This window comes from Chryseobacterium endophyticum, assembly GCF_056333165.1.
On record NZ_JBWGXE010000003.1, the window covers coordinates 141,306 to 198,976 of the forward strand.

Genomic DNA, 57,671 nt, shown 5'->3' on the forward strand with positions numbered 1-57,671 from the left:
ATTATATCCTAATGTGTAAGACGGTTTTACAGTCAGTTTTTCTTTAATTTCGTACGTTAAATTGATCCCGGGATTGATGTTGTATGACTGGCTTATAAATTCCTGGCCGTTTATGAAACCTTTGCTGTATGCATAATTGGTATTGAATCTCGGGTTGATCGTCAGCTTATTTTCTTTCCATTTAAAAGTCTTGCTGAAACTTCCGCCCAGGTTGAAGTTTTTGTTTCCGCTGATATTGGCGTAAGTGATGAGCTGTCTTCCGCTCTCATCGAAAGAGGCATAGTTTACAATGTCATTATTTCTGTATGTAAACCCGATATTCAGGTAGTAGTTGATGTTCTTTACCATATTGAAATTGTTGAAATAAAGATAGGTGGAGTTGCTCCAGGTATTTTTCAGATCCGGATTTCCCTGAAAAGCAACCAGGGGATTCGACAGATCGCGGTAAGGGGTAAGCTGCTCTGCCGTCGGGATGGTAAAGTCTGAAAAATGATAAAGGTTTAATCTTTTATTCTGCGAAAATTCATAATTCAATCCTACGTTGTAGCCGGGAAGGATAAAGTTTTTCTGTAAATCATAATTTTGTCCGGTATAGCTTGAATTGACATTCATGTTTGAAATATCTGCATTGAAGGAACCCCATGCGCTGATTTTCTTTTTGTTGAGTTCAAATGACAATTCCGGGGTAAACTGATCGATCTTCTGGCTCATCCGGTTCGATAAAACATCGTTGTAGCTGGTGTAATTCTGTGTAGCCGCATTGAAATCATTCACATCACGCAGGTTTCTCATGTCGGAAGAATTATAGCTGATGCCCAGGCCGATATTCAGGGAATCCGACAGTGGCTCCGAATATCCCATGCTCATGCGGTAATTGCTGTTGAGGTTTTTCTTTACCGAATACTGGTTCCTGTTGTCGGAAGAAACGGGTGTATAGAAAATATTTTCAGAACGGTTCAGCATGTTTTCCTTGTTTTCACTGATGTTGCTGTTCAGATTGGCGTGCATCTCTCTTCCTTTTTTCCGGAATTTCTTTGAGAAATAAAGGTTGGGGTTAAAGGAATTGTTCTCAGAATCGGTTTTGGTGAAATTATCACTGGTATTCAGGAGTTCACTGTCCCTGAACGTTCTTGAATTTGAGGCGTTGAAATTATGGGTTTCATTTCTTGCGAATGAAGGAGAAAAGTAAATGCTCGTCAGAGAATCGAGGCGTATTCTGGCCGAAAGATCAAAATTGTACTGTTTCGATTCGTTTTCACCGTTATTTTCAGAATTGGTTTTTAAAGTGTAATCGGGGAGAAGGGTGGTTCTCGATACTTTGGATCTTGTTTCAAGATTGTTGTCGATATGGATCAGGCTCAGGTTATCCAGGTCGGTATCTTTCCCGAATTTATCGCTGTAATTGAACCCGATGGTGGTCGATTTCTGAATGCCTTTTGTGTTGCCTCCGCCCGGAGTATAATAGGTGACCCCTCCGGAAGTCATCACCGAGCCGCCCTGCATCAGCCATGAATTTCTTCCGCGGCCCATGCTGTCAAACACCTCATCGCTGGAAAACCCCTGGGAATTGATGTTATTGGAAGCCGCAAGAAGGCTGATTTTTGTATCATTTTTAAAATAACTCAACAGCCCGCTGCCTTCATACCGCTTGTCGGAACCGTAGCCCAGGGTAAGTCGTGAAATGAGTCCTTTGTTTTTCTTTTCATCAATATTGAAATTGATGGTGGCGTTATTTGATTTCGAAGCTTTTCCGCTCAGTTCCTCTTCTTTGGTCTTGGTGGTGGTAAACTGGATGTTTTTGATGATATCTGCGGGAAGGTTCTGCAGCGCTATCCTTCCGTTTTTATCAAAGAAAGGCTTTCCGTTGATGGTGATCTGGTCGACCTCTTTCCCGTTGATGGTAATTTTTCCGTCGTTGTCGATCTGAACACCGGGAATCTGCTTGAGAAGCTCCTCGATTTTACTGTCAGGACGAACCTTTATAGAAGAAGCGTTGAATTCGATCGTATCCTTTTTTATTTTCACGGGTGAAGCCGTAAGCTTTACTTCCTCGATATTGGTTACCGAATTTTTCTCCAGCTCGATGTCTCCTAACGAAAAAGATTTGTCGATCGTTTCAAAACGTTTAGAGAAAGAAAGCATCTTATCGGCGTCTATCTTCAGAATGCTTGGCTCGTTCAGTGCGTCGGCTTTCAGGGAAAACTTACCTTCGCGGTTGGTTGCGGTATAATTGATGATGGAAGAATCTTTTTCTTTAAGAAGATAAACGGTGGCGTTTTCAATGGCTTTTTTTTCGAAGTTGAGGATCTTTCCGTCGATATTTAATTTCTGTGCATTAAGAATCAAAAAATTAAAGGTCAGGATAAGCAGGATTGCTAATTTCTTCATATATATAAGGGTTATCAGAGCTGCAAAAGTATTAAAATTATTATATTAATTCACACGAAATAGAGTTAAATACCGTTAATCTTTGCCCTGTTTTACTCAGGAACTGTTAATTTCCTTTTCAGAAATAAAAAAAACATCCCTGTAGAAAGGATGTTTATTAATGGGTGTGATGAAGATTTAAGCCCTCAGATATCTTGAATAGGCATAACCTTCCTGTCCGTCGGAAGTTTTTACTTTCCACCAGTCATCAGAAGTCTGTTCTACCAGAGTGATGGAAGATCCTTTGCTGGCTTTCCCGATAACGGCAGCATCTGTAGAAGGTTCCTGTCTGATGTTCAGATTAGAATCGTCTGTAGCTACGGTAAGTGAAGTACCCGCCAAAAGACCCGAAACCTGTACATCGATATTGATATCAGATGCGGAATAGGTAGAATCAATAGCTCCCAAAGCATTCCAGACGGCGTCTTTGGCTGCAGTATTGGTCGCACTTCCGGAAACATAAAGAATTCCATCCTGCTCCTGAACCTGAAGATCTGAGATCCCCGCAGACTGAGCTGCAGAAACCACGCTCGAATATTTGTCCTGTAATGTACTCATGACTGATTATTTTACGGTATAGTTATAATTTACTTTTCCCACTTTCAAAGCATCTACGGATTCTTTGACTTTTCTTGCATCGGAAGAAGAAATATTTCCGGTAAGCGTCAGTTCTCCATTGATGACCTCAACTTTTACCCCCGGAATATCTTTTACGGCATCCTTTACCTTTTGCTGTACGGCAGGATCGACGGCAGACTCTATGGCAACAGGGGCCGGAGCAGCGGTGGCTGGGGCTACCGTAGCCATATCATGAACATCTTTAATCCCGTTGATGGCTTTAAGCTGTTTGATCATGGCATCTTTCTCTTCCTGGGTTTCAAAGGTCCCGCTCAGATGGGCAACGCCATCTTTTATCTCCACAGAAGCTCCCGGATTAGACGTTACAACGGTGGTAGCTTGTGTCTGAAGATCTGCATCGGAAACCTTCTTTTTGCAGGAAACAGCTCCGAATGAAATGGCTACGGCTAAAGCAGCCATTGCGATAGTTTTTTTCATAGTCGTATATTTTGATTTGTTATTATGCTTAAATGTAACAATAAAATGTATACCAAAACATAAACACAGGGGTTATTTTTTGGCAAAATGTCCATCAGATTTTTTTAAATTACTTCAATTGTAAAAATATTATATTTGCGAAACTTGAATTATTGATATGAAAGGACAAAATAAACTGTTTATCGCCATTGTAGCCGCTTTGATTCTAGGCGTTATGATAGGCGGATTGGTACACGTGCAGTATCCCGAAAGTGCGGAGCCATTTTCTAAAAATATAAAACTTTTGGGAACAGTCTTCATCCGTCTCGTACAGATGATTATTGCTCCGTTGGTATTTACAACCTTAGTGGTGGGAATTGCCAAAATGAGTGACATCAAAATGATCGGAAGGGTAGGAACCAAAGCCATGATGTGGTTTATTTCCGCATCTTTGGTATCTCTTTTTATTGGGTTGATGCTCGTCAACTGGCTGGAACCGGGACATGTTACCAAGCTTCCCATCCAGGATGCTGCTTCCGCCGAAGAACTGCTGAAAACCAGTAAAGGTTTTTCCATGGAAGATTTCGTAAAGCATATTATTCCTAAAAGCCTTTTTGAAGCATTTGCCACCAATGAAGTATTGCAGATCGTGGTGTTTTCCATTATGTTCGGGATTGCCCTCGCCAATATGGGGGAGGAATATGCACAGCCGGTGATCAAATTATTCGATATCATCGCCCATGGAATCCTGAAAATGGTAGGCTACATCATGTGGTTTGCGCCGCTGGGCGTTTTGGGAGCGATTGCCGCAGTCGTGGCCACCAATGGTTTTGAAATATTTAAAGTATATGCGATCTATCTAAGGGACTTTTTCTTTGCACTGGGCATTCTTTGGCTCGTACTCCTGTTGGTAGGCTACATGATTTTAGGAAACCGTCTTTTTGAATTACTGAGAAGGATCAAAGAGCCTTTATTAATTGCCTTTTCTACGACAAGCTCCGAAGCGGTTTTCCCGAAGCTGGTGGAAGAGCTCGAAAGGTTCGGTTGCAACAACCGGGTCGTATCCTTTATTTTACCGCTGGGGTATTCTTTTAATCTGGACGGAAGTATGATGTATATGACCTTTGCCTCCATTTTTATCGCCCAGATCTACGGAATTGAAATGACCATCGGGCAGCAGATCACCATGCTTTTGGTATTGATGCTGACTTCCAAAGGGATCGCCGGTGTACCGAGAGCTTCCCTGGTAATCATTGTGGCAACTTGCTCCATGTTCGGAATTCCGCCGGAAGGGATTGCTTTGATCTTACCGATCGACCATTTCTGTGATATGGGAAGAAGCATGACGAATGTTCTTGGAAATGCCTTAGCAACCTCAGCCGTTTCCAAATGGGAAGGGCAGCTGGATAATCACGGTGGGGACTTATAAAATGTGAATTACAGCCCTGCTGGTGAATGGTCAATAGTGAAGTGTTATATTTCATTGTTGACCATTTATTTTGTGAAATATAAACGAAATTATCTTTTAGAATTTATTGACGATGAACCTTCAAAACCATCAAAATATAATCCTGGAAAACGGATCTACGGTTATCAACAATATCTTTTCTGATGAAGAAATTCAGCAGATCGGTGAAGTGATCCAACATATTGATACCTCAAAAGAGACTTTCAGGAAATCGGAAGACCTATTTGCGATCCGGCAGTTCTTAAAAGAAGTTCCCGAATTGCAGCACCTGATTTTTAATGAAAATTTAAAAACCATAATCAGCGAACTTTTCGGAGAGAAATATTTTGTGGTGAAAAGCATTTATTTCGATAAGCCTGAAACCTCAAACTGGTACGTCGCCTATCATCAGGATCTTACCATTTCAGTAGATCAAAAACTGGAGCTGGAAAATTTCGGACCGTGGACGACCAAACAAAACCAGTTTGCTGTTCAGCCGCCGTTGGATATTCTTGAAAATATATACACGATCAGAATTCATCTCGATGATACCGATGAAAAAAACGGTGCTTTGAAAGTCGTTCCCGGATCTCATGCTAAAGGCGTTTACAGACCCGAAACTATCGACTGGACTGTGGAAACGGAAGAAATTTGCAAAGTAGAGAAAGGGGGAATCATGATTATGAAACCCTTGATTATCCATGGCTCAAACCGTACGACAAACGGAAAGAAAAGAAGGGTGATTCATATAGAATTTTCCGAACGGGAATTACCGGAAGGATTAAACTGGTCGGAAAAAATGGTGTTTTAAATTAATACAAGGCTAAATAAAGCCATGAAATGGCCTAATCAATAGCATCTGGTGAAACCCGATGTATAATTCAAAACAAATGTAAAGAGCCCTGAAAGGGTGAAATCACCAAACCATATAAAGCAAAACCAAACCTCCGGCATTTTCGGAGGGTTTTGCTTTATCAGAGGTTTTTAAGTATCTCACGATTTAGGAAGCATAATGCTCTTTGCTGAGTGAAATCGAAGATTCGACGAAGTCAAACGCCCTAGCGAACTTAAAAACAGTTAGTAGTAAAAAAATCTTTGCGGACTTTGCGTTAAGATCAATATCAACACTTATTTCACAGAAATCTCATCAATAAAAATATAAGCATCGCCGCCTGCTCCCTGGTGCCACTCCGGTAGCTTGCCGAAATGATAGGCTTTTACTTTTACGTATCGGGCCTGCGTTGGTAACACATCGGTGGAGAAATCTTTTACCTGAGGGGTTTCATCTTTCGGATCCAGCGTGTTGTCTACGGTTTTCAGCAGAATGAAATCCTTTCCGTTGTTGGAAACATAGTATTCCACTTTTTTCGGCATTAAAATCCATGCTCTGCTGTCCTGAAGATAAGTGGAGGAGAGGTGAGTAATCTGCTGAGGTGATTTCATATCGATCACCGCTTCAAAAGTCTGGCCCTGGTAGCCCAGCCATTCGCCTTTTCTCCAGTTGGCATCCCCGTTGATTCCGTCGATCAAAGACAGTTTTCCGCTCGCCGTATACTGCGGCGTAGGAGTTGAATTCACGGTGATGTCCCAATTGTTAGGTCTTCTGTTAAAAGCAGCGGTGACAACCGAACTTTTCTCACCGTTTCTTTCCGCATAAGCCGAAACCTGGGTGGTTTTCATGATCGTGAACGGACCTTTATAAGCGGTGAATGTTTTTCTTACATTGGCATCGCCTTCATCCAAAGTCATGTAGTAGATCTTATCATCGGGATTCAGTGCAGTGATCTCCACTTTGGTATTCAGGTCGAAAATTCTTGCCGCAGCAATCACCGGCGAAGCAGTCAGTTCATCATATTTAAAATCCTTGAAAGATTTTACATTTTCAAAACCTAATTTTTTCAGTTCTTCTCTTCCGGTATTCTTAGTGATGGTTCTGGTCGTTCCGTCTTCCAGGTGAATTTTAATTTCATCAAAATAAGGCTTGGTCGTCTGCCATTCGGGAAGTCCCGGTGTCACGGCATAAATTCCCATCGCGCTTAAAATATACCAGGCGCTCATCTGGCCGCAGTCTTCATTTCCGATCAGCCCGTCGGGTGCATTTTTATAATAATTGTCGAGGATGAATTTTATTTTGGCATCCGTTTTTTCCGGTTTTCCTACGTAGTTATAAAGATACGCAATGTGGTGGCTAGGTTCGTTTCCTTGAGCATATTGGCCGATCAGTCCGGTAATGTCCACTTGTTCGCGGCCGGTAGTTTTGTCCGGAGCGGCGAAAATAGCATCGATGAACTGTTCGAATTTTTCCTTCCCGCCATGAGCGGCGATAAGTCCCGGAATGTCCTGCTGAACGGAATAGGAATAATGCCAGGAATTCCCTTCCGTATAATTGTTGTTCACTTCTCTCGGCTCAAACGGTTCGTACCAGTTTCCGTTCTTTCTCGGTTGCATAAATCCGTTTTTCGGATTGTACAGGTTTTTCCAGTTCTGGGAACGTTTCATGAAATACTGGTAATCTTCTTTCTTGCCTAAAATTTTAGCCATCTGTGCAATGCACCAGTCGTCATAAGCATATTCCACGGTTTTGGAAACGCTTTCATGCTCATCATCGATGCTGATAAAATTTTTCTGTTTGTAAGCATTCAGCCCGAAAATATCCAGCATCGCCGAATGTTTGGAGGCTTCAAATGCTTTTTCATAATCAAATCCGGTGATTCCTTTGGTCATGGCATCGGCGATCACGGAAACGGCATGGTACCCGATCATGCATTCCGTTTCATTGGAAGCGAGTTCCCAGACCGGAAGCTTTCCGCCCTGTTCGTACTGTTTGATAAATGTATTGATGAAATCTGCCGTTCTTTTGCGGTCGATTAACGTCATTAACGGATGTGCCCCTCTGAAAGTGTCCCAAAGCGAGAATACCGAATAATAATCGAATCCTTTAGCCATATAAAACTTGTTGTCGCGGCCTCTGTATTTGCCGTCTACATCCATATTGATGTTGGGCTGCGTGAAAACGTGATACATAGCAGTATAAAAAACGGTCAGTTTATCTATATCAGAAGATTTTACTTCGATTTTAGAAAGTTCTTTGTCCCAGTCGGCAACCGCTTGCTTTCTTACAGCTTCAAAATCATTGGATGTCCCCTCTGCCAGCATATTTTTCCCGGCGCCTTCATAGCCTGTCGGGGAAAGGGAAACTTTTACAGCGATCTTTTCTCCTTTTTTAACCTTGGAAGAAAATGCAAGTGCCAGTTGTGTTCCGGTAAAAAGATTGTTTTCATCCTTTCCATTCACTGTTTTTTTTGAAATTTTCATTGGCTTGGAAAACTCAATTCTGGCATAAATATACTGATTGGTCGCCCAGGCTTCACTTCTGCGGAAAACTTCAATGGTTTTACTGTCAATGATCTTTACTTCGCCTTCCAGCAATTTATCTCTATGGTTTAAATCTAAGATGATATTCGCATCTCCGGCATTGTTGAAGGTATACTCATGATAACCGACCCGTTTGGTTGTGGTTAAACGGACATCGATATTATGCTTGTCCAGTTTTACGGAATAAAATCCTGCCGTAGCTTTTTCATTTTTATGCGAAAATGAGGATGAATATTCTTTCGGCCTAAGACCCGGTTTCCCCATTGTCGGCATCAGCATAATGTCCCCGTAATCCGAAACCCCCGTTCCGTTGAGGTGGGTGTGCGAAAATCCGTAGATCACGGAATCGGAATAATGGTAACCGCTGCAGCCGTCCCAGCTCCCGTCGATTCTCGTATCGGGCGAAAGCTGCACCATCCCGAAAGGCACGATGGCTCCCGGAAAGGTATGCCCGTGGCCGCCTGTCCCGATAAACGGATTGACATATTGCGAATAATGCTGCGAAAACAGATTATGGGCAATGATCCCTAAAAGGACGATGAATAATCTTTTCATATATAAAAATTAAAATTCCCCTAAAGTACTATAAAATTTGTTTGCACAAAAGAAAATATCTATCAGTCCTTTTACTTATTCTAAATAGTTAAAAATTACGTAAATTTGTAAACAATTTATTTAGTTTATGTTGACGAAAGAAAAGGTTCAGGATTTCCTCAAGGAAATAGAAGTTGATGATTTGGTGAATAACCTGCAGATCATGGGCGCTGATGTATATATAGACATGACGGCACATTCTCCGGCCATGCACGAAAAGAAAAAACTCGAGGCTGCCATGAAACAGGCGTTTGCCAGCGAATTTGGGGAAGAGGTGAATCTTAAATTAAAGATCGTTTCTCCGGAACCGAGCGAAATTCAGCAAAGTCAGATCAAAGGGAAGCAGATTCCCGGGATTCAGAATATCATTGCCATCGCTTCCGGAAAAGGAGGGGTTGGAAAGTCTACGGTTTCTGCCAATATGGCGGTAACTTTAGCAAAAATGGGCTTTAAAGTAGGATTATTGGATGCCGATATTTACGGGCCATCTGTACCTACGATGTTCGATACGGAAGGGGAGAAGCCGATCTCCGTAGAAGTAAACGGAAAAAGCCTGATGAAGCCGATCGAAAATTATGGCGTGAAAATGCTTTCGATAGGCTATTTCTCAGGAGCCAACCAGGCGGTGGTGTGGAGAGGCCCGATGGCTTCCAAAGCGCTGAACCAGATGATCCGTGACGCAGCTTGGGGAGAACTGGATTTCCTATTGATCGATCTTCCTCCGGGAACGGGAGATATTCATTTATCCATCATCCAGGAAGTTCCTGTAACAGGAGCGGTGATCGTAAGTACGCCTCAGCATGTGGCGCTGGCCGATGTAAGAAAAGGGATTGCCATGTTCCAGATGGAAAGCATCAATATTCCGGTACTGGGATTAATCGAAAATATGGCGTATTTTACCCCGGAAGAATTACCGGACAATAAATATTATATCTTCGGTAAACAGGGAGCGCAGTATATGGCTGAAGATCTTGGAATTCCTGTATTGGGAGAGATTCCGTTGATCCAGAGCATTCGTGAAGCAGGCGATGTCGGAAGACCGGCAGCACTACAGGAAAATTCAAAAATTGCGGAGATCTATACGGAGACCGCCAGAAATATGGTGGAAAGCCTTGTGGAAAGAAATAAAAACCTTCCTCCCACGGAAGCGGTGAAAATTACCACCATGGCAGGATGCTCGCCAAAGGCAAAGTAATTTCAGAATTGAAAACCAACTGACAGAAAATATGGAAACAAATATAACACACGAAGATACCGTAACAAGGGTACTGGAAGCTCTGGAAAGCATTCGTCCGTTTCTCAATAAAGATGGCGGCGATATTGAGCTGATTGATGTGAAGGATAACCTGGTTTATGTAAAGCTTTTAGGAAACTGTTCCGGATGTTCATTAAATTTTTCAACCTTGAAACTAGGCGTTGAAAATACGATTAAACAGCATGCCCCGGAAATTGAAAAAGTAATAAGCGTAGAGTAAAGTATTAAAAAATATATTTTTAAACAGACCTTAGCACTTTAAGGTCTGTTTTTTTATGGGATTACTGGTCCAAGGATGGGATTTGGACGGATATTTGCGTAGGTAAATATAATGATGTGATACAGAATCTTAAGTTTCCCTGTTTCAATTGTTTTTAAGAAAATATTAGAGATTTTGTGAGAAATTTATAGTAATATTTCTACACGCTTGTGAATATTATATGTATTATTTTTGTAGAAAATATTTACACTGCTGATATGGGGATGATGCTTTGTAATATACTTTTTTATTCATATAATTTAAATGTTTAATAATTTTTAGAGATTTTATAAAAATTATTCCATTACAGATTCCAGATGTCCGGGAATCAGAAAAAACTGGTGTTCGTAATTTTGAAAGAACTTCCTGGCAGAAGGGCTAAGAATATGATTCTAAGTGGTATTTGGTCTGTAACTTGTATTGAAAAAATGTAAAATAAAGAGAAGACGTTTCCCATTCAAAGGGGAATTTATTTAAAAAACTAACTCTATGAAAAATATACTCATTGCTGACGGTCACTATGTAGTAAGGACAGGTACAGCTCTGGTGCTAAAATCGAAACTTCAGTATAATTGTGATATAGATTTTGCAGAAACCTATTCTGAAACAAAAGATATGATTTCTGAAAAAATATATGACCTGTTGATCATTGATATCGATATACCGGGGAGTATTTTTAAGGCAATGGTAAAAGATCTTAAAAAAAAACAAAAACACCTTAAAATTCTATTTTTTTCCACCTATGATGATAACGTAGGGATTCAATACGTAGAGGAAGGAGCCGCAGGATATCTGAGCAAAGGAGCGTCTGAAGCCGAAATTATCGCTGCAGTTACCGCGATGTTTGAAGAAGGATATTATTACACCATCAATATGATGAAAAAACTGGTCACCCATTCTACCGACAGCCATTCCGTGGAGCGGCTATCAAAAAGAGAGTTCCAGATTTTCAAGCTGCTGGCCCAGGGAAACGGGAATATAGAAATTTCAAATATTCTTAATCTGAAAATGTCTACCATAAGCACGTACAAAAAGAAGATATTCGAAAAGCTTCAGGTAAAAAATGTCGTGGATCTCGTAAGGATTTATGACGATATGCACTGAAATATAAATCCGGTGAAGTCCAAAAAGTCCGCCGGATTATTGTTAAAAAACTTTACCAAATGCAGTTATTAACTGAAAAAAGCCCCGGAAATACCGGAGCTCTTTTCAATCAACTCATATTATATTCTATTTTACAATAACTCTTTTCAAATGTCCTTCCGAAGTTTTTACAAGATAAACTCCTGTTGAAAGTTTCGAGGTGTCAATCGTCAGGGCATTTTTCTCTTTACCGATAAGCTTTCCTGAAAGGTCATACAGTTCATAATCCTGTACTCTGTTAAAATACAGGGTACTTCCTTTTGCAACCGGATTCGGGAATACGTTGAAGGTTGCTTTTTCAGCTTTTACCTCTCCGGTTCCCAGGGTAGTTGTTCCGGCAATTTCGTACATAGATAATGTTCCGCTGATCTCGTTGGCAATGATCACATATCCTTTCCCGGTGGTTGTGTTTTCAGGAGCGATATAGATAATTCCTTCCGGACCATTGTCGCCACCGTACGCAGATGTCATCCGTGAATGCTTATAGTCGGTAAACGTAGGACTGTTCGGATCTGTAATATTGTATACCATGACACCTCCGGTTCTTTCCAAAGTGATGAAGGCATACGTCTGTCCGTTGATATTTCCCAGGGCCACACCTTCCGGCTCAGGACCTTTCGCGCGACTTCTGCTCTTTACCGTATTGGATTCGTTGTCAGCATTGAAGATCAATGGATGATTGGCCGCGATATATCTCTCAAACTGGTCGCCGCTATCGTAAACAATCTGTCTGGTATCCGCATTAAAGATCGAGAAAGAACGGGCACCCAGTGCAGCAATTTCTTCAAAATCCGAATCTCCGTCAGTATTTCCTGTGGCATTGGAAATCCTGAATCTTCCGAGGTTGTAGGATGCCTTTAGAACAGATGCCTGAGGAAACAGTGAAGCATCCAGTGTGTAATTATTTGCTCCTACGGTCGTCCTTTCGCTAAATCCTGAAAGATCTTTTTCGTCCCCTTCATTGGCTGTTACGATATAGTGGGTATTTCCGACTTTGTAATTCTGAACGGCATCCGGAGTATAATATGTTTTCACCGGCCAGTTGGCAATTAGAATTTCGTTGTTATTATCGGAAGCATCAAAACCGTTTCCTGGAAGGCTCATGTCTTTTTTGCCTAATCCCCAGATTCCTGTAATGGTTTTTGTTTCTAAGTTTACTTCTGCTACTGCATTGTTTTCCTGAAGGGTTACCCAGGCTTTCTGGCTGTCGGAACTGATGGTAATGTATTCAGGTTCCAGATCCTGTGAAAGGGTATTGTTGGTTCTTACCTTTCTTAATCCTGTAGCCGTTAAAGCTGCAACCTGCGAATCAAACGCATTAAAATTAAGGGTTGTCACGTTACTTTGTGTAAGATTGGCGATGCCTCCGGAAATATCAATGATGCTGATGGTTCCTTCCGGATCAACAGTATATGCATCATTAGGTTCTCCTTCATTGGCGGTCATTACTTTGCTACCGTCAGGAGAAAAAGTGATCATATCAGGTAATGCACCTACGCTTACCTGTTTGAGGAAATTTCCGTTGATGTCAAAGAAAACGACAGAGCCGTTCTGCTGTGGGTTGATGTTGGGTGATGCTGCAGCAATGATTCCATTCTTCACGGCTATGCTGGTAATGCCGCCGTAAGGAGCCATATTGATCGTATTTACAACCGTCGGCTGGTTCGGGTTGCTGAAATTAATGATATCAAAAACATCCGTAATGGAGCTGATGGTAAATAATCTCTGGGTTGCGGGATCGTGAACTACAATTTCCGTAGAGCTGCTGTTGTTTCCGGAAGGATCGAAGCTGCCGATATAGTTTAACGAAATTTGATTCGACGGCACAGGAGCCTGCTTATCATTATCAATAATATACACCGTTGCCGTATTGTCACCGGAAATCGTCGCTCCCACAGGACTTTCAAGGCTTACAACGAAATATTCTGCCTGCTGCTCCTCCAGCGTGTCATCAATGATCGGAATATTCACCGTAAAGTCTGTCATGGAAGGAGTCAGCGTAATGGTCTGATTGGTTAAAGTAAAATCATTACTGTCGGCTGTGCTGAAAGGTGCGGGCTTTACCACAAGGTTTACAGAGGCATTCGAAGGATTGGCAATATTTAATTTAAATGCCAATGACCCTGCATTTTCGTTGACCTTAATAAAGTTTTTATCTAAAGAAACCGAGGTTCCTGCTGTTGTAAATAGTGTAGACGTAACAGCGGTAACTGCATTGTCGTTCGTATCCTCAACCACATTCGGCTTTAAAGCCAGATAATACGTCTGATTGGGAACTAAACCGGAAACCGGAATAATCGTAATCTTATTGTTAATAAAAGTAGTGGTGAAAGGGACTGTCGTTCCGGAAGCACTTCCCAGACGGAAATCCACAAGATCATGTGCATTGGAGTCATTGATGGAAGAATTGTCGATCAGCCTTACATTTTCATTGAATGAAATACTTGGGTTTAAAACCGTTGAAGCATTCGTTGTGTTATTGGAAGGAAGATAAGTAACCGTTGGTGGGGTCGTATCGGCTCCGCTGAATGCTGTGGCATCTACGGTAAAATTATCGAAACGGTTATTTCCCGCGGTTCCCCCGCCTGTCGCAGAAAACTCCACCTTAAGCTTGAAGTTAGGATTATTGGAAACGCCCGCCACTGAAGAAAAATCAAAGGTAATCAGTTGTGGGTTTGCATCCTGCGGAGAAACAGTCTGGTACACCTGGAAATTGGTGCCGTCCGTAGAATAAGACCACGTCTGGGTACCTGCCCCTGAGCCGGATCTTCTTGTCGTAAATTTTACCACAACATTCTGATAGCCCGTAGTAGGAAGATTAAACTGTAGATTCCCATTGATCGGAAGATTGTACCGTAAATGCGTTCCCGAAGCATCTCCGTTTCTCGCATTAAGGTTTTCAACATTAAAATTCTGTCCGGTACCGCCGGCAAAATCGATTTCCGTTGTTCCGCTGGTAAAAGCGCTCATCGATCCTCCGGTTAAGGTTACAGTTGGAGTGGTAATCGCTGCCGCCGAAGTATTGTTGTTGAAATTCCAGTAGTGGATGAGTGAGGTTTGCCCGAAAACCGCTCCCTGAAGAAAAAATGCGGCTACGACAGAACCTTTTAAAAAGTAATGATGAATCATTTTTGCTGATATTATTAGATGTATGCAAAAATGACATTTCTCCGCTTTAAATATTTTAAGGGAATTTTAAAAAATGATTAATAAATACGTATTATTTGATGGGAAATGTGAAGAAAATATGAAACCGTGAGCCATGCATCGTTGCCGGAATTTATCCGAAAACGATCTTAAGCTTCATTGAATATTAGTTTCTTTATTTAGAGATCTGTCCTGAAAAATTCAGGTTTTTTCCTGTGGTCTTACGCCCTTCAAGAGGATGTTTCTGCATGTAAAAAAAGCCTGAAATAGCGGTCAGAACCAATAAAATAAAAGCAACCAGAAAAATTCTCTTTAACATTTCTTTCATAGTGCCAGATTTTTAATGTCCTTGATTTCTAATGTGGAGGTAGGGTATCCTTTCTGTACTGCGTTGATCATTGCTCTGCCCACCTCGTGTAAAGTTAATGATTTTGATGGGAATACCATAGGAAAAAACCAAATAAAAGGCTTAAAAAACCATTTTACATTTTTCTGACCTTCAACGGGTTTCATAAATCCCGGGCGAAAATTATACACCCCTCTGAACCCAAGTTTTCTTAAATCGTTTTCCGTTTTCCCTTTTACCCGGGCCCACATTATTTTTCCGCTCTCGGTTTTATCGGTATACAGCCCCGAAACATAGTTGAAAACCATATTGGGGTTATGTTTTAATACTGCTTTGGCAAAATGAATAGTCGTGTCATGCGTTATTTTGGTATATTCTTCTTCGCTCATGCCTACACTGCTGATGCCTGCGCAGAAGAAAACCGCGTCATACCCTTTGAAATTTTCATCATGAGGATCAATGGCCAGGAAATCCGGAACAATATATTCTTTCAGTTTCGCATGCTTCTTTCCACAAGGTTTACGGCTGACGCTCAGGACTTCGAAAATCTCCGGATTATCAAGGCATTCCATCAGAACACCTTCGCCTACCATTCCTGTTGCACCGGTCAGTATAATTTTAATTGAGTTCATTTTCGAATATTATTTAATGATAATGACGTTTCCGATTAAACTTTTACTTTATAATAAGGTTTAAAAAGTATAATTTTTTTATCTGAATAAAAACGTAAGCATCTTTTACCAAAAACGTCGGTACCTTTTGAGTAAAACGTCGAAAGGTTTTCCCTAAAACGTCGAAGGGTTTTTCTTAAAACGTCGGGACGTTTTTTAGCAAAGGAAGTAATGGTTGAAAATCAATAGGTTGCACGGTTAATTTAGTAGTTGTGTCTCCTTTGTTTTTTCCTGGGCAGATTTTTCGGATTCAATCAAAATAAAACCGGCCCATAAAAATCAGCCGGTTGAGAATTTATGTCGTAAAAAATTACTTTTTGTCCTTCAGATTGCTGTAGATATTATGGATCAAACCGTCTGCAACAGATATTTTAGGGACGAAAATCCTGTTGATCTCCGACCACGACATCACATTGTTGAAGATTTTCAGGGCGTGAACGAGTACATCTGCCCGGTCTTCGCGCAAATTGTATCTGGTCATCCTTTCATCCACCGTAAGATCATCGAATTCTTTATACACCTTTTTGAGATGCGAAAGCGACATAGGCATTCCGTCCTTTGTTTTGCTCATGGAGAATACTTTATTGATATTTCCGCCGGAGCCGATCGCAACGATCGGTTTTTTGCTGTTGATGTTTTTCCTGATCTCTTCTTTCATATCTTTCCAGTTGTCAGGCGTTACCAGATCGTTCAGCAGGCGGATTGTTCCGATATTGAACGATTTCTCATAAAGCATTTTGCCGTTTTCATAAAAAGTAAGCTCGGTAGAACCGCCGCCCACATCGATATAGAGATAGGCAAATTCTTTATCAAGGCCTTCTGCAATATGGTTTTCAAAAACAAGGGAAGCTTCCTCGTCCCCGGAAATGATCTCAATATTGATTCCGGATGTATTCTTCACTTCATCGATGATCTCCATTCCGTTTGCAGCATCACGCATCGCACTTGTGGCACAGGCTCTGTAATGTTCGACATTATAGATCTTCATCAGATCGCTGAAAATCTTCATGGAATCGATCACCATCTTTTCACGCTCTTCCCCGATTTTACCCATCGTAAAAACGTCCATCCCCAACCTCAGGGGAATTCTCAAAAGATTAAGTTTGATAAATTCCGGCTGCTTATTGCTTATTTTGACTTCATTGATGAGAAGCCGGGCTGCGTTACTTCCTATATCTATGGCTGCGATCTTCATTTTTTGTTCGTTTTGGCATGTAAATACCGGTAGGTTTCTACCTGGGAGCGGCATTCCTCTTTATGGTTCTGGATATACTCGTTGCTCAATTTTTTGTCTAAAATACGAGCTTTTACATTATCTTTCAACTGTATATCAAGAATATCTTTCAATTCCTTCTTAAGGTTCTTATCGGTGATCCTTGCAGCGGCTTCAATCCGGTAATCCAGGTTTCTCGTCATCCAGTCGGCGGAGGAAATATACATGTCTTCGGCGCCTTTGTTATAGAAATACATCACCCTGGCATGTTCCAGGTATTCATCGACAATGCTGATGGCCTTTATTTTTTCTTTAAATTCCTTCTGGTTTACAGCACAATAAATGCCTCTTACGATCATTTTGACGTGAACGCCGGCGCTTGCCGCTTCGTAGAGCTTTTCGATCAGGGCTCGGTCGCTTACCGAGTTGGCTTTGATGATCATTTCTGCACGCCTTCCGGCCTTGGCTTCTTCAATCTCCTTATCAATATGGTGAACGATCTTTTCACGCATAAACTGCGGGCATACCAGAAGGTTTTTACAGGTTTTCAGGACCGGTAAATAATCATCCTTCGGCTTTTTAAGAACATTGAACACCTTATTGATGTCTGCCATGATTCCCCGGTCTGCTGTCATCAGTAAATGATCTCCGTAAATTCTGGCTGTTTTTTCATTAAAGTTTCCGGTGCTTACAAATCCGTACTGAATGGTTTTATTATGGGATCTTTTTTTGATCACACAAAGCTTGGCGTGCACCTTCTTATTGGGAAGGCCTATCAAAACCGTGATTCCTTCGGGTTCCAGCATTTCTTTCCACTCGAGGTTAGACTCTTCATCGAATCTCGCCTGAAGCTCAAGCATCACGGTAACATCCTTGCCGTTCCTTGCCGCATAAATCAGGGCATTGATAATCTTCGAACTGCTGGCAAGGCGATAGGCTGTAATCTGTATAGACTTTACATCTGGGTCCATCGCCGCTTCACGCAGAAGATCGATGACAGGATTATATTTATGATAAGGGAAGGTGAGGAGCACATCATGTTTCAGGATGACATCCGTTACTCTTTCTCCGTGCTCAAAATCAGGATGGGTAAAGGAAGTCCTTTCTACAGGCCTTTCATACTTTTCAAAAACATCAGGGAAATCCATAAAATGTTTGAAATTATGAATCTTACCACCGGGGATGATGCTGTCTTTTTTCGTTAAATTTAATTTTCGGATAAGCATTTCCAGTAAAGCCTTATCCATGTCTTTATCAAAAACAAATCGCGTAGGCTTTCCTTTTCTGCGGTTCTTCAGTCCTTTTTCTATTTTTTCGGCAAAGTTGGTTCTGATATCGTTATCGAGCTCCAGCTCGGCATCTTTTGTTACTTTAAAAGCATTCGCCGAAAATTCATCATATCCGAAATAGGAAAAAATGTGTGGCAGGTTGAAGGTGATCACATCTTCCAGAAGCATTACATCCTTTTCCTGGGGATCTTCAGTCGGAAGCAATAAAAACCTTCCTACAAAGCGTGACGGGATTTCTATGATCGCGTAGTTGCTGGAATACTGCCAGTCTCTCTTTCTCATGGCAACGCCCAGATAGAGACTTTTGTCCCTCATATAAGGCATGGGCGTATTCTCATGAAGAAGGATCGGGATCACGTTGGATTCCACCACTTCATCAAAATATTTTCTGACGAATTCTTTCTGGGCGGACGTTAAGTTTTTCGGTGTTTTAATAAAGACGTGATGATCGGCCATTTCACCCTGGATCTTTCTCCAGGTCTTATCAAAATTCTGCTGATGGCGAATAACGATATCATTGATTTTCTGAAGGATCTTAGAAGGCGGCTGATAGAAAGATTCGGCAATGACCTTTTCCTTAAAATCCATGGCACGCTTTAATCCGGCAACGCGTACCCTGAAAAATTCATCCAGATTATTTGAGAAAATCCCCAAAAACCGGATTCTTAAATGTAAAGGGACTTTCTCGTCCATGGCTTCCTGAAGCACCCTCTCGTTGAAAGCAAGCCAGGTAATATCTCTCGGATTAAAATGTAATGACATTCGCTAGTTTATAATTTATCAAAAATAATAATTCACCCTTTCTTGCACAGATTTTCAACGTTAAGCTTTAATTAAATTTATATGAAAAACTTTTGTCAAATTGATTTTGCAAGTGATTAAAGTTATTAAAAAATACAGTTGAACGGAAGCGGGTCAATGAAATTCACAAAAAAGTGACAGTATGGTCAGATTTAAGAAGAATGAAAATCTGTATAGAAACACTGTATGATGATGTATGGGTACATCCTGAAGCTCTTTATTGATGGTTGTTTAAATAAGATGTGTCAATTTGTCACAAAAATTTGAATGGTATAAATATTGAGAAATACAGAATGTAAATTAAAAAATTTAAAATAGAAAAAATAAAATATTATGAGTAAAATAATCGGAATCGACCTAGGTACAACCAACTCTTGTGTTGCCGTAATGGAGGGAAAAGACCCTGTTGTAATTCCTAACGCAGAAGGTAAAAGAACAACGCCGTCCATCGTGGCATTCACAGAAGACGGTGAAAGAAAAGTAGGGGATCCTGCCAAAAGACAGGCGGTAACCAACCCTACAAAGACTGTTTATTCTATCAAAAGATTTATCGGAACGCACTTTAAAGATGATGCTTCCGAAATCTCCAGAGTACCTTATAAAGTGGTATCAGGACCAAACGATACGGTAAAAGTAAAGATCGACGACAGAGAATATACGCCACAGGAAATTTCCGCCATGACGCTTCAGAAAATGAAGAAAACGGCTGAAGATTATCTTGGTCAGGAAGTAACAAGAGCGGTAATCACGGTTCCGGCTTACTTCAACGATGCGCAGAGACAGGCTACCAAAGAAGCCGGTGAAATCGCAGGTCTTAAAGTAGAAAGAATCATCAACGAGCCTACAGCAGCCGCTTTGGCTTATGGTCTTGATAAAAACCATAAAGACCAGAAAATTGCAGTATACGACTTAGGTGGTGGTACTTTTGATATTTCGATCCTTGATTTGGGAGATGGTGTATTCGAAGTATTGTCTACAAACGGTGATACGCACTTAGGAGGGGATGACTTCGATGATGTGATCATCAACTGGATGGCTGATGAGTTCAAATCTGAAGAAGGTGTTGATCTGAAATCTGACGCGATCGCATTACAGAGATTGAAAGAAGCAGCTGAAAAAGCAAAAATCGAGCTTTCTTCTTCTCCACAAACGGAAATCAACCTTCCATATATCACCGCTACGGCTACAGGTCCTAAGCACTTGGTGAAAACCCTTACTAAAGCTAAATTCGAGCAATTGTCTGCTGACCTGGTAAGAAGATCAATGGAGCCGGTTGCCAAAGCATTGAAAGATGCAGGTTTATCCACTTCGGATATCGACGAAGTAATCCTGGTAGGTGGTTCTACAAGAATTCCGATCATCCAGGAAGAAGTTGAGAAATTCTTCGGTAAAAAACCGTCTAAAGGGGTTAACCCGGATGAGGTTGTAGCCATCGGTGCAGCTATTCAGGGAGGTGTATTGACGGGTGATGTGAAAGACGTTCTTTTATTAGATGTTACACCACTTTCTTTAGGTATCGAAACAATGGGTTCTGTTTTCACGAAATTAATTGAAGCGAACACCACGATCCCGACTAAAAAATCTGAAGTATTCTCTACTGCGTCTGACAACCAGCCGGCAGTAAGCATCAGAGTAGGACAGGGGGAAAGACCGATGTTCAACGATAACAAGGAAATCGGGAGATTCGACCTTACCGATATTCCACCGGCACCAAGAGGTGTTCCTCAGATCGAAGTAACTTTCGACATCGATGCCAACGGTATCCTGAGCGTATCTGCTAAAGATAAAGGAACCGGTAAAGAACAGTCAATCAAAATCCAGGCTTCTTCAGGTCTTTCCGACGAAGAAATCGAAAGAATGAAGAAAGAAGCTCAGGAAAATTCTGCAGCGGATGCGAAAAGAAAAGAAGAAGTTGAAATCTTCAACAAAGCAGACGGATTGATCTTCCAGACGGAAAAGCAATTGAAAGAGTTCGGTGATAAATTATCTGCGGATAAAAAAGCAGCTATCGAAACCGCTCACGGCGAATTGAAAACCGCTTTTGAAGCTAAAAATGCAGATGACGTAAAAGCTAAAACCGAAGCTTTGGATGCCGCATGGATGGCCGCTTCAGAAGAACTGTACGCAGCAGGACAACAGCCGGGTGCCGATGCAGGTGCTCAGAATGCAGGAAATGCAGGTGGTGCAGAAGATGTACAGGATGCAGATTTTGAAGAAGTGAAGTAATTATTGCTTTAAATAATAAATAATTAAAACCGCTTTAAACGAAAGTTTAAAGCGGTTTTTTTATGGTATAAAACGAATCAAATGATAACATTATCTCTTGTTTTTCAAAACCTAAACTTTCTTTAATTACAGATTATTTTTTTTAAATATTCAGCCATAAAATAAAGCTGCCAAGTTTTATAGTAATAATCCACGGCCAAATTTCAAGCAGATTCAGTATAAATACTTAGTTCCGGTAAAGTTGTAATACTTAATTTTATCAAAAAATAAATACCTAATCATAATTGCTTTAACTGTGAAGAAAAGTTATCGATATTGAATTATTTTATAATTTTTTACAATAAATAGTGATTATGTCAATAATAAAATTAAATTTGTAATAAGAACTGGTTGCTGTAATAACAGTTTTACCGCTCACAAAAACTAAAAACTAAATAAAATAATCATGAAAATCCTTGTAAGCAATTCTTTTGCAAAATTAAGATCACATTTTCGCGACTGATATAAAGGTAAGATACAGGTCCTCAAGCTGAAGTTTTGTATTTCCCTGTATTCGTGCTTTTTCACTCCGAAATGTTTTTAGCAGCCTATCAATTTATTCAGAATAGAATTGTGTTATCATTTCCTGAATAAATACACTTTAATAAAATTTTCATCTTAAAAACAATAATTATGGACGGAACAATTGGAGAAATCCGACTTTTTGCCGCAAACTTTGCTCCCAAATCATGGCAGTATTGTAATGGCGCTTTATTGGCCATCAGGTCAAATACGGCTTTATTCTCGATTTTAGGGACTACCTATGGTGGGGATGGCCAGACTACCTTCGGGCTGCCGAATCTTGCAGGCAGGTCGGTTGTTGGAGTAGGGCAAGGTCCCGGCTTATCGGCTAATTATAAATTGGGAAGTACGGCAGGAACAAATTCTGTACAGCTGACTACGGCCAATTTACCTGCTCACATCCACGCTGTTGCAGGAAGTGTTCAAATTCCGGCGTATTCGGATGAGGGCGACTCCGGCACACCGGCGAATAACATCCTCGCATCAAAGGGTGCTATGTACAATCAAAGTCCGAATTCTACGACAAGACCCCTTCCTTTAACCTTGCAGATTGGTGATTCAGGAGGAAATAACGCGCTTACTTTCGTTCAGCCTTCGCTTGGAATGAATTATATCATTTGCCTTTACGGAGTGTTCCCTTCAAGAGGATAATCATTGAAATTTAAAAAAATTAATAACACTTAAAAATATCATTATGGAAGGTTATATAGGAGAAATCCGGATGTTTGGCGGAAATTTCGCTCCTCGCGGGTGGGCTTTCTGCGACGGAACACTTTATAGCATAGCAGAATATACCACAGTATTTTCAATATTGGGCAACAATTTTGGCGGAGACGGCCAGACTACATTCGGGGTGCCGGATCTGCGGGGAAGAATTGCTGTAGGGACCGGTACGGGGAATGGTCTTACCGAAATAGAGTTAGGAGAGGTTGGCGGATCCGAGACGGTTACGATGACCACGGCACAAATGCCTGCGCACAACCACACCGCAACAGGAACCATCTCATTTCCATGTTTTTCAGATGAAGGTAATACAGGTTCTCCGGCAGGTAATATACTGGCAGGTTCAGAAGCTGCTTACTCTACTCTGGATCCGGATACTTTCATTGCACCTGCAACCACGTCGGGTTATACATCAGCTACAGGAAGCAATATTCCGTTTAGTATCATACAACCTGTGCTGGCAACCAACTACATTATCTGTCTTGAAGGCTATTGGCCGCCACGACAGGATTAATTCATTAAAATTATTAATAGAAAAAACAATTACTATGGAAGGAACCATGTCAGAAATAAGAATGTTTGCCGGAAATTTTGCTCCCCAATATTGGGCATTATGTCAGGGGCAGGCAATGGCAGTCAATACCAATCAGGCACTTTTTGCACTTTTGGGGACTACGTACGGAGGTGATGGGATCACCAACTTCATGCTGCCTAATTTGGCAGGAAGGACCGCGATGGGGACCGGAATAGGGGTAGGAACCAAAGTATTCCAATTAGGAATGATGGTAGGTACTGAAACCGTAACCTGCGACATACAGCATATGCCGACGCACACACACAGTGCAGGATCAGAAGCCGCTTCAATAAAAACATTTTCGAGTCCCGGAAGTACCGGTTCTCCGGCAGGGAGTGCACTTGCGTCACTCGATGGCTTATATTCTACTGATCAGCCGGACAGCAGTATGAAACCGTTGCCCAATAATACATTAACGTTAAGCGTTGCAGGGGCGGGGCAGCCGATTAATATTCGTCAGCCTTATCTCGGAATCAATTACATCATCTGTACTTACGGAATTTTTCCCTCAAGGTCTTAATCAGCATTTATTTACTCAGCCTGTGGCAAACAATTTTGCTGCAGAATGATCTTAACAATACCATGAAAATAGCTCTACTTTTACCCAGGTCTGTCATTTATCCCTCCATTTCGTTCGATATTATGGATGGTTTCAAACAATCCCTCAAGAATATGGGATTGGAAGGATACCATGAAATTATTTCAGCAGGAATCGGGGTTGCTGCAAAAAACGAAGAAATTTATGATCAGTGCGAGCAGTTTTTGCTGACCGGAACAGAGATCATCATCGGATATATGAATCCTTTTTCAGCAGAATTCGTGCATCCTCTTTTTGAGGCTTCCGGAAAAACACTGATTGTCCTGGACAGCGGTTATCATTTTCCCAGATTCAGCGAAAAACTTTCAAATGCATGGTTTCTCTCTCTTCAGGGCGGTCTTTGTACACGGGTGGTCACACACAAAGCCATAGAAGACGGATTCAGGAATTTTGCATTCAGCTGTTCTTTTTATGATGCGGGGTACCGTCCTTCGTATGTATATGCCGCTGCTGCTGAAGAAAAAGGAGGATCGGTAGTATTTAATCATATTACTTCTCTGAAACGTTCTGATTTTACCTTAAAACCACTTACGGAGTTTCTTGAAAACGAACAGGACACTGCGGTGCTGGCAACTTTTTGTGGTGATATGGCCGAGGATTTTTTTGCCGAAAGCAGCGAAAATTCCGGGTATTATAAAGTCTATGGAACTGGCTTTACTTCCGATGAAACCTGGCTGGGAAAGATACCGTATCCTGGTTACGACTGGAGTGCAGCCGCCGCCTGGTCCAGAAATTTGAAGATTCCTGAAAATGAAACTTTTGTAAGTGTAATGGACGGAATTAAATATGGAAAGGCCAATCTGTTTTCCTTGTTGGGATGGGAAGCAGCACAGTTTGTAGGGCTTGAAAATACAGTGTTTGATGGAATGACCATTCATTCACCGCGCGGAAAAGTTTATATGAATCCTGAAAACGGATTTTCAGAGGCTGAAGTTTATTATGCTACCGTTTCAAAAGATGAAGAAACGGGAAATTGTATTTTAAAAGATATTCATGCAGCTTCCGTCACGGAAACGGAACGTGAAGCACTGGAACGGAATATTGAATACATCAGAACGGTAGAAGCCAATACGTGGCTTAATGCTTATGCCTGTTTAGAATCATGATAAACGCATTTAAAATAGCAGTTCTATGTAACAACCGGATGGCATTTCCGGCTTTGCAGGCTTTACAGGCTGCAGGCCGGCTTTGTGCATTAGGAGTTCCTGATAATAATCCGGAAGTCATTGATTTTTGCACCATGCTTTCAAAACAGTCCGGGATACCTTTGTTTTTATTGACTAAGGAAAGCTGCAGCGATCGGATAAAAGAAATAATGAATACCGCGGCCCATGCTATTTTTACCATGACTTTTCCATGGAAAATTTCTTCTGAAATTCTTACGCTGTATCCTGGTACATTTTACAACTTTCATTACGGGCTTTTACCTGAAATGCGTGGGGCTGATCCGGTTTTTGAAACGATCAGGAGCCGTTCAGGACAATCGGGGATTACCGTTCATGTCATTGATCAGTTTATTGATAAAGGATCAGTTATTCTTAAGAAAATTATTCCTGTCACTCAGGAGATGACCCATGGTGCACTATGCACTCATTTGTCGTGGTTAGGTGCTAATCTTTTAAATGAACTTTTAGACCTTTTGCAAAGTAATTTCCAGGGAACGGCACAGAGTGAAGAAAAAGCCCGGTACTATCCTAAGCCCGGCGTTTCTGATGTCTGCATTTCCTGGGAAAAAAATGATGCCGAATCCATTGAAGCCTTGGCAAGAGCATGTAATCCATGGAATAAAGGTGCTTATACCCAATGGAACGGATGGAATATCAGAATATTGGAAGCTACCCCTGTTCATCATATAAATCATAGCACAGGACTTCCAGGGACCATTCTGTTTTTGGATAAGGAAAATGGATTAATTGTTCAATGTAATCATAATTCACATCTGAGACTAGATATCGTTTACACCGAAGAGGGCTTCATGAGCGGGTATAAATTATCCGCTTTCGGGCTCAGGGAGGGTGAGAAATTCCTCAATTTATAACTTAAATATAATTTAAAATGAAAAACTTTTATTCTACACTCAAAACGTTGGCGAAAACAGTCGTCATAACGGGAGCGTCGTTGTTGGGGTATGCCCAGGCACAGACAACGCTCTCTCCCGGAGGGATCGCGTTTACCTCTTATGATTCTACTTCTACCTCGGTGGATGTATTCTCATTTGTGCTGCTTCAGCCTATTTCAAGCGGAACACAAATAAGTTTTACCGACAGGGGGTACCAGGGAGGTACTGCATGGCAGGCAGCCGGATCCACAGAGTCTGCTGTTACATGGACGACCGCCACGGCTCTACCGGCTGGTACCGAAGTATACATTTCGGCGTTATCGGCCTCAATTTATAATCCTTCAACAGGCACATCCACTCCTCACGGTACCGTGACACTTACTGACGGTACCTCTTCTAACGGTCTTGTGCTATCATCTGTAGGCGATCAGGTCATTGCCTTCCAGGGAGGAAACGGTAGTGTTTCAGGTGCTAACGTAACCTGCATTGCCGGAATCAATTACTTCTATACAGCAGGTTCTACAACCGCTGCGTGGAATAGCGATGCGGTCGGAAGTCCAAATGCTTCGTTAATGCCCCCTGGTCTTACAGGCGGAACTAATGCATTTTACACGGGATCAGTATCTGGTGTCACAGTGGCCAGATCTGGAAAGTTTAATTGTACGGGAGTACCAACATCGACAGTTGCCAATATAAGAACAGCTGTTATGAATAACGCCAACTGGACACTTAGTACGGCTGCAGGATCGCAGTATTCAGGATGTACATTCCTGGCCAGTAATCCTGTCATCACAGCAAATCCGGCAAACAGAACGATCTGTTCGGGAGGAACGACTACCTTTACGATTGCTGCTTCAGGGGCTAGCTCTTACCAATGGTATCAGAATTCAGGCTCAGGGTTTATTGCTTTAACCAATACGGCTCCTTATTCAGGTGTTACCACCAACACTTTAACGATCACAGGGGCTACTTCAGCAATGAACGGTTACCAGTATCGTGCTGTGGCAACCGGTGCAGGATCTGCTACCTCTACTGCGGCTTCATTAACAGTTGTTAGCATCAGTACAACCGGCAGCAAAACGGATATATCCTGTAATGGTGGTTCCAATGGTATCGCTACGGTTGTACCTTCAGGTGGCGTAGCGCCTTATACGTATTCATGGGCTCCTTTCGGCGGTACGGCTGCAACGGCGACAGGTCTTTCTGCCGGAACTTATACGGTAACGGTAACTGATAATTCAGGATGTCAAACCACACGGACATTTACAATTAATCAGCCTGCCAGCGCAGTAAGCGGCACAACGGTAGTAACGAATGTAGCTTGTAACGGTGCTTCTAACGGAGCAATCAATCTGACACCAGCGGGCGGAACGGCTCCTTATACCTTCAACTGGGGTGGTGGAGTTACCACGGAAGACAGAACAGGGTTAGCAGCCGGAACGTATACGGTAATCATTACCGATGCCAACGGATGTACAGCGACTGTAAACGCCACCGTAACGCAGCCTGCCAGCGCAGTAAGCGGCACAACGGTAGTAACAAACGTAGCTTGTAATGGTGCTTCTAACGGAGCAATCAATTTGACACCAGCGGGCGGAACAGCTCCTTACACTTTCAACTGGGGTGGTGGAGTTACCACAGAAGACAGAACAGGGTTAGCAGCCGGAACGTACACGGTAATCATTACCGATGCCAACGGATGTACAGCGACTGTAAACGCCACCGTAACGCAGCCTGCCAGCGCAGTAAGCGGCACAACGGTAGTAACGAATGTAGCTTGTAACGGTGCTTCTAACGGAGCAATCAATTTGACACCAGCGGGCGGAACAGCTCCTTACACTTTCAACTGGGGTGGTGGAGTTACCACAGAAGACAGAACAGGGTTAGCAGCCGGAACGTACACGGTAATCATTACCGATGCCAACGGATGTACAGCGACTGTAAGCAGAACGGTAACGCAGCCTACAGCTCTTAGTGCAACTACTTCCCAGACGAATATCGCATGTAATGGCGGATCTACGGGGATAGCAACGATCAATGTTTCAGGTGGAACAGCTCCTTATACCTATTCATGGTCTCCGTCAGGCGGTACAGCTGCTACAGCTACAGGTCTTGCAGCGGGAACTTATACGGTAACCGTTACGGATGCTAATGCCTGTACACTAACCAGAACATTCACGATTACCCAGCCTACAGCTATCTCAACTACAGGTTCACAAATCAATGTGGCTTGTAACGGTGCCTCCAATGGTTCTGCTACAGTAACAGCCTCGGGCGGTGCAGGTTCTTATACTTACAGCTGGGCACCAAGCGGCGGAACGGCAGCAACGGCTACAGGGTTAGCAGCAGGAACTTACACGGTAACGGTAACGGACGCTAACAACTGTATCGCGACCAGAACATTCACGATTACCCAGCCTACAGCTATCTCAACTACAGGTTCACAAATCAATGTGGCTTGTAACGGTGCCTCCAATGGTTCTGCTACAGTAACAGCCTCGGGCGGTGCAGGTTCTTATACTTACAGCTGGGCACCAAGCGGCGGAACAGCAGCAACGGCTACAGGGTTAGCAGCAGGAACTTACACGGTAACGGTAACGGACGCTAACAACTGTATCGCGACCAGAACATTCACGATTACCCAGCCTACGGCCATCTCGACTACAGGTTCACAAATCAATGTGGCTTGTAATGGAGCCTCCAATGGTTCTGCTACAGTAACAGCCTCCGGCGGTGCAGGCTCTTATACTTACAGCTGGGCACCAAGCGGCGGAACGGCAGCAACGGCTACAGGGTTAGCAGCAGGAACTTACACGGTAACGGTAACGGACGCTAACAACTGTATCGCGACCAGAACATTCACGATTACCCAACCTACGGCTATCTCGACTACAGGTTCACAAATCAATGTGGCTTGTAACGGTGCTTCCAATGGTTCTGCTACAGTAACAGCCTCGGGCGGTGCAGGTTCTTATACTTACAGCTGGGCACCAATCGGCGGAACGGCAGCAACGGCTACAGGGTTAGCAGCCGGAACTTACACGGTAACGGTAACAGACGCTAACAACTGTATCGCGACCAGAACATTCACAATTACCCAACCTGTCAGCGCCGTAAGCGGAACAACGGTAGTAACAAACGTAGCATGTAATGGTGCTTCTAATGGAGCAATCAACCTTACACCAGCGGGCGGAACAGCTCCTTATACCTTCAACTGGGGTGGTGGAGTTACCACGGAAGACAGAACAGGGTTAGCAGCCGGAACGTATACGGTAATCATTACCGATGCCAACGGATGTACAGCGACTGTAAACACCACCGTAACGCAGCCTGCCAGCGCAGTAAGCGGCACAACGGTAGTAACAAACGTAGCTTGTAATGGTGCTTCTAACGGAGCAATCAATTTGACACCAGCGGGCGGAACAGCTCCTTATACCTTCAACTGGGGTGGTGGAGTTACCACGGAAGACAGAACTGGTTTAGCAGCCGGAACGTATACGGTAATCATTACCGATGCCAACGGATGTACAGCGACTGTAAACGCCACCGTAACGCAGCCTGTCAGCGCCGTAAGCGGAACAACGGTAGTAACAAACGTAGCATGTAATGGTGCTTCTAATGGAGCAATCAACCTTACACCAGCGGGCGGAACGGCTCCTTACACCTTCAACTGGGGTGGTGGAATTACCACAGAAGACAGAACAGGGTTAGCAGCCGGAACGTACACGGTAATCATTACCGATGCCAACGGATGTACAGCCACTGTAAATGCAACCGTAACACAACCTGCCAGCGCCGTAAGCGGTACAACGGTAGTAACAAACGTAGCATGTAATGGTGCTTCAAACGGAGCAATCAACCTTACACCAGCCGGTGGAACAGCTCCTTACACCTTCAACTGGGGTGGTGGAATTACCACAGAAGACAGAACCGGGTTAGCAGCCGGAACATATACGGTAATCATTACTGATGCCAACGGATGTACGGCAACTGTTAACGCCACAGTAACGCGACCTGCCAGTGCAGTAAGCGGAACAACAGTAGTAACGAATGTAGCTTGTAATGGTGCTTCTAACGGAGCAATCAACCTTACACCAGCCGGTGGAACGGCTCCTTATACCTTCAACTGGGGTGGTGGAATTACCACAGAAGACAGAACAGGATTAGCAGCCGGAACGTACACGGTAACCATTACCGATGCCAACGGATGTACAGCGACTGTAAACGCCACCGTAACGCAGCCTGCCAGCGCAGTAAGCGGCACAACGGTAGTAACAAACGTAGCTTGTAATGGTGCTTCTAACGGAGCAATCAATTTGACACCAGCGGGCGGAACAGCTCCTTACACTTTCAACTGGGGTGGTGGAGTTACCACAGAAGACAGAACTGGTTTAGCAGCCGGAACGTACACGGTAATCATTACCGATGCCAACGGATGTACAGCGACTGTAAGCAGAACGGTAACGCAGCCTACAGCTCTTAGTGCAACTACTTCCCAGACGAATATCGCATGTAATGGCGGATCTACGGGAATAGCAACGATCAATGTTTCAGGCGGAACAGCTCCTTATACCTATTCATGGTCTCCATCAGGAGGTACAGCTGCTACAGCTACAGGTCTTGCAGCGGGAACTTATACGGTAACCGTTACGGATGCTAATGCCTGTACAATAACCAGAACATTTACTCTTACACAATCGGCATCGGTACCTGCTCCTACAGGAGCTGCGACCCAGAGTTTCACTACGGGAAGCACACTGAGTGCCTTAGTCGTAACAGGTTCGAATATCAAGTGGTATGCTTCGGCTTCGGATGCAGCAAACCATATAAACAGTCTGCCACTTAGCACAGTTTTGGTAAACAATACCACTTATTATGCTACACAGACCACCGGAACATGTGAATCTACAGTTTCTCTTGCCGTATTGGCACTTAATGATACACTGGGTGTTGTAGATAATACAAAATCAAAATCTCAACTTCAGATTTATCCTAATCCTGTAAGAGATATTTTGAACTTCAGTGGACAGGAAGTTATCACCAAAGCTGTAATTATTGCGGCTGACGGAAGAAAAGTAACTGAGAAGAAACTGCAGCCAGGAGAAAGAAGCATCGATGTTCATGCTCTGCCTCAGGGAATGTATCTGATTCAGGTGTTTACAGAGAATGGCGTGCAAACCTTTAAATTCATTAAGAAATAATTTTCATGCTATTTTAAATCATTGTAATAAATAATGATGATAAGGGATTGCCTAATTTTGGGCAATCCCTTTTTTATATATAATATGTTCAAAATAATTAGGATTTTATTAAAAGAATTTTAGCGGTTGACCGAAAGATAAAAAGAACGCTGGTATGTTATGATTTAGTAAAAAAGTTCTATGGATGTAGTTGTTTTACTGGTATACGATCGTCACTAAAAACAATTGTTAAGAAAGATGGAAAGTCATCGCCCTATTATTATAGATTTAAGTAAGTCTTTGTTAATAATGCCTTACCGTATTTTGGTTTTTGCAGAAAAATATCACATTAAACTCTTCATTTAAATAAACCAACTATTGAATTTTCGGAGATAAAAAAAGTTTATTGAAACCATGTTCAATAAACTTTCTGTATTATCGGTTATTTTAACGATTAAAGTTTTCTCAATTGCAATAAGCTGTTCGTGGGTTGGTGCTGTTGCCACAACGAAACTGATATTTAATTTGCAGATATTTAGGGACAGGATTATCCGTCACTTCAAGTGGAGCCATGGACTGCCCGTTAAAGGAAAGCATGGTAACCTGAGCTGCCGAACCATTACCTAAAGCTACATTTTTTGCACTGGCATTTCCGTTAAAGCTATAATCCATCATGGCATCTAAAAGACGGTACACTCCATAATAGTCCAGGGCATCGAGAACCTGACGGGAGCTGGGCATCGCATGATCGGTTACATAATGGTATCCGTTCACGGTGGATGATTTAAAATAAATAAAATCCTTTTCGCTGTTGGGAATATTAATGTTCTTAAAAATATCGATGGCCATGCGGTGATCGTTCACATCGTCTTCATCATACACCTGGGTTATCATTTTTGTGTTGGCAGGAAAACTCTGCAATTGCTGTTGGGTGGTCAGCGGGCTGTCCCAGTTAAAAGCATACCATGGAGCCATGGTAAAAAGAAACCTCGCGTTCTGTCCCCATCCTTTTTCGGTGAATGCTTTGTAGGCAAGATCTATGCTGGCACCACCACCAAATGAATGTCCCATAAAACCTACTTTTTGAGTATCGATGATGTCGGGATAATCGGCAGCAGCCTTTACAAATCCTTCCCAAAGGGTCTGGTAGCGATGATCCACACTTACATCTATGGTGCGGTAAGGTACAAATACAACCACGTACCCTTTCTTTGCAATAAAGTTGTACAATTCGATATTGTAAGATTTTTCCTCACCACCGTAGGGATGTGAAAAGAATATGGTAGGTCTGGGAGAAGTAATCCCCTGCGGATAGAAAATCGAGACCTGCGTACCCTCATACTGTGGATTGTCAAAATCGATTTCCGCCACTTCATAGCTGCCATCCGAGCCGTACCCGGTGGCCGGTTTTTGAATAGGGCCACTGCGGCTCGTTTCTGAGCTTGCTGCCGTTAACGCTTCTTCATTGTCAGCATTGCTGGTCTGAGAGCATGCCGAAGCGGTAATGAATACAATTATTACCCATGGATATAATACTTTTTTCATTTTCTTTTATTTTTAAAGTTTTGTATCATCTGGTCTTTCATTTCCTGATATTTTTTAAACTGTTCGTCAGTCAGAATTTTACTCAGGACGGAGGATTTTTCCTGCTGTATGGCTTTCAGTTTTTTAAACTTAGCCATTTTGCCTTCATTGCTTTGGAGAATGGGATCATTTTTTTTAGCATATTGGAGGTTGAGGTCGTATACCTGCCGGGTTTGTGAAGAATTCAATGCCAGCTTGGTTTTCATCCATTCGGTCTGCATCTTTGCCCGTTGTTCGGGCGTGCTGTCTTTCAGGCTTTTTGACTGTGCTGTAAGATTGGTAAATGCCATAGTCATCACAGCTGCTGCCACAAAAGAAATTTGTTTTCCTGTTTTTAGAATCATTTCAGAAGTTTTTAGTTTTGATAAAACAAATGTAGCCATAGCCATAGTTTCAGTTAAAATAAAAAAGGGTGAACCGCCCAAATCCGGTGGTGAAGTTGATTATTGATCCAGCCATTTTCTGAACATCATGGCTTTGGCCTTGCTCACGATTACCTCTTCTTCCGGTGAAGGAGATATTTTGATTAAAAGCCTTCCGTTGAAAAAATATTCCACGGTATCTATTGCGTTCCGGTTAATGATAAACTGGCGGTTTGCCCTGAAAAACAGTTCCGGATCCAGGTCCCGTTCCAGCTGTTCGAGGGTGAATTCTACGATATACTGTTGCCCGGCGGTGGTTCGGGCATATACCACTTCATTTGCCGTATAAAACCAGCAGATCTTAGCGGCTTCTACAGGAATAAGTCTTCCGGCGTGATGAATCAGGAAAGATTTTTTGTAACGTTTCGTTGCAGATTCCAGCTGTTGCAGCAAAGCTTCAGTTTTAGTCTGTTCCATTTTAATACCCGTGGCAATCAGGGTGTGGTATTTCGTTAGCGTTCTTTGGATTTCTTCCCGGTCAAAAGGTTTTAAAACATAATCTATACCGTTGTTCCGGAAAGCTTCTATCGCATAATCATTATAGGCCGTAACAAAAACAACCGGTTTTTGGAGATGGATGTGTTTAAAAATTTCAAATGACAACCCGTCCGACAATCTTATGTCAGAAAAGATCAGGTCATAATCATGATGAGCGTTACCTGCGAACCAGGTTACGGAATCAGAAATGCTTTGCAGCGTTATCACAACCTCAATACCGGGATTAATTTCTTTAAGGATATATTCAAGATGTCTTGCGGTTGCCGCTTCATCTTCTATCAGTATAATGCGGAGATTCGGGATCATAATAACGGGAGTTTTACCATAAAATATTCTGCAGTCTGATGAATTTCTATCTCATGCTGTGTTTTCAGAAGGTATCTTTCGTTCAGGTTGGTCAGGCCAAGTCCGGTACTTTCTGCCTCGCTGGTAATGGGCTGAAGATTATTCCGGACGATCATTTTACCGTTTTCCTCAACAATGGTAACGGTTAAAGGATGTGAATCTGTAGCCATATTATGTTTAATAGCGTTTTCCACCAATGGCTGAAGCGATAAGTAAAGAATTTTCTTATCTAAAGTATTTTTTTTAATATCAATATGAATCTGAAACGTATTTTCCAGCCGCATTTTGACCAGTTGAACATAAGATTCAAGATGCAGGAGCTCTTTATCCACCGTTACCATATCGTTTCCTGAATGCATCAGCGTATACCTGAAAACTTTCGACAAATGCAGGATGTAGCTTTGGGCAAGATTGGGGTCTTCCCTCACAATGGCAGAAAGGCTGCTGAGGGTATTAAAGAGAAAATGTGGATTAAGCTGCTCCCGGAGAAGTTTCAGCTGGGCCTGGAGATATGCGGTACGCAGCTGTTCGTTGATGAGGTCCTTATTTTTGCTTTCCCTCATCAGAAGAATAAGGCGGATCATTACCGCAACCATTACACTGCTGAGTAAAAACCTGGCAAAATAGCCCCTGATCCTGATTCTTGGAAATGATAAAGCTCCAAAAAGAAGGGTGTGAAGAAGGCTTCCTACCATAATGGCAGCCATGATCAGCAAAGCATTCAATAGATATAACTTTACCCATTGTTTGTTTTCCCTGTATACACTTAAAAATTTTCCTTCTGAAAGATTAAGATGTAGCAGGACCATACAGAACGCCATATTGTAAAGAAACTGGAAGCCGTATTCCCAGATATTAAACTGCCAGTAACGGGCAATGATGCCATCGGTATTAAGTGCCATCAGCTTTGCTGAATTTACAACCAAAGTAATCAGTAGCGCACTGTAAATATATATTTTTCTCTCGTTCTTTATCATTAATACAAAGAACGTAAAATATTAAATCCAATGAAATACATAAAATGCCGAAACGGGAAAACAAAGGGGTGAAATGTTCACCCTTTCAGTCATAATGATGCGCTGTAAAGGGCAGCTGTTAAAAAATCATTTATTCTCTTACCTGAGGGTGTTCCACTTAGCTGCCTAAGCGGGACACCCTTAGGAGGCTAAGTGACCTTCACTTGCGGGGCTAAGTGCTATCCAATTAAGAACGGTACCTATCATATAGCAAAGAATGCTGTATTGTCAGTCCCTCGTTGACCGCCCGGTCAAGGGTGTATTGACAGTACGGTCAAGGCTATGTTGACCGCCCGGCGCAAGGGTCGTTGACCGCCCGATGTAAGCGGTGTTGACAAAAAGATATTGAGAGGGGATCCGAAAGGGCGGTCTTTTTTTATGGGAAAGCCGGAAAGTCTGAGGTTTTTTTTTTGAGGGTATCAGAGTGGAGCGCTGCAGGTGATATCTTTGAGCCTGTATTTTGCAGCCGGTTTTTATAATTCTGATCTTTTGTAGAGAAGGTCTGTAAGCTAAAGCATTATTTAAACTTGGAAAAAATATGGGTAATTATATTTATATTTGAGAATGAATATCAACAGAATATCCGACCCTGAATTCAAAAAAGAAATTGCCTCCAATGAAAACCTTAAACTGTTTCCGGCCGGGACGGTTATTTTAGATATCAATTCGTACATCAATTATATTCCGCTGGTGGGAAGCTGCTCGGAAGAGAAAAAATCTGCACAGAATACAGATGCGGCCATTTTAGTGACGGTAAGCAATACCACCGCAGGTCCGGAAGGTTCATCAGCCACTGCAAGCGGAAAACTGGTAGCCAGGAATTCCGTCAATGTCTCTACCCGGATGATGGGCTACATTATATAAATGAACGCGGAAGTTGGCCAGAATGTACAGGCAGGGCAGCTTTTGGTGAGCATCAATGCTTCGGATATTCAGGCAAAGGGCGGACAGGCCAATGCGCAGATTTCTCAGGCACAGGCCGGCTATAATATGGCCAAAAAAGATTACGAAAGATTCTGGAATCTTTATCACTCCCAAAGTGCCTCCCGGAAAGAGCGGGATGATATGAGAGCGCGTTATGAAATGGCTCAGGCAGGATTGAAGGCAGCACAACAAAAAAATGGGAGCAGAATCTTGTTTCAGAACAAAAAACAAATACCGAACGATAATAATTTAATTTAAAAATAATGCAGACAAGAATAGTACACGCCCTGGCAGGAACTTTCATTTTAGGAAGCCTGCTCCTTGGAATTTTTATGAATCCAAAATGGTTCTGGCTCACAGGCTTCGTCGGAATAAATATGTGGATACACTCTATTACCGGCTGGTGCCTGATGTACATGCTCCTGAATAAGCTTGGCGTAAGGAAAGATACCGGGAATTGTTAGGATACATTACTTCCAATTTTTAGGATTACTTTAAATCTGAATTCAATTAAATTTCATGTCAGATATTTAAAGGCAATGAGAAAATGTTTACATTCGTAAAAATTTAAATAAAACAGATAATGAAGCTTTTTAAAATATTTTTATTGGCAGGACTGCTCGCATTTCAGTTGAACTTTGCACAGGAGAAAGCAGATGTTGTGCTTAAAAATGCACTTACAGAAGCAAAATCGAAGAATAAGAATGTACTTCTCGTTTTTCATGCTTCATGGTGCAAGTGGTGCCATGTCATGGAAAAGAATATGAACCTTCCCGAAACCAAACCTATTTTTGATAAAAAATTTGTCACGGCTTACGTAGATGTTCAGGAAATGGGTGATAAAAAGAAACTTGAAAATCCGGGAGGTGAAGAACTGATGGACAAATACAAAGGAAAAGACGCGGGACTTCCGTTCTGGCTTGTTCTGAACCCTAAAGGTGAAGTTCTTGCAGATTCTTTTAACGATAAAAATGAAAATCTGGGTTGCCCGTCAACGGCGGAAGAAGTAAATCTTTTCGCTGCAAAGCTCAAAAAGTCTTCGCGGATGAATGACCGTGAGCTTCAGACCATACAAAAAGTTTTTACGAAGAAAAATTAAACATAACGGGCGAAACCAAAGGTTTCGCCCGTTATGTTTAAACTCATTTATTTGCCGAAAAATATTTTATCCTGGGTTCTCTGATGGTCATAGATTTCCTGGAAGCTTACAGGCATATACTGATAAAGCCTTTTCCAGTGATTTATTTTGGTGAGTTTCTTGAAACTTTCGAATGATCTTACAAAAAGATTTTCAATCATCTCTCTTACATAAGAATTTCCGTTTCTGTAGATCGACTCCATCAGCTTGATATGGTGGGCGATGATATTTATTTTAGATTCCAGAAGAAGATTTTTAAGGTAATTGATCGTTGCCTGAATAATTCCTGCAAAATTATCCTGTACAGAAAGTTGAGTGATTTCAGGTCGAAGGGGCGGGTAAAAAAACTTTAAATATTCAACAGCTATTTTCGGATTAATCGTTTGCATGTTTGCATTCATCATAATAATATTTTGAGCATGTTTGTCTACGCTAAAACTGTACCAAAGTTTACAGGAAAGCCGCCACCACAAATACTCCTATAATGACGGCAATGTGAGTGGCTAAAATCTCAAGATTATGCCTGCTGGTCGTAGTTTCAATAGTTTTCCAGTCTGATGTTCTTCGTATTTTGGATTTCATAAATGATTGATTATTAATGGATTTTTTTTATTTTTTTTACTGTGGTTTTGTAGTCAAACCGTCAGAAAGTGTAATGAAATTATATGTGGTGGCTGTAAATCTGTCTGAAATATACTTTTTGCAGTGTGTCAGAAAGCTGGCTGAAGATACGGCCACGGTATTCGCGGCTGCAAAAAGCGGTGCAATGGTCCAGGGAATAGATAAAAGAATTCTCTATCGCACCTTTCATTGAACTGTCGCCCTCGCTGTATAGCTCATTCATTTTCTGAATGCATCTGAATAAACAGCTTGTATTATCCTGCCGGATCATCGTCTTTATTTTATCGGTCAGAAACTCTACGATGTGGTAAGAATTCTGTATTTTCTTTTCTTTTAGATCGCTGCAGATTTCCGGAATCGCAACGGTAATTTCCTGGGCCGCTTGTAGATAGTTCATATTATTTAGTGATTTGGTTGTAAAATTCTGATTGTTACGCTTAAAGCGGCAATGACGATCAATATAAAAAGCAGTAGATGATAAGGTTTGAGCCATGCCGGCGTTTCAGGTCCCCTGCTTTTAAGTCTTCTTAAGGTATCAAGTCTGTTTAAAGTCTTTAAGTCCATTGGTCTTTGTATTAATTGTTCATCACCATAATGCCAAATTATGTACCTGTTTGAATATGAATTTTTATTGAATTGATAATCAATGTTTTATTTTAGATTGGGTGTTTTATGGAAGATAAAAACCCATTCATATTGATACGGTTTTTATCAGAATGAAATTCTGCGGATTGTATGATTTAATTAATATCTTTGCAGTCCAAAAATATTCAGGAAATGTTTTCAAAAATCGTAGTACACAGAGTCGGAAATAAAATCAATGGAGAGTCTTTGATACTTTCTCAGGAAGAACTTCAGCTTGATGAAGGAATGGCAGAGCTGCTGGAAAATTATTTCTTAGGCTCCTTTAAATCGGAAGAAACTTTTCATTTTTACAGCGATTCTTATCTGGTAAACAACCCGGTGTACAGTTCGGTGTCTGAAATTTTTGATGATAAATCCAAATTTCTCTGGGAAGCTGAAAATATTGCAAAACATCTTTTTGAAGCCGCTGAAAACCCAAGAGTTCAGGGCGGAGAATTATTTATCGTGTATTTTGAAGACGAAAGAGAGGGGACTGAAAAAGTCGATAAAATAGGGATTTTTAAAACTGAAAAAAGAGAGTCTTTCCTTAAAATTTCTCCGCAGGAAGAAAGCTTTGAAATAGAAAAAGACCAGGGAATCGGGTTGTCCAAGATCGATAAGGCTGCCCTGATCTACAATAACGATAAAGAAACCGGCTATATACTTTCGGTGGTCGACAACAATAAAAACGGCGACATGTATTACTGGTTCGAAGATTTCCTGAAGGTAAAACAGCGCGACGACGAATATTTCCATACCCAGGAAGCCCTGATGGTGTACAAAGATTATATCACCAAGCAGCTGCCGCAGGAGTTTGAAGTTTCCAGGGCAGATCAGGCGGATTTCCTGAATAAATCCATTAACTTCTTCAAGGAAAAAGAAGAATTTAACCTTGATGATTTTAATAAAGAAGTGCTGCAGGATGAGCATGTGATCGAAAGTTTCGTTAATTTCAAAACAGATTATGAGCAGGATATGCAGATCAATATTGCAGAAGAATTCCCGATTAATGAAACTGCCGTTAAAAAAACGCAGCGGCATTTTAAAAGTATCATTAAATTAGATAAAAATTTCCATATTTATATTCACGGTGACCGCCAGAAACTTGCTCAGGGTGAAGATGAAAAAGGGAAATATTATATGCTGTATTTCGAAAAAGAAGTTTAATAATAGCTAAATCTGACCTTTATGGAAACTAAAATCATAGATCTTTCCAAGCCTATTCAGTACAACGCCGGCGATCCGTGGTTTATGAAAGTGAAAATAAAGCACAAGTCTCACAAAAAATCCCACTGGCTGATCCGTCTTGCTTTGGGACTTCCCGCCAAACTGTTTCCCAAAAACTGGAAAGGCTGGGCCGACGACAGGATCGTGAGTATGGGACTGCATTCAACCACTCATATTGATGCCCCCTGGCATTACGGCCCGCTGGTAGAAGGCAAAACTGCCAAAACAATCGATGAGATTCCGTTGGAATGGTGCTATGGCCCTGGGATTGTGATCGACTGCAGTCATAAGGAAGATTTTGTCGCCATAACGGTTGAAGATTTAAAAGCTGATCTCGACAAAAACAACATCCGTGTAAAACCCGGCAATATTGTCCTGATAAGAACCGGTCGCGACCAATTGATGGGAACGCCCGACTTTCCGAATAAAGGAACCGGAATGAGCCGCGAAGCCACCGAATGGCTCATCGATCAGGGAGTGAAAGTAATGGGAATCGACCAGTGGGGTTGGGACCTACCCTTAAAATTTATGGCAAAAAAAGCAAAAGAGCTCAATGATCCCGACTATTTCTGGGAAGCCCACAGGGTAGGAATTGATAAAGAATACCTGCATATCGAACAGCTCACGAATCTTTCAGCTTTGCCTCCTTCGGGGTTTGAAATCTGTGTATTTCCGCTGAAAATCGTCGGCGGATCTGCTGCTCCTGCAAGAGTAGTGGCTATTTTAAAATAAGTCTAAATAAAAACGCCTTTTTGGCTGTAAATAAATCGATTACGTAAAATATAATAAAAGATAATTCCTCTTTTTTCTAAATTTAAAGACTTTATGGTTTAGAAGAAGCAGGTGAATCATTTGTGTGGTATGTGTTTAATCAAAAAAAATACCCCGGATTTAATTTTTTCTTTATATTTGATTGATCAAAATATAATATGAATTTTGTAGAGTGTCATGAAGAGCCTATCCATATTCCGGGCTACATACAAAGTTTTGGCTATCTGATTGGCATCGACGCAGAATCTCATTCCATCACTTTTTTCAGCAAGAATATCGAGGATATTTTTAACATCGAAGATCTGGAAAAGCTTTTCGGGCAAAAACTTACGGATTTTCCCGAAGTTTTCGGCAGTGTTATTCATTCCGATATTTATAAATCTTTATCCGATTTCACAAAAAGAGAACACGAAACCTTTTTCGATAAAATCTTTATTGAAGAAAAGCAGTATCACTTATCTGCCTTCAGGAGCAAAGGCAATATCTTCCTTGAATTTGAAAAAGTTCTGGTTAATCCCAATAAGCAGATTTCCAATAAATACGACAACTTTTATATCGTGGAAAATGAACAGGAGATCTGGGACCAGCTTCTGAATATTTTGTCAAAAATTGTGAATTACGACCGCATGATGGTGTATAAATTCATGATGGATGGTTCCGGAAAAGTTGTGGCCGAAAAGACCAACAATAATTTGGAAAGCTATCTCGGACTTCATTATCCCGAGTCGGATATCCCGATCCAGGCAAGAGAACTTTATCTTAAAAAAAGGAAAAGAATCTTCAGCAATGTACACGCCGAAACGGTTCCGTTGCTGAGCAAAACCCATGAAAATATAGATCTTACGTATTCTACATCACGCGGAATGTCACCTGTTCATGGGCAATATATCAAAAATTCGGGGGCTTCTTCGAGTTTCAGTGTTTCGATTATCATCGATGATTACCTTTGGGGCCTGGTGACCTGCCAGAATTCCGAGCCGAAGCATATTGACCTTGAAGACAGGGTGCAGGCAGGGATTTTTACGGCATTAGCTTCCAACGCTTTTTCATCGTTCAAATCTAAAAATGAACTGAGCTACCGCCTGCAGCTTAACGATAAAGCAGCTCGCTTAAAAGCTGAATTTTTAAAATACAACAGCCTGATTGATTCTTTAATCGAAAATAAAGCTGAACTCAGAGATTTCCTCGATGCAGACGGTTTGGCCGTTGTGGCAGAAGAGAAAATCGTGATGGACGGGACGACTCCCGATACTTCCACTATCTCTAAAATAGCGAAATGGGCACATGAAAATACGGAAGACAGCATCTATCTGAGCAGAAGTTTCCTGAAAGATTACGGCAAAGAACTGGGACTTGATAACAGGTCTGCCGGTGTAGTTATTTATTTTGTGGAAAGAAGTAAAAACAATGTTTTGATCTGGTTCAGAAAAGAATTCGACGAACACATCAACTGGGCCGGGAATCCCGAAAAGAAAATTGAAACGGTCTACCAGAATGGAGAACAAAAGCAAATGATGTCTCCCAGAACCTCTTTCAAAATTTTTACCGAAGATATTAAAGGAAATTCCAAAAGATGGAATTCCAGAAATATCGTTGCCCTACAGGCAGTACGGGATCTTATATTAGAGACTTCGCACAAAAACTATAATACGATCAAAAGGCTTAATGATGAGCTTAAAAAGGTAAATGAAGAGCTGGACAGCTTTTCGTATACCATTTCCCATGACCTCGGAACTCCGCTTACCGTGATGAAACTTAATGCGCAGATGCTGCTGAAAACGCTTACCGACGAATCGGAGAAAAGCCGCAATAAGATCAATTCCATTATTGAAGAAATTGATAATATGGCTGAAATGATGCACGACGTTCTTCAGCTGAGCCGCGCAAAGCACAGTGAAATTCAGCTGGAAAGCCTGGACACTACGCAGACTATTGAAAAGATCATCGAAAATGCGAAAATAACTTTCGGAACGCCAGACAGTGAGGTGGTTATCAAAAGCTGTCCCAAGGTTCTGGCTGATAAAACGATGCTTCATCAGGTGTTTTTAAACATTATCAACAACGCTATAAAGTATTCTTCCCAACAGGAAAAACCTAAAGTTGAAATTGAAGGAACTGAAGAAACTGATGTGGTGGTCTACAGAATCTCAGACAACGGCATCGGTATTCCGAAAGAAAATAAACACAAAATGTTTAAAATTTTCAACAGGATGGATAATGCCAAAAAGTTCAAAGGAAACGGAGTGGGATTATCGATTGTTCACAGAATTATGAAAAGAATCGGTGGAAACGTAAGCTATGAAAGCAGTAGCGAAGGAACCACATTCATTTTAACCTTTAGAAAACCTTAAATCAAAGGAACTTTTACATCCCTTATGACGGTATCAGAATATCTTAAACAAAATACGGCAGAGTATCATGATGCTGCCGAAAAGCTTTTTAACGCTGGGAAAATCTTCAGCAGAACATTTACACTTGAAGACTATAAAAAAATAATCCATACCAATTATCTGATGCTTTTGCATTCGGAAGATGAAATTTTCAGGAATCTTTCCGGAAAATTCTCCGAAAAACTGCAGCTCAGCGACAGAAAAAAACTCCCCTTGATCGAGAAAGACCTTAAAAGCCTTGCACTGAAAACGAGCGATGCTTCTCACGAACTGGAATTTGCCAACGAAAACGAAGCGTTGGGAGCCATGTATGTCATTGAAGGATCTACCCTAGGCGGAAATGTCATTGCAAAACAGCTGTCCAAAACAGAAGGTTTTGATGCGGTAACTTTTAATTTTTTCGGGTGCTATCATGAAAATACGGGAGCGATGTGGAAAGATTTTAAAGAAGTTCTTGATACGGAGGTCCAGGAACCGCACTATGATGATGTCTTATCAGGAGCAAAAAAATTGTATACTTTCCTGCTGAGCGTTAATTAATCGGCTTTTTTATCCTAAATAACATTTTTAAACATAATTAAATTCCTGAAAGATTGCTCAATTTTTCAGGAATTGTTAAATTTGGGAGCTTCCAAATGCAAGGAAAGCAGCTCATGTAATAAATCAGAAAAGCAGCCGTAAGATTGCGGATGTCAAATTAAATAAACAATAAATAAGTATATTATGAAAGTAACTGTAGTAGGTGCAGGCGCCGTAGGAGCAAGCTGTGCAGAATACATCGCTATGAAAAACTTCTGTTCGGAAGTAGTTTTGGTGGATATCAAAGAAGGATTTGCTGAAGGTAAAGCAATGGATCTGATGCAGACTGCATCCCTTAACGGATTCGATACAAAAATTACCGGAACAACAGGAGATTACAGCAAAACTGCAGGTTCTCATGTAGCGGTTATTACTTCAGGGATTCCAAGAAAACCGGGGATGACCAGAGAAGAACTGATCGGGATCAACGCAGGAATTGTAAAAGACGTTACGGAAAATCTGGTAAAACATTCTCCTGAAGTAATCATCATCGTGGTTTCCAACCCAATGGATACCATGGCTTATCTGGTACACAAAACTTCAGGTCTTCCTAAGCATAAAATCATCGGAATGGGTGGTGCACTGGATTCTGCAAGATTCAAATACAGATTGGCTGAGGCTTTGGAAGCACCAATTTCAGACGTAGACGGAATGGTAATCGCTGCCCACAGTGATACGGGAATGCTTCCTCTACTAAGCAAAGCGACAAGAAACGGGGTTCCTGTAACAGAATTTCTTGATGCCGAGCAGCAAAAATATGTAATCGAAGAAACAAAAGTAGGAGGGGCAACCCTTACCAAATTATTGGGCACTTCTGCCTGGTATGCGCCGGGAGCTGCGGTTTCTGTAATGGTTCAGGCTATTGCTTGCGATCAGAAAAAAATGATCCCTTGTTCTTTAATGCTTGAAGGGGAATACGGGCAAAATGATATCTGTCTTGGGGTTCCTGCGATCATCGGGGCAAACGGGGTAGAAAAAATCGTAAACGTGACCCTTACCGCTGAAGAGCAGTTGAAATTTGCTGAAGCTGCCAACGCAGTAAGAGAAGTGAATGGAGATTTAAAGTTTTAATTGATCAGGCTTTATATATGGAATCCGCGTCCTCAGGGCGCGGATTCTTTTTGTATAGTAGATCCTGTTTTTTCCAATGCCTACAAAATAGTTTCTTCAACCTCGAGCTTTTCCTGCTTCCGAAGGTGAAATTCCAAATTCCTTTTTGAAGGCAAAGGAAAAATGTGAAAAATCCTCAAATCCTACATCAATATAAATATCACCAGGCTTTTTGTGCTCTTTATCAAGGAGAAAATAGGCCTCTTGTAGCCGTTTTTTGATAAGCCATTTTCCGGGTGCCATATTGAAAGCTGTTTTGAAGTCTCTTTTAAAACCGGACAGGCTTCTTCCGGTCATGAAAGCAAAACGCTCCAGGCTGATGTTGAATTTATAATTCTGATTCATAAAATGTTCCAGGTCAATCTTATGCGGAATATTAAAGTTGAAAAAAATATCCTTCAGATGCGGATTGTTCTTTAGCAATATGATTAAAAGCTCTTCACGTTTAATATCGACGAAATCATCATCCAGTTTCTCCGTACCGTTATAATAGGGTTCCAGGGACTGTACGAAATTTTTGATCAGACGGTCTTCTTTAATGAATAAAAACGAATCGTCATTATCGGTTGTTTCTACCGTATACGAATGCCGTTGCAGAAATTTTTTCAGGAAAGCTTCATCAAAAGTTATGATGACCTTTTCAAACTTTCCGTCATCCTTGTATTTGGTGTATCTCACCAGATGGTTCTTACGGGCAATGCAGTAGTCACCGGGATTCATCCTGTAATTTTTGTTGCCGTCATACGAAATCATCGAGCCTTTCAGCAAAAATAAAAAGAAATGCTCCGGAATGAATTGCTCCGGCGATATTTCAGGACCGAGATGACACGACTGCAGGTTGTTGAATTTCATATTAAACATTTAAATAAAAAAAGATTTCAAACCGGGAAGCTTTCATCAGATGACCGGCTTTCCGGTTTTTAAAATCATATATAAAAATAAGGTAAATCTATGAAACGGCCATTAAGCTGTCTGCACTGGCCAGCAAAGCTTCTTCACTGCTTCTGGGATTCCAGTTCAGAATAGTTTTTGCCTTTTCATTGGATATATCTTTATAAAATTCCCGACCGATAGGCTCCAGCTTCTGAATGTGGGCTGTATATTGCGGTCTTTCTCTTTTGAATAATTCGGCAACATCATAAAAACTCATTACCCCCTCTGCAGTGGCAATAAAGCGCTGGCCTGAAGCATCAGGATGAAACATAGCCCTGATATGAATGTCGGCAGCATCCCGTACATCCACAATTCCCATGGTAAAAGTGGGCGTATACTCCATATTTCCGTTCAGGATTCCTGAAACGGCAATATCCAGCGACGCCGAGCTGATTCCGCCCAGTGAAGGACCAAAAATTCCTACAGGATTGATAACTGATAATTCGAGCCCGTTTCCTTCTTTTTCAATAAATTCCCACGCAGCTTTTTCAGCAACGGTTTTTGATTTAATGTAAGCGGGAAGATCTGCATTGAGATCGGTCCAGTCGTCCTCTGTGAAGGTATGCTCTTTCATTGTGTTGCTGTAGCCGACTGCCGCAAACGATGAGGTCAGGACGACTCTTTTTACCTTTGCCTCACGGGAAGCTTTCAGGACGCGCAAAGCACCGTCTCTTGCCGGAATGATCAGCTCATTTTCATCTTCCGGATCCTGTGCCGGAAAAGGAGAAGCCACATGAAGAACATAATCACAGCCTTTTACCGCGTCATTCCAATTGCTGTCGCGGGTAAGGTCCGCTTCAAAAAAAGAAAGATGCGAAAAATCTGAGATCCCTCCTTCTTTCAATGCTTTGATGATGCTATCCTTTTTGGCAAGTGAACGGAGTGTTGTTCTTACTTTATACCCCTGTTGTAATAATTGCAGAACGGTGTGGATTCCCAAAAATCCTGTTCCACCTGTTACCAAAACTGTTGTTTTACTCTGTACGTTTTCCATTGTATTTAAATTTTACCAGACAAAGTTGAGGTTTATTTTAAATTTAAATTTTGTTGTACGGTTCAAATTTTATGTGTTGTCGAGGCCAGCTGAATAAATTACCATTTAAATAAAATCTCCCGCGAAAATCCGCGGGAGAAAAATATATGAAAACCGAACTTCGATCAGGTGAATAATACTAATTGTTAAGGGTCGCAAAAGCACCTTCTGTGGCCGCAAAGAAGTTGTCATACAACAATCCTGTATTTCCTACACGGATTTCATAAACATCCTCCTGAAGCGCTTTTACCAGATCTTTCGCAACATCTGCGGGAGGAATTCCGTTTTCCTTACCGCCAATCTCTACTGAAAAATCAGTGTTTACCAGAGGCGGCATCAATTCGAAAACTTTCACGTTGGTATCTTTTGCCAATTCATATCTCAGCAACTTGGTGTGAGAGTGCAGGGCTGCTTTGGAATCCGAGTATGTCGGAAGATATGCACCAGGAGCAAGTCCCAAAATCGATGAAACATTTACAATCGCGGCTTCATTTTGCTGTTTCAGTAAAGGAAGGAATTTTTCAGATAATCTGACCGGCGCGAAATAGTTGGTCGTAAACTCGGAAACTGCTTTACTGTAGGCATCTCCGTCTTTAGAAACATTGTAAACATAGGCGTTTCCGGCATTGTTGATGAGAATATGAAGAGCTCCGAAATTTACTTTTACTTCTTCTACCAGCCGGTCGATGTCTTTTTCATCTGTAATATCGGCCTGAATAGAATAGACGTTGTCCAGACCTTTGGCAGCAGCTTCCAATTTTTCTTTGGTTCTTCCGACAATAATAATGGTATTTTGCGGGCTTAATGCTTTTGCAATTTCTAATCCGATCCCTGAACCACCTCCGGTGATTAAAATGGTGTTGTTTGTAACGTTCATAATAATTTGGTTTTGTTTATTATATTTGATTTATAAATTGTACTGATTGGTACAAAATTGGTAAAAAAAATTTTGAAAATTTATTAATTATTTTAGTAAATGATAAGATATCAACATCAGCTTTCCGTCTTCTACTGCATTATTCTAAAAATCTCAGATTCATTTCGATCATTGATCGCAGGACTTCCGGTGAATTTTCCATGCGTCTTGTCACATGAATACCATTCCATAGATTGGTAAGATGCCACGCTAAAGTTTCAGCATCATCTTTTGTCTTGAGCTGGCCGCTTTCTTGTGCTTTTCTGATCACAGCGGAAAAAATGGTCTGGAGATTTCTAAGCAACCCTGCTGTAATTTTTTTGATCTCTTCGTCTTTTTCAGATAATTGCACCAATGCATTCCCAAGATAGCATCCTCTCTCAATATCACAATCGTTCGCATCGGCCAATACCATGAAAAACTGCCTGATGAATTGAATCTGGTCCTCTGAATTTTCAAGCGCGAAAACGATTTTTTTATTAAATTCTTCAGCAAATTGCCTGATCGAGCGAAGATACAGTTCCTGTTTTCCTCCTTTGAAAGCAAGATAAAAACTGCCTTTGCCGATTCCCATGGCATTGAGCAATTCATCTGCAGAAGCAGTATCGTAGCCTTTGTCTCTAAAGACTTCCGTCGCTTTTAAAATCGCTTTCTGTTCGTCGAATATTTTGGGTCTCCCTGCCATGTTCTTATTTTTATTGAGACAAAGGTATTAATTGTACCGTTCAGTACAAAATTAATTTTCAAATATCTTTTATAGTTTTTGTCGATAAAATTATTTAATGGAATTCAGCACCCTTTCAAATTCGAGATCACGACCGTCAAGAATATCCCGGTCGGTATATTTGATCAGCTCTTTGATTCTTATTCCGATTTTCTGGGTCTGTGTATTATCGGGATAAAAGATTCCATTTCCTGTAAATTGTAAAACGTAATCTCCCGGAAGATTAATTTTAACCAAATCTCCGTCTGCACCTGAGGTCTGCTGGCCAATCGTGATAGATTTCGGAAAAATTTTCTGAAGGCTCATCGAATACCATTCGCTTGCACTTCGGGTCTCGGGATTCACCAGGATGAAGACTTTCCCAAGATAAGGATGCATGGTTTTATCTTTAATTTCGGGATAATTCTGCTTTTTGGGATCCACCAGATAATAAGTGCCTATATTTTTTAGATCAGGTCCATAATACTTGTGAAAATAATTTTCTACCGGAGAGAAGTATTTGTAAACATAGTGGAAGATGAAACCTCCCCAATCCGGATACTCACGCATGTCAAAGACAATAGCCTTTTTATGGGAGGCATCTTGCAAAATACTGTCCATTTTAAGATCCATTTTGTCATCATCAACATTATTAATAAAATCCAGGGTTTGGTCAATCCTAAAATACGCAATGTCTTTGTTGATCAGGTGGTGATTGCTTTTTTTGCGGTTTTTGTTGTTGATATAATCGGAAATAATGGAAACCTGCGCTTTGTTAGTGGCATTGATAAACGGAATCTCCGTTGAAAATTTCCCGGAATCCGACTGTACGGTGAGTTTTTTTGTAGGCAGTTTATCCGGCCACATTAAATTGTATTCATAGATTGAGAGAACGTACAGCAGTTTTTGATGATTGGACACTGAAATCAAATTACTTTTTTCCTTAATGATTTGATCAATTCTTTTTCCGTTAATTTCCGTTATTTTATCACCTACCTGGATGTGAGCCTGGTTGCAGATCTCAGGGAAGATCTGATGCGTCACCAACAGGTGATTGTCTACAATTTCAAAATCAAATGGGGCATAATACGAAAGGTTAAACAGTATCTCGTTTTTGTAATTCAGCTGACTGTAAAAGTTGAGGGCGTGACTATCCTGAAACTGTGATACCGCTTTAGCTAAGACCGCCTCAAAATCTTTCCGGGTTGTTGATTTTACAGCTTCGTCGAGCAAAATATTAAAATATGAATCAAAATTTTTATCCATTAAATATTTGTGTGGAAACAGGTAATCGATAATGCCCTGTATTTTTGCCATAGCCAGCAATCTGTATTTCAGCGGAAGATTTTCCTCTTTTGGAAACACATATTTTTTCTCATCATTTACTGATTTTCCTTCCGGCAATAATCCGTAATCGAAGCGGTATTGGTAGATGTTGTTGAGCAGGGTTTTGTTTTCCGGACTGATCTTTTTATTTTTCCGGAACCAGTCGAAATTTTGATTGACAGAGAGTACATCTTTCTGAGTGTCAACAATCGGTGCTGAGGAAAAACGGTCATCCAGGTTCTGCGTCAACAGTTTGATGATTTCGTTGAAACTTTCTTTTTCATGTACTTTCTCAACATTCATAAGAAATATACTGTCGGCATCCATTTTTCTGCCGGCCAGATCGGGATGGTAATATTTGATGAAATTCCATGTCTTGATAAAGTCCGCATATTGGTTTTTCTGGGCGAAAATAGTTTGCTGAATTGTCAGAAATAGGATAAAAAGTATGGTTTTTTTCATGATAATAAGTAGATTATAAATATATAATATAAATTTCAATTAAAAATATTTATATCATTAGCCGGTGTATGGTTTTAATTATCATCATGCTGAAGCCCTATCGGCAAAGCTTTCTTTCAAATTATGGACGTACGAATCATTCAAAAGAATCCAGCAGGTTGATGAGTCTTTTCGCCTGTGCTCTTGCTTTTTCTCTTACATCTTCTGCTGTGTAGCCTGCATTGACTGAAGTTCCGTGAAAGTAAAAAGGGTCCACAAAATTCATTTGTGTATAATATGCGGTCTGTTCCAGATTCCTGCAGAACTCATGTATTCTGAAGTGATGTTCTCCCAAAGCATGATATTCGCTTTCGGGGGCTCCCACCGTAAAACTGGGAATGAAGTTTTTACCTTTCAGCTTGTCTCCCTTAGAACCGTAAGCAAACTGGTATTCCAAGACCATGTCAAACCACTGTTTTAATATAGCGGGCATATTGTACCAGTAAAGAGGGTATTGAAAAACAATGTGGTCATGATTCAGAAGAGCTTCCTGCTCTGCTCTGATGTCAATCTGATAATCCGGATAGAGCTGTGCAAGGTTCCGGATTTCAACCTGGAGATGACTTTGCTGCAGTTCTTCAATGATGGTTTTGTTTGCTAGGGATTGTGCGATATTCGGATGTCCGAGAATAATGAGTGCCATATTTTGATTTTGTAGATTGAATTTTAATTTGTTTTAACTATAAAATTGATAGTTGTAAAATTAGCCTCCTGCACTTACATTTGCAATAACTATCCAATCTGATAGTCGTGAATAACATGAAAAAAGAATGCATTGGCAATTATATTAAAGTAGGAGAAAAGAAGTATCCATGCTCCGTAAGCCTGGCCATGGATCTGGTAGGAGGAAAATGGAAAACCGTGATTTTATACCATCTGAAAGACCGTGAGAAAAGGTACGGCGAGCTTAGAAAAGATTTATTTTCAGTAACGGAAATGACGCTGAGCCTTCAATTGAAACAGCTGGAAAAAGACGGACTTGTCAACCGGGAAGTTTTCGGGACAAAGCCTCCGGTAAAGGTGGTATATTCGCTGACTGATTTAGGGAGGACATGCATTCCCATGCTGGAAGCCATTACCGCGTGGGGAAATCAGATCGCCGAAAAGAAAGGCGAGTTTATCGACTAATTGCAGTTAAAACAAAGGTTTATCACTTAAAAAATCACCTCATCAGGTCAAAACTCATGAATAAAGCAGTCTCAGCAGAATCATTGTACAGTTTGGTATTGATTCCGGTGATGGCAAATCCTGCGTCCCGGTAAAACTGAACAGCCCGATAATTGGTATTCTGGGTTTCCAGTTCTACGATTCTGCACTGAAGCTCGCGGGCTTCACGGTTCACCGCTTTGATGAGCAGCCTGCCGATGCTCTGTCCCCTGAAGGCTTCATGAATCAGAAGGCTTTCAATAAAAAGGCTGTTGTTGCAGGATCTCAGGTCGCAAATGATCCATCCTATAAGTTCATCATCCTTATACGCCCCGAAAGAATGCCCCTGGCTGACAACAGATTTCAACCGGATCATATCATCTGTATCCATACGCCAGGTTTTGGCATACGGTTGTCTCTTTTCCCTTAAACTGAATTCAAAAGTACTGCCGGCATCAATCGCAGACACCACAAATATTTTATCGGTTGTATAACCATTGTGTCCCCATTCCGCTGCAGGATGGTCGGGAAGTCTTTCAAGTTTTCTGATTTCCATTACGATATCAAATACAGTTTAAGTCTTATGAATAGGCTTACCTTGCCTGCCTGGTGCTGAACATGTTGCCGCCTGTCGTATACAGTACGATCTGCAAGATAATCAGCATGGAGATGACGGCCACCCGGATCATCGCGTTTTCTGCAAAGCGGTTTCTGATGGCTTCCATATAATTGATCTTTTCAAGCGTGAACTGCTTAAGGCTGGGAACATCCGTAAAACTGTTGACCTTCTGGATCTCAGACTCGATCTCGGCTTCATTGAGGGTTGTAGCCACATTGATCAGGTTGATGTTGCTGACAAAAAGCCATGCGAATAAAAGAATAGAAACGAATAAAAGAATAGGTCGGAGAAGCTTCATTTTTTTGTGTGTTAATAGGGATTTGAATTTGTCTCAAATGTAATTATTTTGAACCAGATTCTATACAAATAATATACCTTAAAGCCTTTTAAAGTAAAATGATATCATATTTCCCCTCTATTTTCAGCAAGAGTATTGCAGAAGAGGATGCCTTGAAAAATCATATTTAAATAGCATCACTGAGAAATTTAAATAAAATTTCACATACCAAAAATTCAAAACCCGTAAATTTGTCCTCAATAAAATGTTACTGGATGCTTAGGAAAATTTCGATTGCAGCGGCAGCAATGCTGTCCGTGATGACGATCAACGCGCAGAAGATTAAAAATTCCCAACTGGAAAGACCGAAACTTGTCGTAGGGCTGGTGGTAGACCAGATGAGATGGGATTATTTGTACCGTTTTTACAACAAATATGGCAACGACGGTTTTAAGAGATTAATCAATACAGGATATTCTCTCAACAATGTTCATATTCCGTACGTGCCTACGGTGACGGCACTGGGCCACACCTGCATCTATACCGGATCGGTTCCGGCCATTCACGGGATTGCAGGAAATGACTGGACAGACAAGGAAACCGGCAAAAATGTATACTGTACCACCGATGAATCTGTAAAACCGGTAGGAACAGCCAACGCAAAAGCCGGAAGCCATTCGCCGAAAAACCTCTGGTCTACAACCATTACAGACGAACTTAGAATGGCTACCAATTTCCAGGGAAAGGTCATCGGGGTGTCGCTTAAAGACAGGGCTTCCATTTTACCGGCAGGACATACGCCGAACGGAGCTTTCTGGTTTGATGATTCCACCGGGGATTTCATTACCAGCAGTTGGTACATGAATGAGCTTCCGCAGTGGGTAAAAGCTTTTAATGCACGGAAAATGCCGGATAAGCTGGTCGCCAACGGCTGGAATACTTTGCTGCCCATCAGCCAGTACACGGAAAGCTCGCCCGACAATTCAGCATGGGAAGGACTTCTTGGAAGCGCGAAAACTCCTGTTTTCCCTTACAGTAATTTAGCCGCCGATTATAAAGATAAAAAAGACAATATTCGCTATACCCCTTTTGGGAACACGCTTACCCTGAAGCTGGCCGAAGCGGCTGTAGAAGGGGAGAAACTCGGAGGCGACGATGTCGTGGATATGCTCGCCATCAACCTGGCTTCAACCGATTATGCAGGCCATAAATTCGGGCCCAACTCTATTGAGGTGGAAGATGTATACCTGAGACTGGACCAGGATCTTGCCGGGTTTTTTAATTATTTAGATACTAAAGTAGGTAAAGGGCAGTATACGGTTTTCCTTTCCGCGGACCATGGAGGAGCGCATTCCGTAGGCTTCTTACAGGAGCATAAGATCACCACCGGATTCTTCGGAGACGGCATGGAAAAAAATATGAATGAGAAGCTGAAAGAGAAATTCGGGGTCGATAAACTGATCAACGCCATTGATAATTACCAGATCTATTTTGACAGGAAGCTTCTGAAAGAGCACAAACTTGACCTGGACGCCGTGAGAGATTTTACCGTTCAGGAAATCGAAAATGATCCAAACGACCTGTATGCGGTCTCAGTAACCAAGGTGCAGGAATCTACCATTCCGGAGCCTATCAAACAGAGAATCATCAACGGGATCAACAGGCAGAGAAGCGGGGACATTCAGCTGATTTCTCATGACTCGATGTTGCCGCCTTATTCAAAAACAGGAACCACACACAGCGTGTGGAATTCATATGATTCACACATTCCGCTGATCTTTATGGGATGGGGAATTCAGCACGGTGAAAGCAGCAAAGCGTATTATATGACGGATATCGCACCTACGGTAGCTTCTCTTTTGAGAATACAGTTTCCAAGCGGAAATGTAGGGAATCCTATTTCGGAAGCGATCGGAAAATAACTTTTAAACCTTAACAGCGATGTTAAGGTTTTTTATTTATACAAAGATCTTGGTGCCGTCGATCCGAAGCATGTTTTGCTTTTCCATCTTTTTGATGGTCCGGATTACGGTTTCTATCCGCATACCTGTGATCGAGGCGAGCTGCTGCCGGGTGTAAGGAACATGGAAGGAAAACTTATCGTTAAAACCGAAATGGCTCTTCACATGATTAAGGATGAGATTTAATTTCGTTACCGGATCCTGAAAAGAGAATGGGGCAGAGGTGATGTGCTTATAGCGCATACGATCTGCGGTATAAGAATACAGATTGAAGATCAATTGCGGCTTTTTTAGAAGAAGTTCGATAAGCTTATTTTTTTCAAGTTTTATAATTTCACAATCGCCGACAGCGATTGCATTTACTGCATATTTCTTATTGCTGAAAAGATAGCTTTCGGCTAGGCAATGACCATCGACAGGCATCGAATGGATAAACTCTTTGCCGTCTTCCAGGAAACTGCTTATTTTTACCATGCCGGTTTTTATCTGCAAATAATACTTCGGAGTACTCTCTTCTTCAAAGATATACTCACCGGAATTGTAGTTTTGTTGCTCAGCACCATGGGAAAACAAGAGGTTTTCACATATGATCATAATCTAACTGTTATTTATTTCAGATAAAATTAACAAATAAACATATTGATTAAAAATTTATTAATACCACATACATGCCTTATACAGGGAGATACGGAGGATAACTCCACTATTTTGATCTGATTTTTGAGGTTTTGCTCAAAGACATGAAGTCATCGGGAAAGATTTCATGAAAAACACCCATCCTATCCAACGTAAAAAAGTAGACCTGGAATAGTTTTTCTGTGGCAAAGCAGCCTGAAAATTGCCGGTAACAAATCAAAGTACTCAACGAAGATCCTGTAGCAGGGGTGTTTTCATAGACGCTCCTTCGCAGGCTGGAACGATAGCAGATGCTTCTGATCACTGCTGTCCTGGTCAAGCCACTGACTGTTGCAAGAACAAGAGGATTGCATCGGTGCATGCATGAGGTTCGCAAGGAAGCTTGTAAGGGTATTGCAAGGAGGCTTGCAAGAGGTTTGCAAGGGCGCATGCAATCGCCTTGTGGTAAACAGACCTATCTGTACTGAAGTTATATCGTCAATATTAAAGTATAGATGAGCGCAGAAGATTCCATTATGAGGAATGGGAATTTTCATCAAGTGTGTTGACTCCGGTTTGGCAAATCTTTTCCGGTAGGAGTTTTTTTTGTGGGGTGTAGTTGCTTCGAGTGTGGAAGCGTAATAAAAACCACCCCGTCAAAAATTCTCTGAATTTTTGACGGGGTGGTTTAAAGATTCCTGGACGGGCGGCTACGAGTCATTTCCATTATTGGGGAGCGCAGGGTGTAAGATTTTTTTAGGATTGGAGAATATAATTAATGGAATTAAAGCACCCTGGCTTGTCAACACCATGTTGATCATACGATCAATGGTACGTTGACAGTACTGTCAATGATGTCTTGACCGCCCGATTGCGGATGTGTTGACCGTACGCATGAGATGGATATGGCAACCCAAAAGCCCCCGTAAGAAAAGAGTGGAATTTAGAAAGTCCGCTTTATCCAATAAAAAAGGTGGCTCCTGTACTTGGGCCACCTTTATGATATTTACTCTTCGTACTGTTCGAGGAAGTAGGTAAAGGTAAATCCTTCTGTTTCATCCTCTGCATCCTCAAGGGTCGTCAGCAGGTCCTCAAAAGTTTCGAGCTGATCGACCGTCATGTTTACAAATTCAAGGTGAAGGGGCATTTCGAGGCCTCCGGTGATCACATCCGACAGGGCGTCCAGGTTGTCACCGAAATGTTCGGGAAGGGTTACTTTTTCCTTTAGCTGTGCATAGAAGTCTTCGTAATCTCCTATGTCTGTAAAATCGATATATATTGTTTTCATATTGAACTGAATTTCCAGTTATTATTCATTAGGACCTGTTTGCATTTTTTGCAAAAGCCCGTTTCTTCATTGGTGGGATTTTTACCTTCTGCGCTCCTCATAAAGCATGTTCTCATGGGACAATGTTTAAGACCTGCGTATGGCCGAGTTCATGGACTGCAACTTTAAAGAACTGTTCATCAAGGTTTTCATCATCTAATCTGAAACTTGAAGCGATGCAGGCATTTCCGGGCCTGAACCCTAAACCCATGATTCCAAAATCTTTTACCTTGCCTTTCGTGGCACTGATGTCCTTTGAATTCAGCCCGATCATAACAAACCCTTCTTTTGTATTCTTACCTAAAAAAGAGATCAGGGAATCTGCCCGGTAGCGGTTTCTGGGACTGTAATATGTATTTTCCGGAAAATCAACAGGCTCCAGGATCTTTACATTCGGGTATATTTTTCCAATCTCTTTGGCGACAAATTCGACTCTTTCAGATTTTATCCCTTTGAAAGGCTGAATCAGGATGGTCACTGCTTCTTTTCCCGTGGCAGACTTCTCCGGTTTTTCCGAACAGTACATTAAAGCAGACAAGAATAATACGGATATCAAAAGATGACTGGCTTTAAAGCTTTTTGCTGCCAGTCTCACGATTTTCCGTATTAGAGGATTACTGTTTTTCAAAGCTCTTATAATGATCCTTGGTAAGGTAGACTTCTCCGTTTTCCGTGTATACGATGCGGTCGCCGTTTCGGTTGCCGCAATGATAATTAACGTCCGCCTCTAAGTAAGACTGCCCTTCGGGTAGTACTTTTTCACGGTTGCCAAACCGGTCTCCGCCAATAGCTTTTCCGGGAAGTACTTCACAAAGATTTCCTTTTGAGGGATCCCAGCCCAGTTTCCTGGCTTCACTTTTAGTGATATAGTAATCGGGAAGTTTGTGGTTCTGTTTTACAAAACGGATCACGGTTTTTTCTTCCGTAAGCTGATCGATAGATTGCTGCTGTGCTGAAGGTTTTTCTCCCTGCAAAGGATTAACACTGCTGTATTCAACAACAGGTTTTGCATCGCTCGCTATCTTATCGGCCACGAAATGATTATAGATATACATCACAGACATCCCGAAAAGAAGCCCCAGGCAGATGAAAAACAGCGGTCTTGTTTTATTATTCATAATTTTAATGTATCAATGTATTAATGTAACAGTGTAACAATTTTTTTAAATATATCAATTATCAATTATCAATTATCAATTATCAATTATCAATTATCAATTATCAATATTTAAATAATTAACCCATTGCTAGACTGTTATATTAATAAATTGCTACACTGATAAATTGATGTAATCAATTTATCTCCATTGTTCCTGGATATCGCAGATCGGGATGGGAACCATTTTATGTTTTGCGGCTTTATGCATTCTGTCGAAGATCATGAATACTTCTTTGTCCCGGCCTTCATAATCTTCAGCGGCTTTTGTTCCGTATTCTTTCTGTATTTTTTCCAGTTCGGGATAGGTGGCACCGATCTGGTCTTCGTCGGTTCTCTCGGCGTCCCAGAGTCCGTCGGTAGGGATGGCATTCTGAATACTTTCGATGAGGTTCAATGCTCTTGCCAGTTCATAGACTTCTGTTTTGTACAGGTCGGCGATAGGGGACACGTCGACACCGCCGTCCCCGTATTTGGTGTAAAAGCCTATTCCGAAATCTTCCACTTTATTTCCGGTGCCGCACACCAGTAATCCGTGAAGCTGTCCAAAGTAATATAGCGTAAGCATTCTGAATCGGGATCTTGTATTCGCCAGCGCCAGGTTGTTGCTCCATCTGCCTTCAACATGATCGTGTACGGTTTCTTCGAAGCTTTCAAAGACAGGCGTCAGGTTGGTGGTTTTGGTCTGCACATTCGGAAATTTCTTTTTCAGATCTTCCATGTGATCCTGTGCGCGGCTTACCTGGTCTTCTTTCTGGCGGATCGGCATTTCAATGAGGAGCACCTCAAGGCCGGTCATGGCGCAGAGAGTAGAAACCACCCCGGAATCTACACCGCCCGATACCCCGATCACATAGCCTTTTACATTGGCCTTTTCGGCATAATCTTTCAGCCAGCTTACAATACGGTCTATTACTTTCTGTGTCTGCATTGTTTATATTTTTATATAGGTTTAAATAAGAATGTTCAAAATTAAAGGTTTTGCG

At 41.5% G+C, this 57,671-nt stretch carries 52 protein-coding genes (1 of these 52 only partly in view); 23 read left to right on the forward strand and 29 right to left on the reverse strand.

From position 1 onward, the window contains the following. The 3 genes from AC0N32_RS08765 to AC0N32_RS08775 form a co-directional block, all read right to left on the reverse strand. Window positions 1-2,388, reverse strand: the 5' portion of a protein-coding gene (locus AC0N32_RS08765) for an outer membrane beta-barrel protein (RefSeq protein ID WP_476393476.1). 381 nt of this gene lie to the left of the window's left edge; 2,388 of the gene's 2,769 nt are visible here — the first part of the coding sequence; it begins with the start codon at window positions 2,386-2,388; the stop codon falls past the left edge of the window. Between the two features lie 177 nt (window positions 2,389-2,565). Beyond that, window positions 2,566-2,985, reverse strand: coding sequence for an SH3 domain-containing protein (locus AC0N32_RS08770; RefSeq protein ID WP_476393477.1), 420 nt, complete (start codon window positions 2,983-2,985; stop codon window positions 2,566-2,568). Window positions 2,986-2,991: 6 nt separating this feature from the next. Continuing rightward, entirely contained in the window at window positions 2,992-3,483 is a 492-nt protein-coding gene (locus AC0N32_RS08775; protein ID WP_476393478.1) for a BON domain-containing protein, read from the reverse strand. A 157-nt stretch (window positions 3,484-3,640) separates the two neighbouring features. Between AC0N32_RS08775 and AC0N32_RS08780 the strand changes: the two genes are divergently transcribed. Together AC0N32_RS08780 and AC0N32_RS08785 are read left to right on the forward strand one after the other, a co-directional pair. Further along, window positions 3,641-4,891: a dicarboxylate/amino acid:cation symporter gene (locus tag AC0N32_RS08780; RefSeq protein WP_476393479.1), complete on the forward strand. Its 1,251-nt coding sequence runs from the start codon at window positions 3,641-3,643 to the stop codon at window positions 4,889-4,891. Window positions 4,892-5,003: 112 nt separating this feature from the next. After that, entirely contained in the window at window positions 5,004-5,720 is a 717-nt protein-coding gene (locus AC0N32_RS08785; protein WP_476393480.1) for a phytanoyl-CoA dioxygenase family protein, read from the forward strand. Window positions 5,721-6,037: 317 nt separating this feature from the next. On the opposite strand, the gene AC0N32_RS08790 is transcribed toward AC0N32_RS08785, so the two are convergent. Continuing rightward, window positions 6,038-8,839, reverse strand: coding sequence for a GH92 family glycosyl hydrolase (locus AC0N32_RS08790; protein ID WP_476393481.1), 2,802 nt, complete (start codon window positions 8,837-8,839; stop codon window positions 6,038-6,040). A 127-nt stretch (window positions 8,840-8,966) separates the two neighbouring features. Between AC0N32_RS08790 and AC0N32_RS08795 the strand changes: the two genes are divergently transcribed. From AC0N32_RS08795 to AC0N32_RS08805, 3 genes are all read left to right on the forward strand, one after another. After that, window positions 8,967-10,073, forward strand: coding sequence for an Mrp/NBP35 family ATP-binding protein (locus AC0N32_RS08795; RefSeq protein WP_476393482.1), 1,107 nt, complete (start codon window positions 8,967-8,969; stop codon window positions 10,071-10,073). 31 nt (window positions 10,074-10,104) lie between these two features. Next, a complete protein-coding gene (locus AC0N32_RS08800; protein WP_066439129.1) occupies window positions 10,105-10,353 on the forward strand; it encodes a NifU family protein in 249 nt (82 codons plus the stop codon). A 528-nt stretch (window positions 10,354-10,881) separates the two neighbouring features. Next, window positions 10,882-11,496 carry a LuxR C-terminal-related transcriptional regulator gene (locus AC0N32_RS08805; RefSeq protein WP_476393483.1) on the forward strand — a complete coding sequence of 205 codons (615 nt, stop codon included), beginning with the start codon at window positions 10,882-10,884 and terminating at the stop codon, window positions 11,494-11,496. Window positions 11,497-11,622: 126 nt separating this feature from the next. Here AC0N32_RS08805 and AC0N32_RS08810 read toward each other — a convergent pair whose 3' ends face one another. The 5 genes from AC0N32_RS08810 to ppk1 form a co-directional block, all read right to left on the reverse strand. Then, window positions 11,623-14,664 (reverse strand): choice-of-anchor I family protein, encoded by a 3,042-nt coding sequence (locus AC0N32_RS08810; RefSeq protein ID WP_476393484.1) that lies wholly within the window; start codon window positions 14,662-14,664, stop codon window positions 11,623-11,625. Between the two features lie 193 nt (window positions 14,665-14,857). Further along, complete coding sequence (locus AC0N32_RS08815; RefSeq protein WP_476393485.1) at window positions 14,858-15,010, reverse strand: hypothetical protein; 153 nt, start codon at window positions 15,008-15,010, stop codon at window positions 14,858-14,860. Next, window positions 15,007-15,660, reverse strand: a complete 654-nt coding sequence (locus AC0N32_RS08820) for an NAD-dependent epimerase/dehydratase family protein (protein WP_476393486.1) — start codon at window positions 15,658-15,660, stop codon at window positions 15,007-15,009. Before AC0N32_RS08820 ends, AC0N32_RS08815 begins: the two co-directional genes overlap by 4 nt. Window positions 15,661-16,009: 349 nt before the next feature. Further along, a complete protein-coding gene (locus AC0N32_RS08825; protein ID WP_476393487.1) occupies window positions 16,010-16,894 on the reverse strand; it encodes a Ppx/GppA phosphatase family protein in 885 nt (294 codons plus the stop codon). After that, a complete protein-coding gene (ppk1, locus tag AC0N32_RS08830) occupies window positions 16,891-18,963 on the reverse strand; it encodes a polyphosphate kinase 1 (RefSeq protein WP_476393488.1) in 2,073 nt (690 codons plus the stop codon). The genes AC0N32_RS08825 and ppk1 overlap by 4 nt, the downstream gene beginning before the upstream one ends. A gap of 372 nt (window positions 18,964-19,335) precedes the next feature. On the opposite strand from ppk1, the gene dnaK reads away from it, so the two are divergent. From dnaK to AC0N32_RS08865, 7 genes are all read left to right on the forward strand, one after another. After that, the gene (gene dnaK / locus AC0N32_RS08835; protein WP_476393489.1) at window positions 19,336-21,228 is read left to right on the forward strand and encodes a molecular chaperone DnaK; all 1,893 of its coding nucleotides are present in this window, start codon (window positions 19,336-19,338) and stop codon (window positions 21,226-21,228) included. A 672-nt stretch (window positions 21,229-21,900) separates the two neighbouring features. Beyond that, window positions 21,901-22,440, forward strand: coding sequence for a phage tail protein (locus AC0N32_RS08840; protein ID WP_476393490.1), 540 nt, complete (start codon window positions 21,901-21,903; stop codon window positions 22,438-22,440). 43 nt (window positions 22,441-22,483) lie between these two features. Then, complete coding sequence (locus AC0N32_RS08845; protein WP_476393491.1) at window positions 22,484-23,026, forward strand: phage tail protein; 543 nt, start codon at window positions 22,484-22,486, stop codon at window positions 23,024-23,026. 34 nt (window positions 23,027-23,060) lie between these two features. Then, window positions 23,061-23,606 carry a phage tail protein gene (locus AC0N32_RS08850; protein WP_476393492.1) on the forward strand — a complete coding sequence of 182 codons (546 nt, stop codon included), beginning with the start codon at window positions 23,061-23,063 and terminating at the stop codon, window positions 23,604-23,606. A gap of 62 nt (window positions 23,607-23,668) precedes the next feature. Then, a complete protein-coding gene (locus tag AC0N32_RS08855; protein ID WP_476393493.1) occupies window positions 23,669-24,790 on the forward strand; it encodes a type 1 periplasmic-binding domain-containing protein in 1,122 nt (373 codons plus the stop codon). Continuing rightward, window positions 24,787-25,722, forward strand: coding sequence for a formyltransferase family protein (locus AC0N32_RS08860; RefSeq protein ID WP_476393494.1), 936 nt, complete (start codon window positions 24,787-24,789; stop codon window positions 25,720-25,722). The genes AC0N32_RS08855 and AC0N32_RS08860 overlap by 4 nt, the downstream gene beginning before the upstream one ends. 17 nt (window positions 25,723-25,739) lie before the next feature. Then, a complete protein-coding gene (locus AC0N32_RS08865) occupies window positions 25,740-30,944 on the forward strand; it encodes a T9SS type A sorting domain-containing protein (protein ID WP_476393495.1) in 5,205 nt (1,734 codons plus the stop codon). Between the two features lie 444 nt (window positions 30,945-31,388). Here AC0N32_RS08865 and AC0N32_RS08870 read toward each other — a convergent pair whose 3' ends face one another. The 4 genes from AC0N32_RS08870 to AC0N32_RS08885 all read right to left on the reverse strand — a co-directional run bounded on the left by AC0N32_RS08870 (window position 31,389) and on the right by AC0N32_RS08885 (window position 34,674). Continuing rightward, a complete protein-coding gene (locus AC0N32_RS08870) occupies window positions 31,389-32,468 on the reverse strand; it encodes an alpha/beta hydrolase (RefSeq protein WP_476393496.1) in 1,080 nt (359 codons plus the stop codon). Beyond that, the gene (locus AC0N32_RS08875; RefSeq protein WP_476393497.1) at window positions 32,465-32,851 is read right to left on the reverse strand and encodes a hypothetical protein; all 387 of its coding nucleotides are present in this window, start codon (window positions 32,849-32,851) and stop codon (window positions 32,465-32,467) included. Before AC0N32_RS08875 ends, AC0N32_RS08870 begins: the two co-directional genes overlap by 4 nt. A gap of 99 nt (window positions 32,852-32,950) precedes the next feature. After that, window positions 32,951-33,733: a LytR/AlgR family response regulator transcription factor gene (locus AC0N32_RS08880; protein ID WP_476393498.1), complete on the reverse strand. Its 783-nt coding sequence runs from the start codon at window positions 33,731-33,733 to the stop codon at window positions 32,951-32,953. Beyond that, window positions 33,730-34,674, reverse strand: coding sequence for a sensor histidine kinase (locus AC0N32_RS08885; RefSeq protein ID WP_476393499.1), 945 nt, complete (start codon window positions 34,672-34,674; stop codon window positions 33,730-33,732). Before AC0N32_RS08885 ends, AC0N32_RS08880 begins: the two co-directional genes overlap by 4 nt. Before the next feature lie 678 nt (window positions 34,675-35,352). On the opposite strand from AC0N32_RS08885, the gene AC0N32_RS08890 reads away from it, so the two are divergent. The 4 genes from AC0N32_RS08890 to AC0N32_RS08905 all read left to right on the forward strand — a co-directional run bounded on the left by AC0N32_RS08890 (window position 35,353) and on the right by AC0N32_RS08905 (window position 36,811). Continuing rightward, window positions 35,353-35,652 (forward strand): hypothetical protein, encoded by a 300-nt coding sequence (locus AC0N32_RS08890; RefSeq protein WP_476393500.1) that lies wholly within the window; start codon window positions 35,353-35,355, stop codon window positions 35,650-35,652. Beyond that, a complete protein-coding gene (locus AC0N32_RS08895) occupies window positions 35,653-35,970 on the forward strand; it encodes a hypothetical protein (RefSeq protein WP_476393501.1) in 318 nt (105 codons plus the stop codon). A 5-nt stretch (window positions 35,971-35,975) separates the two neighbouring features. Continuing rightward, window positions 35,976-36,176, forward strand: a complete 201-nt coding sequence (locus tag AC0N32_RS08900; RefSeq protein WP_476393502.1) for a YgaP family membrane protein — start codon at window positions 35,976-35,978, stop codon at window positions 36,174-36,176. Window positions 36,177-36,295: 119 nt separating this feature from the next. Beyond that, the gene (locus tag AC0N32_RS08905) at window positions 36,296-36,811 is read left to right on the forward strand and encodes a DUF255 domain-containing protein (protein ID WP_476393503.1); all 516 of its coding nucleotides are present in this window, start codon (window positions 36,296-36,298) and stop codon (window positions 36,809-36,811) included. A gap of 47 nt (window positions 36,812-36,858) precedes the next feature. Here AC0N32_RS08905 and AC0N32_RS08910 read toward each other — a convergent pair whose 3' ends face one another. The 3 genes from AC0N32_RS08910 to AC0N32_RS08920 form a co-directional block, all read right to left on the reverse strand. Next, complete coding sequence (locus tag AC0N32_RS08910) at window positions 36,859-37,254, reverse strand: DUF7674 family protein (RefSeq protein ID WP_476393504.1); 396 nt, start codon at window positions 37,252-37,254, stop codon at window positions 36,859-36,861. 46 nt (window positions 37,255-37,300) lie between these two features. Next, window positions 37,301-37,432: a hypothetical protein gene (locus AC0N32_RS08915; protein WP_476393505.1), complete on the reverse strand. Its 132-nt coding sequence runs from the start codon at window positions 37,430-37,432 to the stop codon at window positions 37,301-37,303. Window positions 37,433-37,511: 79 nt separating this feature from the next. Beyond that, window positions 37,512-37,868 carry a DUF7674 family protein gene (locus AC0N32_RS08920; RefSeq protein ID WP_476393506.1) on the reverse strand — a complete coding sequence of 119 codons (357 nt, stop codon included), beginning with the start codon at window positions 37,866-37,868 and terminating at the stop codon, window positions 37,512-37,514. 380 nt (window positions 37,869-38,248) lie between these two features. Between AC0N32_RS08920 and AC0N32_RS08925 the strand changes: the two genes are divergently transcribed. The 5 genes from AC0N32_RS08925 to AC0N32_RS08945 all read left to right on the forward strand — a co-directional run bounded on the left by AC0N32_RS08925 (window position 38,249) and on the right by AC0N32_RS08945 (window position 44,133). Then, window positions 38,249-39,262 (forward strand): nucleoid-associated protein, encoded by a 1,014-nt coding sequence (locus AC0N32_RS08925; protein ID WP_476393507.1) that lies wholly within the window; start codon window positions 38,249-38,251, stop codon window positions 39,260-39,262. Window positions 39,263-39,283: 21 nt separating this feature from the next. Next, window positions 39,284-40,054: a cyclase family protein gene (locus AC0N32_RS08930; protein WP_476393508.1), complete on the forward strand. Its 771-nt coding sequence runs from the start codon at window positions 39,284-39,286 to the stop codon at window positions 40,052-40,054. Window positions 40,055-40,251: 197 nt separating this feature from the next. Continuing rightward, window positions 40,252-42,444 (forward strand): ATP-binding protein, encoded by a 2,193-nt coding sequence (locus tag AC0N32_RS08935; protein WP_476393509.1) that lies wholly within the window; start codon window positions 40,252-40,254, stop codon window positions 42,442-42,444. Between the two features lie 24 nt (window positions 42,445-42,468). After that, the gene (locus AC0N32_RS08940) at window positions 42,469-43,023 is read left to right on the forward strand and encodes a biliverdin-producing heme oxygenase (protein ID WP_476393510.1); all 555 of its coding nucleotides are present in this window, start codon (window positions 42,469-42,471) and stop codon (window positions 43,021-43,023) included. A 183-nt stretch (window positions 43,024-43,206) separates the two neighbouring features. Next, window positions 43,207-44,133, forward strand: a complete 927-nt coding sequence (locus tag AC0N32_RS08945; RefSeq protein WP_346984417.1) for a malate dehydrogenase — start codon at window positions 43,207-43,209, stop codon at window positions 44,131-44,133. 96 nt (window positions 44,134-44,229) lie between these two features. On the opposite strand, the gene AC0N32_RS08950 is transcribed toward AC0N32_RS08945, so the two are convergent. The 6 genes from AC0N32_RS08950 to AC0N32_RS08975 form a co-directional block, all read right to left on the reverse strand. Continuing rightward, complete coding sequence (locus AC0N32_RS08950; protein ID WP_476393511.1) at window positions 44,230-45,024, reverse strand: helix-turn-helix domain-containing protein; 795 nt, start codon at window positions 45,022-45,024, stop codon at window positions 44,230-44,232. A gap of 97 nt (window positions 45,025-45,121) precedes the next feature. After that, window positions 45,122-46,099 carry an SDR family oxidoreductase gene (locus AC0N32_RS08955; protein ID WP_476393512.1) on the reverse strand — a complete coding sequence of 326 codons (978 nt, stop codon included), beginning with the start codon at window positions 46,097-46,099 and terminating at the stop codon, window positions 45,122-45,124. 178 nt (window positions 46,100-46,277) lie between these two features. Continuing rightward, window positions 46,278-47,015, reverse strand: a complete 738-nt coding sequence (locus AC0N32_RS08960; RefSeq protein ID WP_476393513.1) for an SDR family oxidoreductase — start codon at window positions 47,013-47,015, stop codon at window positions 46,278-46,280. Window positions 47,016-47,154: 139 nt separating this feature from the next. After that, window positions 47,155-47,739 carry a TetR/AcrR family transcriptional regulator gene (locus AC0N32_RS08965; protein ID WP_476393514.1) on the reverse strand — a complete coding sequence of 195 codons (585 nt, stop codon included), beginning with the start codon at window positions 47,737-47,739 and terminating at the stop codon, window positions 47,155-47,157. Window positions 47,740-47,829: 90 nt separating this feature from the next. Further along, the gene (locus tag AC0N32_RS08970) at window positions 47,830-49,545 is read right to left on the reverse strand and encodes a S41 family peptidase (protein WP_476393515.1); all 1,716 of its coding nucleotides are present in this window, start codon (window positions 49,543-49,545) and stop codon (window positions 47,830-47,832) included. A 136-nt stretch (window positions 49,546-49,681) separates the two neighbouring features. After that, window positions 49,682-50,227 (reverse strand): NAD(P)H-dependent oxidoreductase, encoded by a 546-nt coding sequence (locus tag AC0N32_RS08975; protein ID WP_476393516.1) that lies wholly within the window; start codon window positions 50,225-50,227, stop codon window positions 49,682-49,684. Window positions 50,228-50,343: 116 nt separating this feature from the next. Here AC0N32_RS08975 and AC0N32_RS08980 point away from each other — a divergent pair, with 116 nt between their 5' ends. Continuing rightward, window positions 50,344-50,712 (forward strand): winged helix-turn-helix transcriptional regulator, encoded by a 369-nt coding sequence (locus AC0N32_RS08980; protein WP_476393517.1) that lies wholly within the window; start codon window positions 50,344-50,346, stop codon window positions 50,710-50,712. Between the two features lie 34 nt (window positions 50,713-50,746). Here AC0N32_RS08980 and AC0N32_RS08985 read toward each other — a convergent pair whose 3' ends face one another. After that, complete coding sequence (locus AC0N32_RS08985; RefSeq protein WP_476393518.1) at window positions 50,747-51,286, reverse strand: GNAT family N-acetyltransferase; 540 nt, start codon at window positions 51,284-51,286, stop codon at window positions 50,747-50,749. Between the two features lie 37 nt (window positions 51,287-51,323). Further along, window positions 51,324-51,647 carry a hypothetical protein gene (locus AC0N32_RS08990; RefSeq protein WP_476393519.1) on the reverse strand — a complete coding sequence of 108 codons (324 nt, stop codon included), beginning with the start codon at window positions 51,645-51,647 and terminating at the stop codon, window positions 51,324-51,326. 254 nt (window positions 51,648-51,901) lie between these two features. Between AC0N32_RS08990 and pafA the strand changes: the two genes are divergently transcribed. Beyond that, window positions 51,902-53,548 (forward strand): alkaline phosphatase PafA, encoded by a 1,647-nt coding sequence (pafA, locus tag AC0N32_RS08995; protein ID WP_476393520.1) that lies wholly within the window; start codon window positions 51,902-51,904, stop codon window positions 53,546-53,548. 36 nt (window positions 53,549-53,584) lie between these two features. Here the strand turns inward: pafA and AC0N32_RS09000 are convergent, their stop codons facing one another. The 5 genes from AC0N32_RS09000 to nadE form a co-directional block, all read right to left on the reverse strand. Next, window positions 53,585-54,181: a Crp/Fnr family transcriptional regulator gene (locus tag AC0N32_RS09000; RefSeq protein ID WP_476393521.1), complete on the reverse strand. Its 597-nt coding sequence runs from the start codon at window positions 54,179-54,181 to the stop codon at window positions 53,585-53,587. Between the two features lie 1,027 nt (window positions 54,182-55,208). Next, window positions 55,209-55,490, reverse strand: a complete 282-nt coding sequence (locus tag AC0N32_RS09005; protein WP_476393522.1) for a barstar family protein — start codon at window positions 55,488-55,490, stop codon at window positions 55,209-55,211. Between the two features lie 112 nt (window positions 55,491-55,602). After that, on the reverse strand, window positions 55,603-56,124 hold the full coding sequence (locus AC0N32_RS09010) for a Zn-dependent protease (RefSeq protein WP_476393523.1): 522 nt from the start codon (window positions 56,122-56,124) through the stop codon (window positions 55,603-55,605). A 19-nt stretch (window positions 56,125-56,143) separates the two neighbouring features. After that, window positions 56,144-56,647 (reverse strand): ribonuclease domain-containing protein, encoded by a 504-nt coding sequence (locus AC0N32_RS09015; protein ID WP_476393524.1) that lies wholly within the window; start codon window positions 56,645-56,647, stop codon window positions 56,144-56,146. 180 nt (window positions 56,648-56,827) lie between these two features. After that, entirely contained in the window at window positions 56,828-57,616 is a 789-nt protein-coding gene (gene nadE / locus AC0N32_RS09020; RefSeq protein WP_476393525.1) for an NAD(+) synthase, read from the reverse strand. Window positions 57,617-57,671 lie beyond the last annotated feature (55 nt).

Bases quoted from the DNA above. Each gene is read 5' to 3' on its own strand.
- pafA (WP_476393520.1), top strand. From the start codon at position 51,902: ATGCTTAGGAAAATTTCGATTGCAGCGGCAGCAATGCTGTCCGTGATG.
- AC0N32_RS08805 (WP_476393483.1), top strand. From the start codon at position 10,882: ATGAAAAATATACTCATTGCTGACGGTCACTATGTAGTAAGGACAGGT.
- AC0N32_RS08810 (WP_476393484.1), bottom strand. From the start codon at position 14,664: ATGATTCATCATTACTTTTTAAAAGGTTCTGTCGTAGCCGCATTTTTT.
- AC0N32_RS08845 (WP_476393491.1), top strand. From the start codon at position 22,484: ATGGAAGGTTATATAGGAGAAATCCGGATGTTTGGCGGAAATTTCGCT.
- nadE (WP_476393525.1), bottom strand. From the start codon at position 57,616: ATGCAGACACAGAAAGTAATAGACCGTATTGTAAGCTGGCTGAAAGAT.
- AC0N32_RS08985 (WP_476393518.1), bottom strand. From the start codon at position 51,286: ATGGAAATCAGAAAACTTGAAAGACTTCCCGACCATCCTGCAGCGGAA.
- AC0N32_RS08960 (WP_476393513.1), bottom strand. From the start codon at position 47,015: ATGAACGTTACAAACAACACCATTTTAATCACCGGAGGTGGTTCAGGG.
- AC0N32_RS08965 (WP_476393514.1), bottom strand. From the start codon at position 47,739: ATGGCAGGGAGACCCAAAATATTCGACGAACAGAAAGCGATTTTAAAA.
- AC0N32_RS08900 (WP_476393502.1), top strand. From the start codon at position 35,976: ATGCAGACAAGAATAGTACACGCCCTGGCAGGAACTTTCATTTTAGGA.
- AC0N32_RS08885 (WP_476393499.1), bottom strand. From the start codon at position 34,674: ATGGCACTTAATACCGATGGCATCATTGCCCGTTACTGGCAGTTTAAT.
- AC0N32_RS08840 (WP_476393490.1), top strand. From the start codon at position 21,901: ATGGACGGAACAATTGGAGAAATCCGACTTTTTGCCGCAAACTTTGCT.
- AC0N32_RS09005 (WP_476393522.1), bottom strand. From the start codon at position 55,490: ATGAAAACAATATATATCGATTTTACAGACATAGGAGATTACGAAGAC.
- AC0N32_RS08865 (WP_476393495.1), top strand. From the start codon at position 25,740: ATGAAAAACTTTTATTCTACACTCAAAACGTTGGCGAAAACAGTCGTC.
- AC0N32_RS08850 (WP_476393492.1), top strand. From the start codon at position 23,061: ATGGAAGGAACCATGTCAGAAATAAGAATGTTTGCCGGAAATTTTGCT.
- AC0N32_RS08955 (WP_476393512.1), bottom strand. From the start codon at position 46,099: ATGGAAAACGTACAGAGTAAAACAACAGTTTTGGTAACAGGTGGAACA.
- AC0N32_RS08945 (WP_346984417.1), top strand. From the start codon at position 43,207: ATGAAAGTAACTGTAGTAGGTGCAGGCGCCGTAGGAGCAAGCTGTGCA.
- AC0N32_RS08800 (WP_066439129.1), top strand. From the start codon at position 10,105: ATGGAAACAAATATAACACACGAAGATACCGTAACAAGGGTACTGGAA.
- AC0N32_RS08880 (WP_476393498.1), bottom strand. From the start codon at position 33,733: ATGATCCCGAATCTCCGCATTATACTGATAGAAGATGAAGCGGCAACC.
- AC0N32_RS08860 (WP_476393494.1), top strand. From the start codon at position 24,787: ATGATAAACGCATTTAAAATAGCAGTTCTATGTAACAACCGGATGGCA.
- AC0N32_RS08915 (WP_476393505.1), bottom strand. From the start codon at position 37,432: ATGAAATCCAAAATACGAAGAACATCAGACTGGAAAACTATTGAAACT.
- AC0N32_RS08820 (WP_476393486.1), bottom strand. From the start codon at position 15,660: ATGAACTCAATTAAAATTATACTGACCGGTGCAACAGGAATGGTAGGC.
- AC0N32_RS08855 (WP_476393493.1), top strand. From the start codon at position 23,669: ATGAAAATAGCTCTACTTTTACCCAGGTCTGTCATTTATCCCTCCATT.
- AC0N32_RS08770 (WP_476393477.1), bottom strand. From the start codon at position 2,985: ATGAGTACATTACAGGACAAATATTCGAGCGTGGTTTCTGCAGCTCAG.
- AC0N32_RS08795 (WP_476393482.1), top strand. From the start codon at position 8,967: ATGTTGACGAAAGAAAAGGTTCAGGATTTCCTCAAGGAAATAGAAGTT.
- AC0N32_RS08870 (WP_476393496.1), bottom strand. From the start codon at position 32,468: ATGAAAAAAGTATTATATCCATGGGTAATAATTGTATTCATTACCGCT.
- AC0N32_RS08785 (WP_476393480.1), top strand. From the start codon at position 5,004: ATGAACCTTCAAAACCATCAAAATATAATCCTGGAAAACGGATCTACG.
- AC0N32_RS08940 (WP_476393510.1), top strand. From the start codon at position 42,469: ATGACGGTATCAGAATATCTTAAACAAAATACGGCAGAGTATCATGAT.
- AC0N32_RS09000 (WP_476393521.1), bottom strand. From the start codon at position 54,181: ATGATCATATGTGAAAACCTCTTGTTTTCCCATGGTGCTGAGCAACAA.
- AC0N32_RS08890 (WP_476393500.1), top strand. From the start codon at position 35,353: ATGAATATCAACAGAATATCCGACCCTGAATTCAAAAAAGAAATTGCC.
- AC0N32_RS08895 (WP_476393501.1), top strand. From the start codon at position 35,653: ATGAACGCGGAAGTTGGCCAGAATGTACAGGCAGGGCAGCTTTTGGTG.
- AC0N32_RS09015 (WP_476393524.1), bottom strand. From the start codon at position 56,647: ATGAATAATAAAACAAGACCGCTGTTTTTCATCTGCCTGGGGCTTCTT.
- AC0N32_RS08775 (WP_476393478.1), bottom strand. From the start codon at position 3,483: ATGAAAAAAACTATCGCAATGGCTGCTTTAGCCGTAGCCATTTCATTC.
- AC0N32_RS08920 (WP_476393506.1), bottom strand. From the start codon at position 37,868: ATGAACTATCTACAAGCGGCCCAGGAAATTACCGTTGCGATTCCGGAA.
- AC0N32_RS08815 (WP_476393485.1), bottom strand. From the start codon at position 15,010: ATGAAAGAAATGTTAAAGAGAATTTTTCTGGTTGCTTTTATTTTATTG.
- AC0N32_RS08925 (WP_476393507.1), top strand. From the start codon at position 38,249: ATGTTTTCAAAAATCGTAGTACACAGAGTCGGAAATAAAATCAATGGA.
- AC0N32_RS08980 (WP_476393517.1), top strand. From the start codon at position 50,344: ATGAAAAAAGAATGCATTGGCAATTATATTAAAGTAGGAGAAAAGAAG.
- AC0N32_RS08930 (WP_476393508.1), top strand. From the start codon at position 39,284: ATGGAAACTAAAATCATAGATCTTTCCAAGCCTATTCAGTACAACGCC.
- AC0N32_RS08935 (WP_476393509.1), top strand. From the start codon at position 40,252: ATGAATTTTGTAGAGTGTCATGAAGAGCCTATCCATATTCCGGGCTAC.
- AC0N32_RS08970 (WP_476393515.1), bottom strand. From the start codon at position 49,545: ATGAAAAAAACCATACTTTTTATCCTATTTCTGACAATTCAGCAAACT.
- AC0N32_RS08990 (WP_476393519.1), bottom strand. From the start codon at position 51,647: ATGAAGCTTCTCCGACCTATTCTTTTATTCGTTTCTATTCTTTTATTC.
- AC0N32_RS08790 (WP_476393481.1), bottom strand. From the start codon at position 8,839: ATGAAAAGATTATTCATCGTCCTTTTAGGGATCATTGCCCATAATCTG.
- ppk1 (WP_476393488.1), bottom strand. From the start codon at position 18,963: ATGTCATTACATTTTAATCCGAGAGATATTACCTGGCTTGCTTTCAAC.
- AC0N32_RS08910 (WP_476393504.1), bottom strand. From the start codon at position 37,254: ATGATGAATGCAAACATGCAAACGATTAATCCGAAAATAGCTGTTGAA.
- AC0N32_RS08950 (WP_476393511.1), bottom strand. From the start codon at position 45,024: ATGAAATTCAACAACCTGCAGTCGTGTCATCTCGGTCCTGAAATATCG.
- AC0N32_RS08905 (WP_476393503.1), top strand. From the start codon at position 36,296: ATGAAGCTTTTTAAAATATTTTTATTGGCAGGACTGCTCGCATTTCAG.
- AC0N32_RS08825 (WP_476393487.1), bottom strand. From the start codon at position 16,894: ATGAAGATCGCAGCCATAGATATAGGAAGTAACGCAGCCCGGCTTCTC.
- AC0N32_RS08875 (WP_476393497.1), bottom strand. From the start codon at position 32,851: ATGATTCTAAAAACAGGAAAACAAATTTCTTTTGTGGCAGCAGCTGTG.
- AC0N32_RS08780 (WP_476393479.1), top strand. From the start codon at position 3,641: ATGAAAGGACAAAATAAACTGTTTATCGCCATTGTAGCCGCTTTGATT.
- AC0N32_RS08975 (WP_476393516.1), bottom strand. From the start codon at position 50,227: ATGGCACTCATTATTCTCGGACATCCGAATATCGCACAATCCCTAGCA.
- dnaK (WP_476393489.1), top strand. From the start codon at position 19,336: ATGAGTAAAATAATCGGAATCGACCTAGGTACAACCAACTCTTGTGTT.